Origin of the sequence: Desulfosarcina alkanivorans, from assembly GCF_009688945.1 — a bacterium.
GTDB classification, from domain to species: Bacteria; Desulfobacterota; Desulfobacteria; order Desulfobacterales; family Desulfosarcinaceae; genus Desulfosarcina; species Desulfosarcina alkanivorans.
Map to the genome: position 1 here is coordinate 5466456 of NZ_AP021874.1, position 55954 is coordinate 5522409.

The following is a 55954-nucleotide window of genomic DNA, read 5'->3' on the forward strand; positions in this document are numbered from 1 at the left end:
CCCCGGCCTCGACCTGTCCTACATCGAGGGCCTCTATTTTTATTCGCCGCCCTCGGTCTGGAGCCACCCCTATCTGTGGGGGGCCTATCGGGCGGTGATGGAGGACCCGATCCCCATCCGAACCAGGAAGATCAAAAAGGCGAAGGCGGTCAAGGGGTCTGTCGAGCGGGGTAAGGCCGGCGCCATTGCCTTTCTGCCCACCAGCCTGGCCGCCTTCCAGGCCACCAACGACCTGCTGGCACAAGGTGCCACCCTGTACCGCGCAGAAGCGGCCTTTGAGGATGGCGGCGAGATGATCGGTGCCGGCGCCGTCATCATGAAGGCGGGCAAATGGAAGGCCCGCCAGTTGGCAAGAGAATACGGGCTGGACGTGTTGACCCTCAAGAAAATGCCTGAAGACCTGACCCGACTGCAACAGCGGCGGATTGCCGTATACGGTGATGGCGGCATCAGGAACTGCCTGGACCGCTTGGGTTTCGCCTATGATTTGGTTTCCGAGGAAGATCTGGATGCCGGTATGATCAGCGGCTATGACCTTTTCATCAACGACAGCCTGCGATGGACCCGGTTAAGCCCGGAGGGACAGGCTGCTATGACGGCTTGGTTCGATGCCGGTGGCGACTACATCGGGCTTTCCTACCGCGGCAGGCCCATTCAATTTGCCATTGACGCCGGGATTGCCGACGTTGCCTATGACTATGTCTCCGGCAATGCCATCGTCAATGTGGACTACGATCCGGACGATTCGGTGGCTGCCGGATTCCGTGCAGACGGATACGCCTTTGTCTACTATCCGGGTTGGTTCAGCGACCTGGGGGAGGGGGTCAAGGTGGCCGCCACGCTCGATCCTGGCGAGAATCTTCTGCTTTCCGGTTTCTGGCCGGAGTGGAAGACCAGCGGCGCCAACGGCCAGCCGGTGATCGTTCACCAGACCACCGACACACGGGACGTGACCCTGATCGGCATCGATGCCACCTTCCGCGGGCACCCGGAGAACGCTTTCCGGATCGTGGGCAACGCCATCTACGACGGTCTGGAAAATTGATCGGTCGCGCCGATCACCGGTTCATTCCGGAATGAGAGACGTGCAGCTCCAACCGCCGGCACCGGCCTTGATCATTTCGGGCCGGTGCCGGCACGATCGATGCGCCGCCCGTGCTGAGGCACCCCAGCCTCTGATGGTCAGGCCCCGGTTCACAGGCGGACCGGGATCTGCCGGTGTCACTCGAAAAGGCTCAGCTGCCCGCCGGTAACGATTTTAAAGGCTTCGTTTTTGTGGGTGACCTCGGCGGGGGTGAGCGTTCGCGACAACCCGACGCGGCCCTGTCCCGCCAGAACGCCGGCGGCAAACCCCTGCCGGAACCCGCGGCGAAACGATGTCAGGCGCAGGCGATCCATCTGCTGGATCAATCGCTCCACCTTTTCCGCCTTTTGAAGTATCTCTTCCTCTTCAAGCGCATTTTCCAGGGCATCGGCCACAAAATCGGCAAATCGGATGCCATTGCGGTCACAATGCCGGCGAAGGCTTTCGTAGCGTTCGGGGTCGATGGCAATGGTCGGTGAGGTCATTGGCAATCTCGGCATCTTCCGGGCTCAGGTCACTGCTTGTAGCCGATGGTTCTCAGGAAGGATTTGCGCTTGGCAATGTCATCTTCTCCTTCGATGCCCTTGGACGCAAACCCGTCGATCACCCCCATGATGCCGCGACCCAGTTCCGTTTCCGCGACGACGACCTCCACCGGGTTGGCCGTGGCGCAGAAGATGCGGCAAACCTCCGGTACGGTCTTGATCGTATTGAGGATGTTGACGGGAAACATGTCGCGCATGAAAATGATGAAACTGTGTCCCGCCCCCAGACGCATCGCGTTTTCCCGGGCCAGGGCGGTCAGTTCGTCGTCCGTGCCGGTATGACGGACCAGACAGACGTCGGAGGCTTCGCAAAACGCCAGCCCGAATTTGGCGCCCGGTACGGTGTTCACCATGGCTTCGTAAAGATCCTCGACGGTTTTGATGAAATGGGACTGCCCCAGGATGAAATTGAGCTGCTCGGGGTTGTCGATCGCTACGGTATTAAGTTCCACGGCATCCTCCCTGTAATGGTGACGTATATGCTGTCAAGCGGTCCATCGCTTTCGCCGACAGCCTGATTCAGACGCTTTCAAGAGAAATCTTAAGTGATTTCCTTTTAAACCTCAAGCCGGGATTCGCAGGCGAATGGTAGCTTTTACCTGTCACCATGCAGCCAGGCGGCTCACATTGCATATCACCGGCAATGTTGTACTTTACTTTCAGTACGAACGGAAACGGATGACAAGGGTCATCCAACGTCAACAGACATTAAAAACACATAGGTGATATCATGGCCGAAAATAATACTCAGGACTACTTTGACGATAAAAGCGAAGGACATGTGGATACCCGTGAAGCCAATTTCCAGTGTGAGAATCCCGACAAGCACCTGGGTTGTGACCTGGGCATCGACGTAATGGGTTAGTTTGGCGGCAGAGCTTCGAGAGCAAGGCAACAGGGTTAAAATCCGCCGGCCAAGGCGGTTGTAAAAAGGCAGAGCCTCTAACGGGGCTCTGCCTTTTTGGGTTAATCGGAGCGGTGATGCGGTGAACCGAGAACTGAGAGCCCGAGCCTCTACCCTCAATACCTGCATTGCTTAATTGATATTTGTTGACACCCCCTTTGGTGCTTAATAAGAAAACAGACCGATTGGTTTTTCAGATGAACCGTCTGCCCCGCAGGACCACGATAGGAGAAATAGAAATGACCGAAAGCCGTTTCAGCACCGCACCGCAGGAGCGATACCTGGAAGACTATGTCGAAGGCGCCGTCCATGAGTTCGGGCCGGTGTCCGTCTCCGAGGCGGAGATCATCCGGTTCGCCAGGCAGTTCGACCCCCAGCTGTTTCACACCGATCCGATCGAAGCCGGGAAGACGGTCTACGGCGGCCTCATCGCCAGCGGCTGGCACACCTGCAGCCTGTTCATGCGGCTGTTTGTGGAACACTACCTGCCGGGCCCGGCCAGCCTGGGAAGCCCGGGGGTGGACCAACTGCGCTGGCTCAAACCGGTGCGTCCCGGTGATACGCTCACCCTGCGCATCACCGTGGACCGGGTGACGCCTTCCCGCAGTAAACCCGACCGGGGCGTGCTGTTTTCCTTCTGCGAGATGCTCAACCAGGGTCGCGACGTCGTGGCCACCATGATGGCCATGAATTTGATCCGCTATCGTGGGGGGCGGTGAAAAGTGAACAGTGAGGGGTGAACGGTTACTGCCAAGGCAAAAAACGATTCCGCCACGGAACACACTGAATACACGGAAAGGTTTTTGAATGTTTAATCCGTGTAATCCGTGTTTCCCGTGGTTATCATCAGAAAATGCTGCCGGGGGTGTAACCCGGAAACGGTGAACCGTGAATGGTGGGTAAAAAAAATGACACGATCCGCTGCACAAAAATACGACTTTGAGACCGGAGTTTACCGGCCGCCCAGCGAGGGGGGCAGCAACTCCCTGCTGGTACGTTTGACACGCAACTGCCCCTGGAACCACTGCACCTTTTGCGGCATGTATAAAACCGAGCGCTTCCAGGTGCGATCGGTTGCCGACATCAAAGGGGACATCGATGCCATGGCGGCCCTGCGCGATGATCTCGCCTCGCTTTCGCAGCAGGCCGGACAAGGAGGGGAGATCGGCCGGCATGCCGCCGTCACCCTGATCGGCCAACACCCCCAATTGAACCACCACCAGGGGTTTGCCATGCTTTACCACTGGCTGCTGGCCGGCGGTAAAACCGTGTTCCTGCAGGATGCCAACAGCCTGATCATGAAAACCGACCAGCTGGTGGCGGTGCTGGGGTATCTGCGCCGCACCTTTCCCTCCATCGAACGGGTCACCACCTACGCGCGCTCCAAGACCCTGGTGCAAAAATCCCTCGATGACCTCAAGGCCATTCGCCGGGCCGGCCTGGACCGGCTGCACGTGGGCCTGGAAAGCGGAGATGACACGGTGCTGGAAAAGATTCGCAAGGGCGCCACCGCCGAGGTCCATATCAAGGGCGGCCAAAAGGCCCTGGCGGCGGGCTTCCAGCTCTCGGAATACTGGATGCCCGGTCTGGGCGGCAAGGCCCTGTGGGAACAGCATGCCAGAAACACGGCCCGCGTGCTCAGCGAGATCGATCCGCACTACATCCGGTCCCGCCCGCTTCGCCCCTGGCCCGGCACCCCCCTGGCCCGCGAAATGGAGGAGGGTGCCTTCGAGATGCTGACCCCCGGGGAGCAGCTGAAGGAATTGCGCCTGACCATGCAGGAATTGTCGGTCACCGGCCGGGTCTGCTTCGATCATGCCGGCAACTACTGGAAAAACCCCCGAGGCCACCTCCTGTTCACCCACAGCTACGAAGGCTATCAGTTTCCGGAAGAGAAGCAGCGCGTGCTGGACCTGATCGACGACGGCCTGACGGTCGGCAGGTACTGAATCGCGAATTGACAACCTGCGACGTCCATAATACGTTATTAACGATTCGTAAATTACGAATCGTTAATAACGTATCGAAAGGCGCCGACATGAAAAACCCCTTCCAGTACGGCGGCATCGTCAGCGGGCCTTACTTTGCCGACCGCAGTCAGGAACTCAACACCCTGCTGCGCGAGATGGAAAACAACAATCGCGTTTTTCTGGTTTCACCGCGTCGGTTCGGTAAAACCTGTCTGCTGCATCAGCTGACCGGAAACCTGGCCGACGCCGGTGTCGCCTGTGCGGTGATCGACCTGAACGCCTTTCCCGACCTGCGCAGCTTTGCCGGCGCATTGACCGTCAGGATCACCCGGGCGCTGGAGTCCAACACCGACCGGCTGCTGAAGCTCTTTTCCGGGTTTCAACGGCTGCGCCCCAGGCTGAGCCTGGACCGCGACGGCAATGTGAGTGCGGGGCTGGAGCTGGCCGACGGTGAAACGGATGCCCTGGCGGCCCTCGTCGAAGGCCTGGCCCATGCGCAGGACCTGGCCGCCCGGAAAAAGAAACGGCTGGTCGTGATCATGGATGAATTCTCGGATATCGCCAGGTACAACGGGCTGACGGTTGAAAAAGCCATGCGCTCGGAAATCCAGAAGCACGACCGCATCGGTTACATTTTTTCAGGGTCCGAACAGTCGGTCATGCTGGCCATGGTCCAGGACAGCACGCGCGCCTTCTACAAAATGGGCCGGATCATGAAGCTGGGGCCGATCAGGCGGCAGGCCTACCATCGGTTTATTCTGGGGTGGCTCGAGAAGGGCGCTTACCAGGTCGCCGGCGACGACATCCAGCGCCTGTTCGACATCGGTGAAGACGTGCCCTACAACATCCAGCGGCTTTGCCATGCCATGTGGGAATCCGCGCTCGAATCCAAAATCGTCGATGCGGCCTTGATCAACCGCCTGCCGGTGATCATCGCCCGCCAGGATTCACCCCATTATGAGATGCTCTGGCAAACGGCCACCCAGGCGCAAAAGGCATTGCTTTTCGCCCTGGCCGGCGACCCGGAGGCGCTGCCTTTTTCCAAGGATTTCCAGATGCGCCACGGTATCGGCCCCTCGTCATCCATCAAGGCGTCGCTGGATTCCCTGGTCAAGAAAGGGATCCTTTACCGCACCCTGGAAGGCCGTTTTCGTTTCGTGGACCGCTTCATGCCGTTCTGGATCGACGACATGCGCGACGGCATTTAACCTGAGATGGTTCCCGGCGCCATGGTAGCGGCTGGCGAACAAGATGATTTCAGTATTCGGTGCCCATTTTTCTCCATTCCAGCCGCCCCCCGGCCGGCGACGGCGCTGGGCTCCGAACTGCTTGACCCGAACCCCGAACCCTGAACTCAGAACACGGAATCCCGGGAGGCCCCATGGCAATCAGCACGGATCAGCGCAAGCAAGTTGACGGCATCCTCCACACCCGCGGCTACACCGATTACCGGTGGATCGATCCCCAAAAGATTATTGTGGCCCAGTGGGTGCGAATGAAATGCATGTACGGCTGCGGAGAATACGGCCACGGCGGCGCATGCCCGCCCAACACCCCGTCCGTGGCCGAATGCGAACGCTTCTTCAGGGAATATACCGACGCCGTCATCCTGCACTTCCAGGGCCGGATGGATCACCCCGAGGACCGCCACGCCTGGTCCGCCAGGATCAACGCCGGGCTGGTCAAGCTGGAGCGCGCTGTTTTCCTGGCCGGGTACCACCGTGCCTTCCAGCTGTTCATGGACTCCTGCAGCTTCTGTAAAACCTGCACCGGCCGCCGCGAAACCTGCGAACAGCCCCGCATGGCCCGCCCCGCTCCCGAGGCCATGGCCGTGGACGTGTATGCAACCGTGCGCCAATTCGGATTCGAAATCAACGTGCGCACCGACTACGATCAGACGATGGACCGCTATGCCTTTTTGATGGTGCACTGATCGTCGGGAGGGAAAAGATTTTAAACCACGGAAGAAACGGAAAGAGCGGCTGGTCGAGAAAAAAGAGATGCGGCCCGCGGTGGTTATGCCGTCTGCAGTGAAAACCAGCGGATCATGCAAGAAGATGAGAAACCACGGAAGACACTGGACACACCGAACTTTTTTCTCTTTTTCCGTGTTTTAAAAAAGTTGATACGCCTTATTCTTCAGTGTCCTTCGTGGTTATAAGTGGATGGCGAATTGGTATTATACCAATTTCTTGCCGGCGCCCGGACCCGGGGAAACGCCGAAGATCTCTTCGATGTGAAGAATGACCGCTCCCTTTGACTTGAGGGGAAATCCCGCCTTCTCGCTCATTTCCTGGATCCACCGGGCCGTTTCCTCATAGCGCTGGCCGCTGGTTTCGATGGTGACGCTGCCTTTGAGCTGATAGCCTTCATGTCCCTCCCAGAAGGTGACCGCCACCCGGGGATTGGCCTTCATGTTGGCCAGGGTTTTGTTGAAGAACTGGTCGGAGATGAGAATGGTTTCCGCGTCAATGATTTTTTTGGCGCCCACCGGTACGGCGTTCGGTGAACCGTCTGCAGTGGCGGTGGAAAGAATCGCGGTGCGGACCGTGTTGAACAATTCCTGCATTCGTTCGGTCATCTGGGCCATGGGTTGTGCCTCCTTTGAAAAATGGGTTAAACGTGTCTTAAGTTTGACGGATCCGAAAAAACGCCGAAATCTGCGTTGCTTCATCCCTCGTTACTCAGGCGTAGCGTCAGTACGCCTCATTTTCCGGGATGGAACATGACTGTTCGCTCGCACAAGCTCGCTTTGGCGGCCCGCAAGCCTTCCTGTCCCGTCTGGCGTCTATCGGGTGATTTCGGCTTGTTAAAGAACCCGCCGGGAATGCGATTTTTTTACGGGAGAATCAAGTTTGATATCGGGCCGGCATCCCGTTTGCTGACCCTTGTGTTTGCCAATCGGTACGGCACCTGTCAGGCGGGCTTGCGGGCATCGACGATCAGGGACACGAAGCCCAATCTCCCGTCCCGGTTGCGGTGATCCAGGCGCAGGGACCGGTACACCGGGCCCTGGTCCGGCGACCACTGATGATAATGAAAGCGGCCCTGTTCGTCGCAATACTCCAGCAGATCAACGGCAAAGCCCGCCTGTTCGAATACATCTGCAAAGCGTCGATAGTCATAAACGATTCGATGACCTGCCGCCGGGTGGTTTTTGGGGCCCGGCCCGCCGATCCGGGCCGTGCGCTGGTAAGCCGCATCCGGGAAATTGGCATCGGGCACCGCGCAGCGCAGATAGCCGCCCGGCTTGAGCCAGCGGTAGCACAATCGGGCGGCCGCCCGTCCCTCGGCTTCGGTCAGGTGCTCCCATACATGCTCGCACAAAAAGGCATCCGCCGGGCGGTGGCCGAAGCTGGCCGCCCAGTCTTCGGGCCGCAGCAGGTCCAGGTTTTTCCTGTGGGTGGCAATCCATCCGGGCCAGCGCTGTTCGCCGGCGCCGATGATGATCCGCACCGGTTCGGTGGCCGGTATCCGACTGATGTCTACCATCGATGATCATCCATCCAAAAAAGCTGATCAAACCGGATTGCCATCCGGCATCCGAAAAAAACCATCTTCGCATAGCAGAAAACAGAATATTAAGCAAATGAACAAAACAGGATAAATAGGTGCTGCCGGAAACAAGAGGCGAAGACCCTTTCATCCGAACTCAAACTGTTTTCCAAAGCAATCATCGACAATGCACGTAGTGATATTGACGCGTTGACGTTTCCAGGTGATTTGGAGTGATGGTTTTCGCGAACGCCCTGCATAAGACCTACCCGGTGGCGATACGTGGAATTTGAAACAGGGATTGCCCCTCGATTCCCTTATTGACTCATGACGGCGGATTGAATAAAAACAGATGCGGGATATATCTCTTAATCCCGCAACCGTTTGAGAACAATCCGAGCGTGAAACCACGGAACACACAGGATACACGGAAAGTTTTTTATGCTCTTTTCTTCCGTGCCGTCCGCGTATTCGGTGGTTTAAGGAGATAAAATGAATTTAGACACCGATTTTATCCGTGCCCAGTACCCGGTTTTTTCCAACCCCGACACCGCCCGCTGGGCCATGTTCGAAAACGCCGGCGGCTCCTATGTCCCCCGCCAGGTGGTCGACCGGCTGCACGACTTTTTCCGGTTCACCAAGGTCCAGCCCTACGGCCCCTTCGAGGCGTCCATCAAGGCCGGCGAGGCCATGGAGGCCGGCTACCGGGCCATGGCCGGGCTGCTCGACTGCCACCCGGACGAGCTGACCCTGGGACCCTCCACCACCATGAATTTCTACGTCCTGGCCCAGGCGGTCCGGCCCCTGCTGGAGCCCGGCGACGAGATCATCGTCACCAACCAGGACCATGAGGCCAACATCGGGTGCTGGCGGCGGCTGGCCGAGTTCGGCGCGGTGGTCAGGGAGTGGCGGATCGATCCGCAGACCGGCGAGCTGGACATCGAGGATCTCAAGGCCCTTGTGGGCAAGCGGACCCGGCTGGTCTGTTTCACCCTCTGCTCCAACATCGTGGGGACCATGCACGATTTTACGGCCATCAGCGACATCGCCCACGACGCCGGGGCGCTGGCCATCGGCGACGGGGTCTCCTTTGCGCCCCACCGGGTGCTGGACGTCCACAGGAGTGGCCTGGATCTATACCTGTTCAGCACCTACAAGACCTTCGGAACGCACATCGGGGTCATGTGGGGCCGGCCAGCGGTTCTCGACACACTCGACCCCCAGGGTCACTATTTCAACCGGGACCTGCCGCATTACAAATTCAACCCGGCCGGTCCGCTGCACGCCCAGATCGGGGCGTTGGCCGGCATCGAGGCATATATCGATGCCGTTTACGATCACCATTTCAATGACCTGTTGCCCGGCTTTCACGCCCGGGCCGCCCGGGTCTTCGATTTGTTTGCCCGGCACGAGACCCTCCTGGCCAATCGGGTGCTGGAGGCGATACGTGCCCTTCCCGGTGCCCGGATCATGGGCCAGGACCGGGCCGTGGAAGGGGCGCGGGCCGCGACCATTGCGTTTACGCTGGAGGGGATGCCTTGCCGCGAGGTGGTCAAACGCCTGGTGGAAAAGAATCTTGCCGTGCGCAACGGACATTTCTATGCCCTGCGCTGCATCGAGGCACTGGGTATCGAGGACACGGACGATGGCATTATCCGCATCAGCCTGGTTCATTACAATTCGCACGGGGAAGTGGATCGGCTGGTGGCAGGGCTGGCAAGTTTGTAAGGTGTTCAAGAAAATTCAAATTACGGTGCTTCTTGGGATATGGTCGAAACCGAAAAGGGAACGCTTCCTGGGAATTGGGCACTGCAAAAAATGATACTCTTGAAGGTATAATATACATTTATTTCAATATATAACGTTGTTTACAAATTGTACAATAACAATTGAGATTGATCCTTTCATATATCACTCAGATTCTGCGGTGACATCGATAAGTACAATTAGTGAACAACGTCCCCAAAAGTCTAAAAAAGGTGTAATCACATGGAGATTATTGAAAAAGTAAAACAAGAAGGGATTCTTCTGGATGGCGGCATGGGATCCATGCTGATCGCCAGGGGGCTCAAGGGGGGCGATTGCGCCGAAAAATGGAATGTCGACCGCCCCGAGGTGATACGGGAGATCCACCAGGCCTATTTTGATGCAGGGGCGGACGTGGCGACCGCCAATACATTTGGCGCCTCGTCTCTTAAACTGGAAAAGATGGGCATCAAAGAAAGTATCGAAACCATTAACACCGAAGCGGTCAAGCACGCCAGGGCAGCATCGAAACCGGGACAATACGTGGCCGGGGATCTGGGGCACGTGGGAGAAATGTTTTCTCCCATGGGCCGCATGACGGCAGAAAAGGCCAAAGACATTTATGTCCACCATGCCGGAATTATCGAGGCGGCCGGTGTGGACCTGTTTCTTATTGAAACCATCTTTGACCTTAACGAAGCCATCGTCGCACTGGAGGCGGTGCAGGCGGTCTCTTCAAAGCCGGTTTTTTGTTCTCTCACGTTCAATCAGGCCCCAAAGGGTTTTTTTACGTTGATGGGCAACCCGGTTGAGGCGAGCATGAAGCAACTTCGGGATGCCGGTGCGGCCGCAGTGGGCGCGAATTGTTCATTGGGAAGTGAAAGTATGATCGGTCTGGCCGGGCAGATCAGAGAGAGTGTCGACATTCCCGTCATCGTCCAGCCCAACGCGGGCATGCCCCAAACCCGGCCCGATGGCACTGCATTCTATCCCGAGGATGAGATCCTTTTTGCCGAGAACATAAAAAAAATTAAAGCGCTCGGCGTCGAAATCGTGGGCGGCTGCTGCGGTACCACACCGGCATTTATCCAAAAAATCAGGGCGTCCTTTTGATTCCGCCATTGGGGTGAACTCGCTCTTGACCCGTGATATCAAGGGCTCGCATGTAAACGAATACAGCCATGTACCATTAAAGAGAAGGAGGAAGCGCGGATGATTACCGTCGACAGATCAAAAACAGCCCTGCTGGTCATGGATGTGCAGAACGACATCATTCACAAAGACGGGAAGTACAAGGATTTCGGAACACCGGCTCACGCGGAAGAGAGAGATATTTTCGGAAACATCGGCAAGGTGTTAAAAAAAGCGAGGGAGACCGGGCTGAAGGTGGTGCATGTCAAATTCGGGATGCGTGATTTCGATGCGGAAACCCAAAACAACCATACGCCGATTCTCGGCGCGGTAAAGGCGCTCAAGGCCTGTGACCTCAATTCGTGGGGCGGCGATATCCACGAGGCGTTTACTCCCGTTGAGGGAGAACCTGTCGTAGAAAAGAACCGCGTCAACTCCTTTCAGAATACGAACCTCAAACAGATCCTGGATGACGCCGGCATCGATACGCTGGTGATGACCGGCGTGGCCACCAACTACGTGGTCGAGGCAACCGCACGGCATGCCTCCGACGATGAATACCGGGTCATCATTGTGGAGGATTGCTGCTCCAGCATGAACCAGGAATTGCATGATTTCAGCGTGACCCACATCCTGCCCAATCTTGGCCAGGTCTGTTCCGCAGACGAGGTTGTCGCCGCGTTGCAGATGGGTTGAACGGGCCGTTGAGCCCTGCCATCGACCCGGTGCGATCCCGGGCCGGATGACGTTCCCGGGGGCGTTCACATTACCTGAGCCGTTACCGCGGGTAAAATGATCAAGGTTCAGGTAATGTGGCGATCACATCGATTCCGGGGGCCATTCGAACCGGTGCTTGCCGTTTAGCGGAGTTTCCTTCACCTACCCCTGCTCTTTGAGAAGTTGATTTAGCAGTTCATCCGCAACGGCTTCTGATGATGCAGGGTTCTGGCCCGTCAAGAGATTGCCGTCAACCTCGATATGACTCTCCCAGTCAGCGCCCTTGCTGTATAAGCCCTGGCTGGACGTGAGCATATCTTCGAGCAAAAAAGGGACGACCTCGGTCAGTTGAACGGCTTCTTCTTCGCTGTTGCTGAAGCCGGTCACGCGTTTGCCTTTCACCAGCGGGGCGCCATCCTCCCGTTTCGTATGGCGCAGAACGCCGGGCGCATGGCAGACCAGCCCCATTGGCTTTCCTTGTCGGTAAAACGCTTCCAGGAGCGAAATGGAATCCTTGTCTTCGGCCAGATCCCAGAGCGGTCCGTGACCTCCCGGATAGAAAACGGCATCGAAGTCCGCAGGATCGATCGCGTCCAGGCAATGCGTATTGGCGAGCTGTCGTTGAGATTCCTCGTCTTTGCGAAACCGCTCTGTGGCCGCCGTCTGAAAGTCAGGCGCGTCACTTTTGGGGTCCAGTGGCGGTTTCCCGCCCTTTGGAGAGGCCAGGGTGACGTCGATTTTCCGGTCCTTAAAAACGTAATACGGGGCCGCGAATTCTTCTAACCAGAAACCGGTTTTGTGTCCCGTGTCGCCAAGTTTATCATGGGATGTGAGAACCATAAGTATTTTCATGGTGATTTCCTTTTTTAAGCTGTAAATCAGTGTTCGTTGTTGACGCGGACCACCAGTTTTCCGAAATTCTGACCGTCCAGCATGCCGATAAACGCTTCCGGTGCATGTTCCAGCCCGTCAACCAGGTGCTCACGGTACTTGATCTGTCCGGTGCTCAGCCATTGGGACATGTCTTTCGCGAATTCGTCGTAGCGGTGGCCGTAATCGTCAAAGATAATGAATCCCTGAAATTTTAATCGTTTGACTAAAATGGTGCGCATCAGAAGCGACAGGCGGTCCGGTCCATCGGGAAGCTGCGTGGCATTGTAATGAGAAATCAGCCCGCACACCGGAACCCTGGCTTTTGTGTTGAGCAGCGGCAGGACCGCATCGAGCACCTTGCCACCGACGCTCTCGAAATAGACGTCAATCCCCTTAGGGCAGGCCTTGCCAAGCTGTTGGGCAAAATCCGCCGATTTGTGATCCAGGCACCGATCAAAACCAAGGACCTCTTTTGCGTAGTTGCATTTTTCACTGCCCCCGGCGATGCCGACAACCCGGCAGCCTTTCAGCTTCCCGATCTGGCCTACGGTTGCACCCACCGGCCCGGTGGCAGCGGCAACGACCAGGGTTTCGCCCCCTTCGGGCTGGCCAATATCCAACAGGCCCATGTAGGCCGTAAACCCCGGCATGCCCAATATCCCCAATGCATGGGAGGCCTTTTGGGGGTTCTCCCCCAATCGGGTCAGGCCGGTACCATCGGAAAGCGCGTAGTCCTGCCAGCCGCTGTACGCCAGGACCCACTCTCCAGTCTTGAAATCCGGGTGCCGGGACACTTCAACCCGAGACACCGTTCCCCCCACCATCACTTCATCAACCTTAACCGGATCTGCATAGGATGGCGCATCGCTCATCCTGCCCCGCATATACGGATCCAGGGAGAGATACACGGTGCGCAGCAGCACCTGGCCGTCAGCCGGTTCAGGCACCGCCACCTTTTCCAACCGGAAATTCTCGGGCACCGGGCCTCCCAGTGGCCGCTGTGCCAGTACGATGCGGCGATTGTATTCTTTGCTTTGTGGCATGGGTTGCTTCCTTTCTTTCAGCAGTACGATGCAGCGCCTTTTCGATAAAGCGCGTTGAAACGCTCGTGTTGAATGACGCTTTCACTTGTCATCGATATTTTTCATTGATTTACAGACTATAATCACCAATCTGGTTTTGGCTCGAAGGACTTGGGGGATTTCGGGGTGGACCAATCCAACCGATCATACCCATCTTCAATCGTCGGGGTGCTATCAGGCTATGGGCCCCGGCCTCGTTGTGATTGACAAAGTGGCGCAGCATCTGGGTTAATGTGATAGAATACCTGCATTACCAAAGGAGGCCAGTGTGACAGCAATCCACAAGATTCCCATGTTTCCTTTAGGTCTGGTTCTGCTGCCGGGCATGCTGCTGCCGCTTCACATTTTCGAGGCGCGCTACAGACAGATGATCGCCGACTGCCTGGCGGAAGACCGGCCGTTCGGGATCGTGCTGTTCGACGGTAAGGCCATCCGCACGGCCGGCTGCACGGCCCGGATCGTCGAGGTGGTCAAGCGCTACGACGACGGCCGCATGGATATCCTGGTCCGGGGCGGGGAGCGGTTTGTCATCCGGGAACTGATCGAAGAGCGGGCCTACATGGAGGCGAGGGTCGTGTTTTTCGACGATGGGGACGAGGCTGCCGACGATGGCATGGACAACGTTATCGAAAACGCCCTGAACCTGCTCAAGCAGACGGTCGATTCCGGTACCGGCGTCGATTCTTCACATCCCGGCGGCCCTATCGATCCGAAGCCGCTCGCCTTTGCCATCGCGGCCCGGAAAGGGTTTTCGCCTGACGACCGACAGGGTCTGCTGGAGATGACATCCGCCTCCGAGCGACTGAAAAAATGCGTTCTGGTGCTCTCCCGAATCGTGTCGCGCAACCGGCTGACCCGGGAGATCCAGCAGATGATCGGCGGAAACGGCAACCCGCCGAAGAGTATTCTCAGGGAACTCGAAGACCTTTTCAAACGGTAAGAAAAGAGAGAAAAACAAGGAGGTCGCCATGGCTCGGGTGTCGGTGATGCAGGTCGAAGAGCGAAGGGCAGGCGTCAGGGGGGCGATTGCCGCCCTGGGCCACAACCCGGTGAAGAACAGGACGGTGCTGGTCAAACCCAATTTCAACACGGCCGATCCGGCGCCCGGTTCCACCCACAACGATACGCTGGCCGCATTGATCGACGGGTTGTGGGAGATGGGCGCCGCTTCCATCAGTCTGGGGGAGCGCAGTTATCCGCCCACCCGCCTGGTCATGGAACAAAAAGGCATCATGCCGATTCTGGAGAAACGCCAGGTGCGGGTGATCGACTTCGATGACCTGCCTGAAGCCGATTGGGTTGAATGCCGCCCGGCCGATTCGCACTGGAAGGATGGTTTTCGCATCGCCCGGCCGATCCTCGAGGCGGAATGCCTGGTGTCCACGGGATGCCTGAAGACCCATCAGTTCGGCGGTGTCATCACCCTGTCGCTAAAACTGCATGTGGGGGTGGTGACCTCTTTTCGAAACGGGTTTGCCTACATGCAGGAACTGCACGGTTCACCCTTTCAGCAGGAGATGATCGCCGAGATCAACGCACCCTTTTCGCCCGACCTGATTGTCATGGACGGCATCGACACCTTCGTCGACGGCGGACCGGCCACGGGAAAACGGGCCAGGGGCAACGTGGTCATGGCGGCCACGGACCGTGTGGCCGCGGATGCCGCCGGTGTGGCCATGCTCAAGCATCTGGGCAGCAACCGGGTCATCATGGACTCGGACATCTTCGACCTGGGCCAGATCCAGCGGGCGGCCGAACTGGGCGTCGGGGTCCGCTCCGCGTCGCAAATCGACCTGATTCCGGCCGATGATGCCAGCGGGGAACTGACGGCATCGCTGAAAGCCATTCTGGCCAAGGAGCAGTAGGCGCATGGAGATAAGTACCGGCCAGGGCGCATATAAGCCCGTGCTCATCCATAATCGCCCAATTGGGCCCGATATCGGCATCGCGGCCAAAATTTAATCCTCGGAATATCAACCCTATGCCTGCGGGACATCCCGTGATCTGTGCGGGACGGTGAAATTCCGCGCGCGCGTTCCCGTCCCGTCTGGGGTTCAGCAGGAGATATCGACCCAATGTGCCCGTTTCCGGACGGACACAGGGCAGGTCGCGGGGCTCAGTGATCTCAGTATTGTCTTTGCCGTTTTTATGGGCGGGGGGTCTCAATTCGCAAGACAACCCGATCCGGCTTTTTTCCGCATGGTCATTTGTCAGGGGATAGCTGATCACCATTGCCGGCTGACCCTGTTTTCGCCCGGTGTGGCCGGATCCATCGGGACCTCAGGCCGGCCGCCGGTAGCGTTCACAGCAGACGTCGCCGGTGGAGAACTGGCAGGCGGCGCAGGCGTGGGCGTCCGCATCGGGCATGGAACGCCGGGTGTCGACCAGGTAGGGGGCCAGCAACCCTGACGCCCGGGACAGCTTTTCGAGATCGACGCCCACCTCCGCCCCTCTTTCATCCAGGGCGGCGACCACATCCTCGGTGGCCACATTGCCCGACGCCCCGGGCGCATAGGGGCAGCCTCCCAGCCCGCCCGCGCTGGCATCGAAGGTGCCGATGCCGCAGGACCAGGCCGCCAGCACATTGGCCACGCCACGGCCATAGGTGTCGTGGAAATGCATGGCGATGCGCGCAGCCGGCAGGCGGGGGAGCAGAAGCTCGAGCAGCCGCCGGACTTCGTCCGGGGCGGCCTTGCCGATGGTGTCGGAAATCGACACTTCGTCCACGCCCATGTCCATGAGTCCGTCGACGACGCGAAGGACCGCTTCGGGGGCGATGCGCCCTTCGAAGGCACACCAGAAGGCGGTGGAGACGTAGCCCCGTACCGGTAACCGCTCACGATGGGCGCCGGCCACCACCGGTGCAAACCGTTTCAGCGAACCGGCCAGGGAGGTGTTGATGTTTTTCCGGTTGAAGGTCTCGCTCACCGCTGTGAAGAGGGCCACTTTATCGACCCGGGCCTCGACGGCCCGTGCCAGGCCCCGTTCGTTGGGGACCAGGGCCGAATAGACGATGCCTTTCCTGCGGGCGATGCCGGCGAAGACCGCTGCCGCATCGTCCAGCTGGGGGACCCAGCGGGGTGAGACGAAGGCGCTCGCCTCGATTTCTCCCACCCCGGTCCCGGAGAGGGCATCGATGTAGGCGATCTTTACCTCCGTGGGGATCCGGGCGGTTTCGTTCTGCAGCCCGTCCCGGGGGCCGACTTCCACGATTTTCATGGGAGCATTCTCCTTTCCGTGCTGATGCGGCCTTTCGGGGTCGTTTTCCGGGGGGGGCGCGGCCAAACCCTGACCCGATCCTTTTCGAAATACTCGACAATTTCCAAGGTAGGTTATATAAAGATGAATGTCTACCCGATTTGCGGAGTCAAACCCGACCATGACGGATCATACGATAAAGACGTGCCCGAAATGCGGCCAGCAGCTGCGCTTTCCCGAAAAAATCGGTGGCGTGCTGATGGCCTGTCCATCCTGCGGGCACCGGTTTCAATCCGACTTCAAGCTGGAGCGTCCCGGAAGACGCGCACACCGAAACCTGTTCACGACCCTGTTCGAGATGCCCTCTGCGCTACTGAGGCGAATATGCCGTCTGGTTCGCTGACCGATGAAGGGCGTGCCGAAAATGAGACCACGGCCGGACCGGGACGACTGCTGATGGCCTTTTAAAAAGCTTTTCCAGGCCACCCATGGCCCCATCAATCCGAAAGGGACCGAAAAGGCGCTCCGACGAGAAACGACCCGGTATTGATCAACGCTTCCCGATAGGAAGCATCTCCGACGGATTCTAACCGGTGACACCATGGGCAAGATGACCCAGCGACAACGATTTATAGCCACGCTTTCGGGTGACGCCACGGACCGCTTCCCGTTTTTCGATCTGGAACCCGAAGCGGCCACCCTCCGGCGATGGCACCGGGAGGGATTGCCCCGTCACCAATCCGTTGCCGCCCATTTCCACCTGGAAACCCACCACGCCGTCGGGCTGGAACTGCGCAGCTTCCCTTTTTATCGGAAAGCACCGGATATCCTGAGCGACCCGTCCGCTTTCGACCGGCACTACCACCCCGACCAGCCATCGCGGTTTGCCCGCGACTTCGTGAAACGCACCGAACGCCTTCGCAGGCAGGGCCGGGTCACCTATGTGGATGCCTCGGGAGGCGGTCTGCTGCAGATGCTGGGGGTCGGCGATTGGGACTCGCTGAAATCGGCCTGCCGGGCGCTCATCCAGCGGCCGCGGGCGGTGGATCGGCTGCTGGACCGGATCACCGATTTCTACTGCGTCTGTCTGGAGCGGGTGCTTTCCAGGGTGGCGGTCGACTATGCCTCGTTTTACGAACCGATTGCATCCAACACGGCGCCCGTGATTTCTCCTGAGATGTTCACGCGCTTTGCCATACCCGGCTACCGCAAAGTCATCGATCTGCTGGACCGATATGGTGTCCGGCTGCGCATTCTCTGCACCACCGGCGGCAACCTGTCGCCGCTCCTGCCGGCGCTGGTCGATGCCGGCATCAACGGCCTCTGGATCAGCAATATCGGCAGTGCCGGCATGGCATATTCCCGGCTTCGGCGCCAATTCGGACCCGGCATGGCCCTGATCGGGGGCATCGACGCCTCCGCCCTGACCCGGGAAGAGGCCGCCGTTCGGCAGGCGGTGGCGCAAACGGTGCCCGGCCTGCTGGCCGGCGGCCGCTACCTGCCCTGCCTAGATGACCGGCCGCGCGGCAACGTGCCCCTGGCCCATTACCGGTTGTATCGCCGCCTGCTCGGGGAGATTGCGCGGCAGGGTGGATGAAAAGGGGCAAGTCCGGGGCGGACGGGTGGCCTTTTCGGGGTCAGTTCAACGACGTCGCGCTGGGGAAATCCGCGATGAACTGCAGATAGCTGCTCCCGCCGATCTCATCCAGCAGTGCGTGGTCTTCCAGGTACCGTGCAAGGCTGGCCAGATCGATCGGGTGCTGCCGATAATGCAATTGCGCCATCGCCCGGCGAAGAATCCCGTGCCGTTTTATGGGAACACTGTAGGGATCGATGCATTCACGCAATTTGTGAATCTGGGAATTGTCATGGATGATTTCGTGCAGGACCGAAATTTCGTCGAATAATCGTATCGTCTTGGGTGTGGCCATTTTTGGGCTCCGCGAATGTGCTTGGTGGTCATGGTCGTGACGGTATGGTCGAACATGGCTGTCAGGGTATATATCGATAGAACCTGCAGAAACTTTAGTTAAGGAGAAAACGCATGCTGAAAAAGGACGCGACCCTCCTTTTGATTATCGATGTTCAAGGCAAACTGGCCCATCTGGTGCACGAGAAGCAGCTGCTCTTCGAGAACCTGCAAAAGCTGATCAAAGGTGCCCGGGTATTGGGTCTGCCCCTTCTCTGGGTGGAGCAGAATCCCGCGGGGCTGGGACCGACCATCCCCGAGGTCGCCGACCTGATGGCCGGCGCTGCACCGATCAGCAAGATGAGCTTCAGCAGCTGCCGCAACGAGCAGTTTGTTCAGGCATTGAACACGCTGGACCGCAGGCAGGTGCTGGTTGCCGGCATCGAGACCCACATCTGCGTGTACCAGACCACAGCCGGCCTGGTGAAGATGGGCTATTCGGTCCAGGTGGTCGCCGATGCGGTGTCTTCGAGGAACCCCGGCAACAAGGCCATCGGCCTGCAGAAAATGCAGGCTGCGGGCGCCGGTTTGACGAGTGTCGAAACCGCATTGTTCGAACTCCTTGAGGTGGCGGAGGGAGACGCCTTCAAGGAGATTCTCAGGATCGTCAGGTAATTGAACCGGCGGCGGAGACATGGATATCCCTTTTTCCGTCGGCACCGTCCCTTTTCGGGCCGGGCCATCCATGCGGAGGAAATGATGCAGCAATCGCCTGAAACCCCGGGGGCCGTCGATCCCGGATGCCTGTTCTGCCGGTGGATCCTGACGGAACAAGCCCTGGAGACCGTTGGCACGGTGGCCGCCTTTAACGACGGCTACCCGGTGACCGAGGGGCACCTGCTGATCGTGCCCCTGCGGCATACCCCAGACTGGCTGTCCCTGAGCGCACGGGAGGTGCGGGACAGCGAAACGCTGATTCGCAGGCTCGCCGACCGGATCCGGACGGCCGATCCCCGCGTCAGCGGGTTCAACATCGGAACGAACATCGGCCGATCCGCGGGGCAGACCGTGTTTCATGCCCACATCCACCTGATTCCGCGACGCGACGGAGACAGCGACAACCCGAAGGGAGGTGTCCGGGGGGTGATCGATGGACGACGCGGTTACTGATCCCGCAGGGCAGACCGGGTGAGGACATCCCAGCGCATTCCCGACGGATCCGGAGGTGACGGCATGGACGCCGACCACAGGCTCAACGCAAACGAGTTCAAGGCGCTACTTCGGCAGCTGGACAACCGGGCCTATGGAATATACCGGCGTCTCCGCCAGACCCGCATTGTCTTCGACGCCTATTCGCTCGGCTTCCGGCACGTCCAGGCCAGCCCCGGTGCCATGCCGGCGTCGGTGTGTGAACTCTTTTTGCCGGCATCCCGTTTCCCCGTTCCCGGGTGGGCCATTTCCAACGAGGCCCGGTCGATCGCCGCCGCCGACTATGTGCTGCGGTCCTTTGCCTGCGGCGTAGCGCGGTCTGCCAGGCAGCACCGCGGGGCGGACGGCAGCGGGTCCTACCAGTGTCCGGAAATGCCGCAGCAGATTCTTGCCAGGAATGCGGTATCCTTTTCGCCAGCGGGGCTGTCGATCGCTTTCCGGGTCAGCCTTCCCGGCACCCTGTCCCAAAAGGTGCTCGCCGGTGAGGCCGAGGCGATGTTTTTCGGGGAATTGGCCGATATCGCGCAAGCGGTCAAGGCGGATCTGTCCGATTCCCGGCGGTTCAGGGGGCACTGCGAACTCGTCGAGGACATGCGGCACGTTCAGGATCGGCTGGGTCGCCGGGGGCTGGTTGCCTTTATTGCCGACGGATCGATGCTGCCGAGGGACTCGGGGCTGTCGGACAAGCCGATACGGGACGACCAGGGCGGCACCGCATTTTGCGCACCGGAGGCGGCGGCCGTAGTTCTCGATTTTCCGAACGCAGGCAACATCCGTGGCCTTGGCATCCGCGAAGGCGTTACCGTGGTGGTCGGCGGAGGGTTCCACGGCAAGTCAACCCTTCTCCACGCCGTGGCCAGGGGGGTGTACCCCCATGTCGCCGGAGACGGCAGAGAACGGGTGGTGACCAGTCAAAACGCCATCGTGGTCAGCGCCGAAGAGGGCCGGTCCATTCAGGGGCTGGACATCTCCGCCTTTATCGGCACCCTGCCGGCCAAGGCGGATCCCCGGCGGTTTTTCACCAACAATGCAAGCGGCAGCACATCCCAGGCTGCCGCGATCGTCGAGGGCATGCTCGCCGGTGCGGACCTTTTGCTCATCGATGAAGACGCCTCGGCCACCAATTTTCTGATGCGGGACCGGTACATGCGGCAACTGATCCCGGACGACCCGATCACCCCCCTGTTTGACCGGGTGCGCGAGCTTTACCGGGACCATGGGGTAAGCACCATGATCGTTGCGGGCGGAAGTTCCGATTATCTGGGGGTGGCCGATCATGTGATCGCCATGCGTGACTTTGTGCCCGTTGACATGACCGCCCGGGCCAGGGGGCTCGATCTTCCCCGATCATGGGCACCGGCCGGCCCGCTGGACATTTCGGACCGGAGAAAACTGCGGCCGGGCAACTTCGATCCGCTGTTCCTCAACCGGCGCATGAACAAGGCGGTGCCGGTCCGTATCAAGGCGCTGCGGGGGCAGGAATGCGAAATTTTAGAGTATGGGATGGACCTGATCGATGTCCGGTCGCTTGAAGGAATCGTCGATCCGGATCAGATGCTAACCCTCGGCCATGCCCTGCTGCTTGCCCGGCGGCTGGAACCGCCGGCAGCGGGGCGCTCCCCTTCCGCCCTGGCCCGGCAGGTCGTCCGCCTGGTTCGACGGGAAGGCCTGGATGTCCTGCAGGCGCCCGCCGCGCCTCCGGTTTTCTTTGCCGAGATCCGCCTGCTTGAACTGGCCGGTGCGATCAACCGCCTGCGCAGCCTCGCCGTTGACGTCTAGTGGGCGGGAGCGCAGCCCCCGGTCTGCGGGCCGGATCGTCCTCGCCTCAGCGGCAATCCGGCTGCCCGGTGACGCCGGACCCTGCGGCCTGCAGCGACCGGAGGGCGACCATACGTTCCAAGGAGGTGCCCATGGCACTCGAATGGCCCGTGGAAACGGTACTGCCCCGTCAGGGGGGCGAGCGGTGGTGCGAACCGGCTTCAAACCGGGTGATGGATTTTCATGGCGACCCCTTCAGGGCGCAATTGGTCGTCTTTTCCGACGGCAACCACCACATGGCCCTGCTGCCGGCGATGAAGGCCTTTTACGAGGCCAATCCGGCCGTGGCCGACATCTTTTATGCGACCACGCCGCCGGGGCCCATCGTCGCCATGTTGAGGTCCGGTGCCCTGAAAATCGGCAACCTGGTTCTTTCCGTTGCGCCCCATGTGTTTATCAGCCCGCCCCGTGTGATGGCGACCCTGCAGGCCGACGGATGGGTGCGCTCGCATCACCTGCTGGCCCGCAACCAGGGCAGCGTGCTGCTCGTCCGCAAAGCCGACCCCGCTGATGTCTCCGGTGTGAGAGACCTGATGCGCCGGGAGGTGCGCCTGTTCATTTCCAACCCGGAGACGGAGACCGTCAGCTACCGGGGGTACCGGCGGACATTGGAGGCATTGGCGGCGGATCAGGGCATTGCCGCGGACGCATTCGCCCGGGCGGTGTTCGGCGATACGGTGGTGTGGGGCCGCCGGATCCACCACCGGGAAGCGCCGGAGGCGCTGGCCGCGGGCCGGGCCGATGTCGCCATTGTATACTACCACCTGGCCTTGCGATATACGCGAATCTTTCCCGACCGGTTCGATTTCGTGCCCCTGGGCGGCACCCGGACCCATCCGGCGCCTCCTCCGCAGAACCGGACGGCCGCGATTCACATGGGCCTGGTGGGGCAGGGCGGGGCCTGGGGGGAGCGGTTCCTCGAGTTTATGCGCAGCCCCACCGTGGCCGATATCTACACCCGGCACGGCATGCGGCCCCATGGCTCTGACGGTGCGGATTCCCCGGAAAAATGAGTCGCCGCCAGCCAGGCCTGTGCAGACGGGATGGCCGGGCGGCGACGGCCATGTTTTTGTGTAACGTATAGTAACATATGGGTTATTGATACGCCCGGCCGAGCCTGTTTACCTTTTTCACCAGTTGCCGAAGCGCTCTCCTGTTGTTGCTGCCATCGATGGCCGATTTTCCGGTTCCGCCCGTTGTCTGTGAAAACGATTTCGAACGCGTCAAATACGAACCGTGTCCGTCCGCCTGACAAGGCATCAGGGTTGATTTCAAGGCATGCGAAAGGCCGACTCCGCCATAGGCGAGCCGGCCGGGGATACGCGGCTGCGAAGAACACGGATGCCGGGCAAAAGGCCTGGCGGTGCGGACGCCAACAAACATTCAAGGAGGCGCCATGATGAAGCGGACCCTTTCATTGGCCCTGGTGATGGTTGCGTTGCTTTTCACCGGGATGGGATTCAACAGCGACGTGCGCATTGCCGAGGTCTGGTCCACGTCCGGCGGGTTAAAGGTGCCGGAATCCGTGTTGTATGACGGGGCGGACGATATCCTCTATGTCTCGAACATTAACGGCAAACCCACGGAAAAGAACCAAAAGGGATTTATTTCCAGGCTTTCAGCAGACGGGAAAATGGATACGCTGAAATGGGTTGGCGGAATGCACGCCCCAAAGGGAATGGGGCTTTACGGCAACCTGTTGTACGTGACCGATATCGACCGCATCCATGTCATCGACAAGACGCACGCTCGAATCTTGAAAACCCATGCGGTGGCCGATGCGAAATTTTTAAACGATATCGCGATAGATGCCGGAGGGCTTGTCTACATCACCGATATGGCAGCTAAAAAAGTGATGATCATCAAGGACGATACCGTTGATACCTGGATCGAATTAAATGATTTCACGAAGCCGAACGGGTTGTTCATGGACGCGCCCGATCTGCTGGTGGGAACCGCCGACGGGCTGCTGAGAATCGGTTTGACCACCAGAGCGATTCAAATGGAGATCCCTGTCCGGGGCGGTATCGATGGATTGAAAAAAATCGGAGAAGGCGAATATATCGTCAGCGACTGGAAAGGAAAGACCCGGTTGATCGGGAGGGATCGGGAGCCCCGGGTTTTATTGGATACGACTGAAAGTAAAATCAATGCGGCGGATCTGGAATATATTCCTGGAAAACAGTGGCTGGTGATTCCAACGTTTTTTGACAACCGGGTCGTCGCCTATCGGCTCACGCGCTGATCGCAGTCACCTTTCGGAAACGGGCCGGGCGGCCATCTGCCGCAGCCGCTTCAGGCGGGCCATGGCAAAATCGTACTCGATCCGATGGTCCAGATAGGACATCAGTGCTTCCCGGTAATGCCGGATGGCGCCGGGCGCATCGCCGCCGCCTTCCGCCCACAGGCCGAGCGCGGTGTGGCCGGTCAGGAGATGTTCCGGGCTCTGGCCGGCCCTGGAGGTGACCTCCGCCTGCCGCCCGGCGTCCAGCAGACACCCGCCCAGGGCCCGGTACCAGGGGGATGTGATGCGCTGGAGATAGGCCTCCAGGCGTTTGCGGGCCTGCGCTGTCTCCCCCTGCAGGTTCAGGATTCCGGGCTCCAGCAGGCCCACGCTCAACTTGGCGGCATTGGTTCGTCCCGGAAGGGACAGGAACTGCCTTGAGTAGCCAAGGGCCGTTTCCCAGTCGTCGTCCATGGCGGCGTAATACGCCTGCGCGACGATCACGTCCTTGTTGTCCGGCTGGGCATCCCGGAGCTGTTTCAACAGCGCGCGATGCGCTGCCGGATCGTTGTCGCTGCGCTGGAGGGCCGCCCTGAGGGGGGCCAGTTCGGCCCGTCGCCGGTCTTTGTCGGCCAATGCCTGCCCCATCCGGGGAGCGAATGCCTCGGAATGAATCCGGTAATCCTGCCCTGTGGGCCCATCGGCGGCCTGCTCCATGCGCAATTGCTGAATGCGCTCCAGCTGGGACATGGCCAGGTAGAGGCTCCAGTCATCGATGTCGGCATCCAGGGCCGCCGTTTCAAGCAGCGACCGGGCCGTGTCCATCCTTCCGCGGCGAGCTTCCACCAGGCCGGCGATCAGGTGCAGCCAGCTTCTTTCGGCCAGTGTGTAGCCCCCGGCAACCGCCGTCTGTACATTCACGTCACCGGCCAGAAGCCTTGCCAGGTAACCGATAAACTCATCGGGCGAGCGCCAGTCGAGCGACGTCAGGGATTGCCGGCAGGCGTCGGTGAAGTCCCGTTCCTCGAGCCAGTCGGTTACCAGGATCATCAGGCGGGCCATGTTATTGTCCGGATCGATGGACAACACCCGGTCGAACAGGCGCCGGCCCCCCTCATGGTCGCCGGTGCACAGGTGCATCACGGCTGCCGCCATGACCAGGGGCGGTGCGCGCGACGCCTCGAGTTCCCGGTCCGCCAGATCTCGGGCCTTTTTCCACTCGCGGCGGCGGGCGGTGTCCGTAATCCGCTCCAGACGCTGTTCCAGGGACACGTCGATCTCTCCGTCCCACTTGATCTTCCCGGCCCTGATTTCATCGAGAAAGAGGGCGGCCTTGGTGATGGGCAGGATCAGCCCGATGTCGGAGAGGGGCGTGGCCACGGGCACCGGCCCTTTGGCCCATCCGATGGCGACGATCGTCGCCAGCCCGACCACCCGCCCCCGGGCATCGATGAACGGCCCGCCGCTGTTGCCGGGATGCAGGGAGGTGTCCACCTGGAACATGTTTTCAAATGTGCGGCGCACGTGTCCGCTGGTCACGCTGACGTTAACCGTCTCGGCCTGTGTTCGGCTTCCCAGGGGGAACCCGAGCGTGATCAGGGGGGTCAGCTTGGGCAAGTCGTCTGCACTGAAGCCTTTTGCCAGGGGCAGGGGCTTCAGCCCCGGCGGAACCGCGTCGATTTCCAGCACGGCAAAATCATCGCGAAGCGGCGCATGGAGACGTTCCCAAGTCTTTACCGGCGCCGGCGCGACGCCGGCGATCCGCAACCGGCGGGGACCTTGCGTGCCGAAGGCCGATTCGGTGACATAAATATCTTCCACCGCATCACTTTCAGCCAGACCCGGCAGGCGGCTGAAGGCCCGCTGGCCCTCGAACCACAGGTGAATCCGGTAGTCGAACTGCAGCTGCTCGGGGCGCTGCCCCAGCAAGCCGATGAGCACCATCAGCGGGCGGTCCTCGAGCCAGGGGCAGGCCACGTGGCGGTTGGTCAGCAGGTGCCCCTGGTCGTCGGCCAGGAATGCGGTGCCCTCCGCCCGGTTGTGATAGACCCGGCGATCTCCCCGCATCAGCCAGTAGTCCACCACCATGAAAGCGACCGATCCGGCGTACTGGTTGGCGTACCCGATCAGGGCGGTTTCGCTGTCCTGACCGGTGGCGGTCAGGTGGAACCAGAGGCGCACGCCGACTGCGATCACAGCGGCCAGCAACACCGCCATCAGCCCGAGGCGCACATTTACCCGCCGCAGCAGCGCCCGGGTCGTCCCCCTCGTTTCTTCCTCGTAACGCTCGGTGGCGGCCCGGATGGCCCGGTCATCGACCTGAACCAGGGCCGCGGCCACTTCGGCCATGGAACGCGGCCGCAACTCCGGATCCTCGCTGAGCATCAGCCGGATCAATGTGCGGACGGCCGGCGGCACGGGCAGGGCGTCCACCCGGTCGTGCAGATTCGTTATCTCGGGGTCGGCGCAGAGGACTTCGACAAAAACTTTGCCCAGCGACCAGATGTCGCTGTGGTGATCCAGGGGCCGCCGGTTGACGATGTCCGGGTGCATGGCAATCAGCCGGGCCAGCATCGGTCCCGGCCGGTCCAGCTGGGGATCGAGGAACCGTGAGAGCTTGAAGTCGATTTTGACCGAGAGCCGGCCGGCATCGTTTTCGTAGACCAGGATATCGTCAAGGATCAGGTGGGGAATGATGTGGCCGATGCGGTGCAGCCCGTCCAGAATCGAGGCGGTCTGGCCGAACAGGTGCAGGATGGTGCGGGAATCCTTCAGGCGGCCTGTGGACAGCAGCGTGCCCCAGCTCAAGGTGTCCACCCACTCGCTGATGCGGTACCAGAGGCCGTCGGTGGATTGCCGGATGGCCAGGTGGCGCACAAAATAGGTCTCGGGGAGGGCCTGAAGTTTTTCCAGTTCGTATTTGAGGCGATCGGCCAGGCGGGTGTCGACCCCGGAGTGCCGGGTGAAGATGCGGATCATCACGGGCCTGTCTTCACCGTCCCGGCGTGCCTTGCACAGGATGCTGGAATACCCCTCGTGGAGCACCTCCAGGATGCGGAAATCGTCGATGGCCGCGCGTCCGGCCGCCACCGCGGCGCCGCAGGCAGGGCAGGTGTTGATCTCCTCGGCCACGACCTGGCCGCATCCACTGCAGATCTTCATCAACAGATCTCCCCGAACTGATTATTTCCGGCAGCGGCAAAAATGCGAAACCCGAATTCATGCCATCGCCCCTGTATCAGTATACTGACTGGGCCGTTGCGCCGTCAATTCCTGATCGGGAAAAGAAGGGACGTTGTTGACAAAGTATACAAAAAATTATAAAAACAATCAATTTCCGATTCTAACCAACTGATTCCGATCCATACACGGGAAAGGGTTGACGATGCCCCGCGGCGCACGACTGGATACACCGGGCACCCTGCACCACGCTATCGTCCGCGGCATTGAGCGACGCCGTATCGTCGATGACGACCCGGACCGGGAGAATTTCATCCGGCGCGTGGCGGCGGTGGCCCGCGAGAGCCGAACGCCCATTTATGCCTGGGCATTGATGGACAACCATGCCCATTTGCTCATGCGCAGCGGGGAAGGCGGTATTGCCCGCTTCATGCGCCGGGTGCTTACCGGATACGCCCTTTCCTACAACCGTCGTCACCACCGCCACGGCCACCTATTTCAGAATCGCTACAAATCCATCGTCTGCCAGGAAGATGCCTACTTCACGGAACTGGTGCGCTATATCCATTTGAACCCTCTCCGGGCGGGGCTGGTGGATACCCCGTCCGAACTGGACCGCTACCCCTGGTGCGGCCATGCCGTGGTTCTGGGGCTGACGGATCATCCCTGGCAGGACCGGGATTATGTACTTCGCTGGTTCGGCACCCATGAGGGGGCGGCGAAGCGGGCCTACCGGGCGTTTGTGAAAAAGGGGATCCCCCGGGGCGAGAGACCGGAACTGGTCGGAGGGGGCCTGGTGCGCTCCATGGGCGGGTGGTCCGCGGTTAAATCCCTTCGTTCCAGGGGCGTCGGGCAAAAGGGTGATGCGCGGATCCTGGGCTCGGGCGACTTTGTCACCCGGGTGGTGGGTGAGGCCGGTGACCGTATCCGCCATCAACTTCCAGGGAGGGATCTGCTTGAAGCCGCCGGAGCGATCATCCGGGAGTGCTGTACCGCGCACAACGTTCCCATCGCCGTGCTTCGAAACGGCAGCCGGCGGCGGGCCGTGTCCCGCATCCGGCGGCAATTGACGCTCAGGCTGGTCAACGAACTGGGACTGTCGCTGGCTGAAACCGGACGGCAGTTGGGACTGACCACATCCGGGGTTGCCCAGATCCTGCGGCGGCATCCTTAAGTCCACTCAGTCAGCAACGATTCCTATCACAATTCAAAGGAAGGAGCGGTTCATGGACAATGGGGCGCAGACCATTCCGATGACGCCGACCGTCGAGGCCGTGGAAAAGGAGTTGTCCGCAGAGGCCGGGGTATCCGCCTGGGCCGTCGCCCAGGCCATTCTCAGGCGGCATTTTGAGTTCGGCCGGCAAGCCGGGCGGCAAACGGCCGAAGGCAAGGGGCCCGACAGGCAGGAGACCCGGCCTTTCGACAGATGGATCTCCGAACTGGCCCTGCTGTTCGACCCGCTGATGGTGCCCAGGCTGCATGGCCGGCTGGTCATTCTCGGCCTGGCCCGGCTCGAGCCGGCCCTGGACCACTATCTTCGCAAGGATGGCTTTCTGGCCGCACTGGAGGACGAACTGCGGGAGGACTTCATTTCCCTGCTGCGGCCGGAGCATGTGGATCCGGCCGACGCCTATCGCGGGACGTTCATCCGGATCCTGCAGAATCGGGGCAAGCTCGACAGTCGCTTCGGCAAGCCCCGTCCGTCCGGGTTCGTCATCCTGGCCGGGGGCGGGCCCGGTCTGGACGGGCTGGTGGACCTGTGTCAGCGGCAGAGTTACAACCGATGCTTCACCGCCCGATACGTGGTGCCCTCCGGGTCGACGCTCAAAGACGCACTGATCAGCGTTGTGCGTGATATCACCGGACTCGTGGACGGCGACCTGAACACGCTTGGCGACCTGGTCCCGGATCCGGGCAGCGATGAGAAGGCCTGGATGCGGCTCGTGACCCCGGAAATCCGCTCCGCGCTCGGCGAGCTGGGCTCGGCCGGACCGGAGATGTCCGCCGGGGATGTGCTCGAGGGGCTGCTGGCGCCGATTGACAAGCTGGGCGCCTTGACGACCGGATTCCGGCTTGTCTTTTTTTTCGAGTTCCGCGCCGTGCAGCCCGGTATGTCCGCCGAACGGCTTGGCTTCAGTGATGCGGTCATCAGGCGGTTGCATGACCTGCCGGAACGGTTTGGCGTGGTATTTTCAGGGCTGCCGGAAGCGGTCGGCAGCAGCCTTTCGGATCCCCCCTTCCAGCGGTTGCAGATCCCCGTCGACCTTCAGAAAACGAGAGCCCAGGCCCTGGTCAACGACACGCCGGCCGGGCCGGACCGGCTCGACATCGCCAGTGAAGTCAATGCCTTGGCCGAATCCATCGCCCTGCGGGAAATGAGTCCCCCGATGGTGGTCGGGGTGATCGGCGGATGGGGCGCCGGCAAGTCGTTTGTGCTTCACCTGATCGCCGAACGCATCCGCGAAATCCGATGCGAACCGATCGTCCGGACCGACCCCGGGACCGCTTCCGAAGAGGCCTTCCCTTTTATCGGCCATCCGTACCTGATCGAATTCGACGCCTGGACCTATGCCAAGAGCAATCTGTGGGCCAGTCTGATGCAGACGATTTTCAACGGCCTGGACCGCCAGATCAACCTGGAACAGATCCTTTGCCGGGACCTGGGCATTTCCCTTCTGGACCACACCGAAATCTGGCGGGCGATCAGCCGGCTGACCCATGACGACCAGGACCGGCTCACCAAGACCGACCTGGGCAAGCAGGCGATTCAGATTGTGGCCGATTATGATGCGGGCAAGCGGGGGGACACCGTTTCCCGGCTCTGGGAACTGCTGGCCGGCCTGAGGCAGGCCGAGACCGACACCCTTGCCCGGGCCGAGGCGCAGCTGGCCCGGGACCGGTATGCCCGGGACCAGGCCTTGCAGGCCTTCGAGGAGGTGGTTGACCATGAAATCAACCGGCGGGCCCGTGCGGGTGCCCTGCGATCCCTGGGGGACCGGCTGCTGCAGTCGGCCTGGGAGCGGCAGCAGGCCGGCAGCCATGGCAAGGCACCGCCTTCCTATGAGCAGCTGCAGCAGAACATTGACTGGCTAAAAAAATTTTCCAAAGGCATCAACCCCCTCTCCCTGATCCTGCTGCTGGTTGCGGTCGTCACGCTTTTTACGCCCGCGCTTTTCGAAGCAGGCAACCGGGTGATCTCCCGGTTGACGCCGCTGCTGAGCCTGCTGCTTGGCGCCGGTTCGTGGGCCGTGACCTTCAACCGGTGGCTCACCCGGACCCGGAAGCAGTTCGACCTGCAGGTCGCCGACCATGAGCGGCGCTTCGGCACTGCCCGCAAAGACCTCATCCAGCAGGCGCTGGCGGCCACGGCAGCGACCGTGCCCCGCCCCGGCACCGATACACCGCCCGCAGACGGACTGCCGGATTTTTCCGAATCGATCAAACAAAAGGCCCGTGCGTTGAATGAAAAGGAAGCCAGGGTCCTGGCTGCCCGGGCCGATGTGGCGGCCCGGCGGCAGCGGATCGGTATGACGGCGCGCCATGAGAGCCTGCTGGCGCTGATTTCGAACCGCCTGGAAGGCCGTTTTTATGAAGACAAGCTGGGCCTGCTGCACCAGGTAAAAGCGGATCTGCAGGAGCTTTCCGACGCCCTGTTGGACAAAAGGGCGCCCGACGGCCTGTTTCCCCGCGGCGAACCCAGGATCATCCTGGTGATCGACGACCTGGACCGATGCCCGCCGAAACGGGTGGTGGAAGTCCTCGAGGCGGTTCAACTGCTCGTCAAGACGCCGGCGTTCGTGGTCGTCCTGGCCATCGACGTGCGCTATGTCACCCGGGCCCTGGAGATGGCCTATCAGGGCGTCCTCGTGCGCGGCGGCGATCCGTCGGGGCTCGACTACATCGAAAAAATCATCCAGGTTCCCTACCGTGTCCGGCCGGTCTCTGCCGCCGCAGTGGGCGGTTTTCTGAGGGCCCAGATGATGATTAAAAAAGAGGACCTGCCCGCGGCTGAGGCGGTGCCCGAGGAGACGGAACCCGGCAGCTCCGGTGCCGGCCCCCAAGCCGGCCGGGATGACGCGGAAGAACCGGAAGCGGCCCGGCTCTCCGTGGCGCGGTCCGCCAGGACGGAATTGCGCGTCCTGCCGACCGACGTGCTGAAATTTTCACGCCGGGAGCACGAAACGATCAGTGCGTGCTGTTCGACCCTGGAAGTCAATCCCCGGGCCATGAAGCGCCTGGTGAACGTCTACAAGCTGCTGAAAATCATCTGGCATCGCAGGGGCTTCCGGGAGGGGCCCGGCGAGGCGGTGCAGAAGGCCATGCTCGCCCTGCTGGTGCTGGGCGCCACCTATCCAGAAGTGATGCGTCAGGTCCTGCATGCCATGGAGCGGCAGTACACGCTGGGCCGACGACGGACCGACGCCTGCATCGGTAAAACCGTGAGCGATCTCTGCGGGCAACGGGCCGCCGCATCCATTCTGGCTGCCGACTGGACCGCGGTGGCCGATGCCTTCATGTCTCCGGAATTCTTCCCCCGGGAAGTGACCTTCCGGGACCTTCAGGAGATCAACCTGCGGCTGGTCAGTTCATTTTCTTTCGTGGGCGAGAACGATCCGCAAAGAGAGGCCGCACTGCGCCGCGAAGGCCTGGCGACCCCGCCGGATGGCGCAGGGCGGTGAGGGAAAAAGCGGGGGGTATGCTCAACGACGGGCCGGGCAGGGGGGCAAGACCGGAGCCCATGCCAGGGCGGCGGCCGGAGCGGTCGCCACCCGCCTCTCAAAGGCCGGGCGCCGGTTCGTCCGCCAGTTTGAAAACAACCGCCAGCGGGTTGTGGTCAGAGGTGGACACCCTGGTTGCGGCCGCATGGACGACCGACAGCCCGCGATAATAGACGTGGTCGAGATGGCGGCCGAAAAACCGGGATCGGCGGTTCGGGTCGAACCCGACGGCGCTGAGGCCTAAACGTTCGGCCATGGCCCGCACACGGGACATGCGTCCGGCGTTCCATGTGTTCAGATCCCCCGATACGATCAAGGGGCCGCGGTACGCCGCCAGAATCCCTTCCAGGCGGTCAAACTGATTTTCAAAAGCGGACGCCGCCGTCGTAAAATTAATGGCGTGCATATTCGCGACCAGAAGTTCCCGCTCGGTTCCCGACAGGGGATAACGGGTAATCAGGGTGCTTTTGGGAATGCGGGTAATCGGTTCGGTTTCCCGGAAGGCGCAGGTGAAATGGGGCGCAGTTCGGGCCGCCGTCAGCACGCCGGCATCGATTTGCCGGTATTCGAAGGCCGCCGTCATGTCCCAGAGATAGCCCGCCTGATGCAGCATTTGTTTCAGGCTGTCGGTCAGATAAGCTTCCTGCAGGATCATCACGTCCGAATCGCGGCTGAATTGCCTGAAATCATCGGCCCAGCCTCCTTTTCTGCCCTTATGGATGTTCCAGCTCAACAGGCGGAAGCCGCCGGCATTCAGCGCCGTGGGTTGACCCGTCCGGGGCGGTGTGACCCCGGCGGGGGCACCGGCTTCCAGGGCATGCGGGGCAAGGCCGGCGGCCGGGCATTCAGCGGTTTGCCTGCGGGTCTCGGAGGGGCTGCGGTGACTGACCGTCCAGCTCTCCTCGGGCACCCGGATGCATCCATACGCCGTCAGCGCGATACAGAGGCCCACGACCATCCGGACCCAGCCGGCCATCGCTTTCCGGCGGTGTGTGCGGGGTCGCCCCTTGCCGGTCGATGTCCGGCGTTCCTGCCATGTGGTCGGGTGCATCGATTTTTGCCTTTCGGGTGCAAGTGGACACCAATTTTTAATTTTAGGAACGATTTTGGAAGATGCAATCCGGTCCGGGTTCCGGTGGCCCACCGGGAAGGCCTGTGGCCGGAGCAAGCCGAGGGGATGGTGACGGACCGGCCTATTGGCGGGCCGGTTCGACAATCGACCAAATCGGTTTATCTTTATGCACATTCACTTAACGACAGGAGTATAGCCGATGATCGACCTATTCAAGCGTTTTCTCAGCAACGACGCCGCCGACGGACAGATGCGGGCCGGCCGGGACGATGACCGCGATCTGACAGTGGCGGTCTGCGCCCTGTTCCTGGAAATGGGGCGCATCGACGAGAGTTTCTCCGATCAGGAAACGGCCCTGGTGCTCTCCCTTTTAAAAGATAAATACGGCTTGTCCGGCGAAGAGGTGGATGCCCTGGTCGCCGAAGCCGATCGCGAACTGCACGAAAGCGTTGACCTGTGGCAGTTTGCCCGGGTGATCAATGAACGCTGCCGTCCCGAACAAAAAGAGAAATTGATGGAACGCCTGTGGCGCATTGTCTATGTTGACGGAAAGATGGACCAGCATGAACATTACCTGATGAACAAATTGTCCAACCTGCTGCGTCTTTCTCACAAACAGATGATCGACGCCAAGCTCAGGGTGCTGCACGGCGGGTGATTCCTTGCCTTGAACATCGCCGCCGCCGCCAAAAATGGTCCCGTCGGACTGTCGGGACGATGGTTGAAAGATGACCGTTGAGCGATACATGGGCGTGGACGGATGCCGGGCGGGGTGGTTTTGCGTGGCCATCGACGCCGGCGGCGGGGCCGACTTCGGCATTGCCGGCGCCATCGCCGATCTGTGGGCGGCCCATGGCGGGACCGGCCCCCTGTTGATCGACATCCCCATCGGCCTGATCTCCACGGCCCTCGACGGACGGGCCTGTGATGCCGCCGCCCGCGGGGTCTTGAAGCCGCTGCGCCACAGCAGCATTTTCTCGCCTCCGTTCCGCCAGGCCCTTGGCGCGCCGGATTATGCAGCGGCATGCCGGGTCAACGGAAATCGTCTACGCACGGCACCCGGCCCATCCGGTCTGGGACAGGGCCGGCCAGCGCGTGATCAGGGGGTTTTGAACCCCGTACACACCGTTTTTGACCACGGGCTTCCGCTCGACAAGTTTGCCGACGTGCGCGGCCTTTCAGGCTCATGGTGGCGCCCGGATACCGAAAGATGATAGGACCACGGGCAGTCAATCCAGGTGAGAGGCCCATCCCGAACCGGAGTGCCAGTGGCAACATTCAAGCTCCCCACCGCCTTTTATTCACCGGCTTCAAGCTGGGCCAGCGGGGATGCCTACAAAGGAGAGGTGCAGCCGGATCGTGCGGTCCCGGTTGATCCGGAGGGTGATCTTCAGGGTCCTGCCCATCCCGGTACCCAAGGTGCTGCAGGTATGGTTGTCCTTTGTTGACGTGGCGGTCTGGCAGGGAACGTTCTTGCCCACCGTGATGCCGGCCGCCTGGTTGTCGGTGGCGGGCAACCGGGGTGTGGAGCGGATGCGGGCCGCCTTGGCCGATGGGTATGCCTGAGACCGGGCCGGCACCTTCTGATCCCAGAACCGATGCCACCGGCGCACGGTCTTCTCAAGGCCACTGACGACATCTCTTCGACGGACAAGAAGTGTTCAAACGGTGAACTATGCATCGGCAGACGCGCTCGCTTTTCAGGTCAGATGCACGTTCAGCCAGATTTCGTAGGGATCGGCCCGCTTTCCGGAACCGGGTTTTCCGCCGCCGCCACCACCGCCGAAGCCGCCGCCCATACCCGATCCCTTTCCGCCTCCGCCGCCTCTTCCGCCGCCGCCCCCACGCCCCCCCCGGAGCCCATGGACGGCTGTCGCCTGGATTTTTCGGATTCCCCGTTGCCGGGCAGGATGCCGACCCCGATCTCCTTTCCGGACCCCATGTCCGCAAGGATTTCATCGACGGCAAACGGGACAATGAATTCATATACATAGCGGGAGCCATCCGGCTGGCCGACCCCGATCCCAATGCCGGTGCGCCGAACCGCTTCGACATCCATCTTCAGCGGTCCGGTCGTATCCGAATAGGTCATCTCGATCGTCGCCGGCATACGCAATTCCTGCGGTTTGGGCTCATGGTTCCCGTCGGCGCCCTTGTCTGCCGGACGGAAGTGGCTTCTTTTGCCCGGAACATAAATTCCGACGACTTTATTCTTGCCGCCATCGGGATCGAGCCAAAGGGAAAGCCCTTCGGTCGCCAGACGCATTTTCAAGTCGCGATCACCGGTGGCGAAACAGATCTGAATCGATTCGGCATCATTGGACAGACGAATGCTGGCTTTTTTGCTTTTATCGTAAAACTGGGGGCTCCCGGACCACTCGGCATCGGACCCGTCGGCGACGATCACCTGGGTATGCCATTGGCTGGTGACGTTTCGGGCGGCACACCCTCCAAACAGCAATGGCAGGAGAATCCCGATGGCGGCAATGGGTTTGCCGGGCCGGCTTTTTGTCATGATTCCTCCGATCGGTTGAACTGGTCAGCGTTCACAGGGTACCGCATCTGGGACTCCCACTGGATAGTGGTCGTCCGGACGGATCAATCGGTTACAAATTTTTTCTGTAACCGAAGCGCGCCGGGGCACGACTGAACGTCAGACAGGCAACCTACGCAAGGGAAAGGAAACGGAAGATGCAGATGATGCTGACCCGCCGGCCGTTCAGGTGGCTGGCCGTGATGGTGGCCACCTGGACGCTGGGTTTCACAACCGTCACCACGCCGGTCTGCGCGCAACCCCAAATTGCGGCCCGTCACGGGCCTGTCAGGCTCCTTCACAGGATGCCGCCCGGCCACCGGACCGTTCACGTGGGAAAATCCAGATACTACGTCCACGGCGGTGCCTTTTACGTCAGGAAACCGGCCGGTTTCATCGCCGTGCGGGCCCCGTTGGGGGCTGTGGTGGTCGTCCTGCCCATCGGGGCCATGGCATTGCTGATCGGGGGCGTCACCTTTTATGTATACCAGGATGTCTACTACCGCAGGGTGCCGGAAGGGTATGTGGTTGTTGAACGGCCGTCGGATGGGGCGGTGGCCAGACAAGCCTCTCCCGTGGTGCCGTCCCGGCAGACCGCCGGGGAAACGGTAGCCGTCATCGCCACGCTTCTCAATGTCCGCTCCGGACCCGGACGCAACTTTCCGGTGGTTCACCAGATCCGCAGGCACGACGCCCTGGTCGTTCACGGCTACGCCCCCGACTGGCTGTATGTGAAGCTGCCTGACGGCAGTTTCGGGTGGGTGATGCTCAAATTCACAACGGCGCATGAATCCAATGCCGCCGGATAGGGAGGTTTTACATGCAGATGAACGAGACACTGGAGCAGATCAGGCATGCATTGCGGGTTCTGTCGCCGGTTCTGCTTTTTGCCGCTGCCGTGGTCACGATCACCATCCTGATGGTGACCGATGCCATCTCTTTCGACGGCCGTCGCGGTCCCGATCCGGAACGGATGCTCAGCCGGCTGCAAGATGAACTGGCCCTTTCCGACGAGCAGGTACAGCAGATGCGTCCCATCCTGGAAGAACAGATGGCAACGCGCCGCAGCCTTTTCCAGGAGGTTGAAGGCCGCGGCGACCGCAGCGCCATGCGAGAAAAAATGATCAGGCTCCGCCAGGAGGCCGACCGGCAGCTGGAGTCGATTCTGACGCCGGAGCAGCTGGAGGCGTTCAGGGAAATGCGCCGTCAGAAAATGCGCGGCAGGAGAAATGCCATGGGCGGTTGAATGATTTCCGATACCCTCCTTCAGCGCCGGGGCAGACCGGAAAAAACCGTTGGGGACGACCTTGGGGTGTGCCCCGAAACAATGGGTCTGGAAATGTAACCTTTCCGGGCAGTCGACCGACTCAATAGAAAGTATCCGGTAATTCAAGACGCACAGGAGGGGACTATGGCGGTCGGCGAAACCATCTGGATGATCAGCTGCGACCCGGTTCTGATCGAACAGGTACAACTCCTCATGCCTTCCCCTGCTCTGGCATCTGGTGGGCCACGCGGGAACCGTGGTCAGCCGGGACGACCTGAGCCAGGTGTTGTACAATACCGAATACAACGGCATCGACCGTTCCATCGATGTCTACATTTCAAGGATCCGCCAGAAACTCGGCGACGATCCCTGTGATCCGGTCTACCTGAAAACGGTACGGGGTGCGGGATATCTTTTTACCGGGCCGGATAGTGCCTGAATCCAAAGGGTGCCGCCCCGGCGACCTCTTCAGGGCCTTCTTCTCCGACGCAGCTTCTTGAACGATGCCGCCTGTTCCGGGTTCAATATCGTTTCCAGCCGTCGATCCGTCTCTTCACCGATGGCCATTAGCTTTTCCCGCAAGCCGCCGCGGTTGTCGTTGGTTGTATTTTCCAGAAGGCGGCGGCGTTTTGCCATCTGTTCTTCCAGGATGGGTCGCATCTGCAGCACCTGATCCCTGGTAAGATCCAGCTCCCATGCCAGCCTGTCGAGTTGCCGGTGCGGATCGGGCCTTAAACGGCGGCCGCCGGAGAAGGGCGCTTTATTTCTGAATGGCGGCGGTTTCATGCGTTGCAGATGACTTTCGATGCGCGCCGCCACCCGATTCAGCTTCTCCTGCTGGTCGGGGCGCAACACCTCCCGGATTTGCGACAGGTAGCGGTCGAACAGCGCTTTGAATTCCGGCTGGGATTTCCTGAACAGTTCGTCAAACTCCCGATGCATGTCGTCGAACAGGGCGTCGATTCTGGCCTGCTGTTCGGCTGACAATTGAAAATCATCAAATTGCCGCTGGAGAAAACGGATCGGCGGTGGCGGACCCGCCGGATCCATGAACCGTTTGATACGGTGTTTAAGAAACAGGCCGCTTCCAATAACCCCGCAGAAGGCACCCAGGATGAAGATCATCAGGATGCCGGCAATGACTTTCCATCGGTTCATCGGTCGATCCTTGTCTATAGTCCCAATATCTCGATCAGGTTGAAATTGGCCGGGTTGTTGAGGGTCAGGGCCGCCATCTCGATGTCCGGGCTCAAGCCGCCCCGGGCCAGCCAGACGGCCATGAAAACGATCATGAGACCGGCGACGGGGGCCAGGCGCCACAGGTATTGCTGGAACAGCCACGCCGGCGGCGGCTGCCGACCGGGATCCGGCTGGGTCCGTATCTGCCTGAGGACGTCTGCTTTCCACGTATCGTCCAGAGACGCCACCCGCCGTCTGCCGGCCTGTCGATAGGCATCCCGGAGCACCGTTTCCACGACGGTTTGATCTTCATGCCTGTGCTTCATGGCCCCTCCCTCTCCCGGACGGCCAGGTCGTCGAGAATGGCTTTGAGTTTTTTTCGTGAACGATGGCTTCGGACCTTCACGTTGACCACGCTCCATCCCAGCAACCGGGCGGCCTCTTTGACGGAACGCTCCTGAAGGTGGACCAGTTCCAGCACCATGCGGTCCCGGGGAGGCAGCTGGTCCAGCGCCCACGCCAGCACTTCTCCGGCTTCCCTGCGGGCCAGCTGGCGTTCGTATTCGTCTTTGGATCGCTGGACGGATACGTTCTCCAGCCAGTCATGGTGGTCGGACGACAGGGCGCTGACCGATGTCTCCCGGCAGCGATAGCGTTTGCGCAGCCAGTCATAGGCGGTTTTTACGGCGATGGAACCCAGCCAGGACTTGAATTTCTCTCTCTTCCTGCACGTTGCCAGGGACCGATAGGCCCGAACGAACGCCTCCTGGACGGTATCCTGCAGCGCATTTTCAGGCACATGATATTTCACGCGGTTGATCACCATGGCCTCGTACTTGGTCATCAATAACCCAAATGCATCGGCATCGCCGCCCAGCACCCGTTTGATGACGGCCTCATCGTCAACGCCCGCGGCCGCAATGTCATGCTTCGCTTGGTGATGTCCCATCGTTACTAAACACAGTCGCTCGAAAACATGCAAGGGTTACGTTGCTTTCAGTCCCGTCCCGTTCTTATATGAAATCCAACCGATCGGACAAGCCCCTGTTCATCGGCACAACGTGGGTGTTACCCAACGGCAGAGACAATCCGGTACCGGGACCGGATTGTCTCTGATGGCGCTGGCCGGGCGTCTTCTGCGGGCAGCCGCAGGATAGATGCCGGTGCCCTCCATTTTCCGGACGGACACGGTTTAAAGAATGGAAGCGACGGATGCCGGTTTGTCTACTTCCGGGCGGCCATGGAATCCTCAACCAGGGCCCTGAATTCGGCATGCCGGGCATGCGCCTTCATCCTCCTGGCGCGCATGGCCTGCAGTTCGCCGAGTTGCCCGGGGGTAAGAATCGTCCGGATCTCCGAAATCATCCTGCCTTTGAGAACCATCAGATCTTCATGGACGGCGGCATTGTTTCTGAACGTCTCGCGGGCGGCGGCTTCATCGAAGGTCTCCGCAAAAAGAGCGTCAGTCATTCTGCGGTGCAGGCCTTTATTGTCCTCCATCAGATTCCGTTCCAGATTCCGGTACCGGGCGACGATTTCCGCCGCCAGGGTTTTCTGCGTGTCGTCGAGATCCAGCATCATCAGCATTTTTTCTTCGACCTTCGGGCGGTGCATCCCCGGCCCGTCAGGGCCGCCGTTGAACGGCTGGCTCCATACCACCGTGCCGGTACCCAGTAACAATCCGAAAACACACATAAAGATGACTTTGATGTTCATGAAAAATCTCCATTTTAAGGGTGTTGATGATGTAGGCCATTAAAGCGTTCTTGCGTTACCAGTATGGTCGTCGACGATGCACAAAGGGTTACAGCACTGAAGACGTATTTATTCCCTTTCCTCCTTTATCACTTCGGCGGTCGCCGGTTGTTATACGGACACAACGGTGCCGAAAGCCAAAGCAGCCTCTATCAACGGCTGGAGTCCCTGTCCGAATCGGAAGGTGAGGACGACGGGGCCGCTGTCATCCAGGCATGGGTAAACCTTGTTGTCTCTTCAGAAACCAGACGCTCTATTTATTTTCAAATTTCACTATGCTATGTCATGTCTGGCTGCAGCCACGTAGACCACTCCCATAATGATAAAAAAATATTATCCGTGAGACAGGAACTGAAAGCCGCGGGTCCAGAATTCCTCTGGATGCCCGGGTTGCCGGAAGGTGATTCGGTATTTTTTTAGGTTTTGTACTTTTTGCTCTCAACAGTGTGCACAACTTAATCTGTGAAAAAAAGTACTCATTGAAGGCTTTGCCGTGTCAAAGAAAGGCAGGATTGGATGAAAAGGTCTCTTTTTTTACCTGGGCTATCAGGCACCCTATTGGCGCTCCTGACGGTGGGACTTTTCATGGCTTCGGCTGTGCGGGCAAACATCATTACCAGCGGAGACGTCAGTCCAGACGATCCCGGCACCTGGACAAGTTCAACGCGTGTTTATATCGGGGACGATGGCACGGGAAGGCTGGCCATCACCGAAGGCAGTATGATGGCGGTTTACCGGGTCTATATCGGCCACGACTCAGGCTCCATCGGAACGGTGACGGTCGATGGCGAAGGGTCCACAATGACCAACAGCGATTATCTCGTCGTAGGTGATAGTGGTACGGGAACACTGGCCATCACCGACGGCGGTTCGGTGACGAATGACAATGCTTACATCGGATGGGACTACGACGCCATTGGAGCGGTGACGGTCGATGGCGAAGGGTCCGCATGGTCCAGCAGCGGCTATATCCAAGTGGGCGACCGTAGCCTGGGAACACTGGCCATCACCAACGGCGGTTCGGTAACGAGCTCTGGAGGGTATATCGCCGAAAGCTCCGGTTCCACCGGAACGGTGACCGTCGACGGCGTGGGTTCCACATGGGCCGATAGCGTTTTTATTTTAATTGGCGAAGCAGATAGTACGGGCACGTTGAAAATAACCAACGGCGGTTCGGTCAATACTGTGTTGAGCAGCCTTGGTATCGCTTCCGGCTCTGTCGACACGGCGATCATCGATGGCGTGGGGTCAACCTGGACCAACAGCAGTTATCTCTCTGTGGGTTGCGCTGGTACGGCAACGATGAGTATCACCAATGGCGGTGCGGTAACGAGTTCCTCTGGGCAGATCGGCTGGGGCGGCGGCGGCAAAGGGACGGTGACCGTTGACGGCTCAACCTGGACCATGAGTGAATCCCTCCTCATGGGCTACGACTGTACGGGAGAACTGAGTATCACCAATGGTGGTACGGTGACGAGTTCCTACGCGTTTGTCGGTTATGGGACCGGCTCCGGAACGACGATCGTAACCGTCGATGTCGACAGTGAGCTCAAAGTGGGATCGGCTGACGATAGCTGGAAGGGAACCATTTCAAACATCGAAACCATTCGCCTGGTGGCAGGTGCGGGGGCGGGCTCTGGCACCTATACGCCCATGTCTTACGGCACAATGGAAGGAGACGGCAGCGTCCAGGCTCTGGGCGGGGTGTGGGATGAAACCGCTCACACAATAACGGTTAGCGATGCCGTTACAGCCCGGGGCGCAGGCGGGGCCACCGCCTCCCTTGTTCTGACCGGAAACCAGCGGGCGCTGATCACCGACAGCGGGACCGGCAAGGCCGTGGGCGCCAGCTTTATGGGGGGCGACGCATCCACCGCAATCACCCTGACCGCAACCGCCGTCAGTGGCGTTAACTTCGCTTCGCTCGAGAGCCGTATCGCCGAAATTGAGGAAAAGATTCTCTCCGCCTGGAGCTTCTCGACAGATGGCTATACGGTAAGTGCCGACCATCCGGTTTATCTCTCCCTTTATGCCGATTCGGCCGGTGGCCTTCTGAGTCTGACCATCTGGCATCGTATGAGCGGCGAATGGATTGAATACGACGCTTCCGGTCTTACCTTCGACGGCACCTATGCCAGCTTCACCGTGACCGAGTTGGGAGAGTACGCAGTGACTGCTGCATCCGCAGTTCCCACAAAAGGAATGCCTTGGATTCCCTTACTGCTTCTTGGAGAATAATTGGGTTAAGACAAAGGCAGTAATTATTTTTAAAATGAAGTGGGATTTAAATTGTGACAATATTCGATGGGGATATTGTCATCGTTCATTGTGTCATCGACACGCTCCGCTATAACCCAAATGGTTTGGGATTCAACGAAAAATGGCACCCCCCGATTCCATTCTGTCAATATCCGGCGATTTCCGCCATGCAAAGACCGCATTTTTGATCCTTCCGTGGCTTTTTTTATCAGCCATCTCATTGGGGATGGCCGACGGTCTGGGCAAGAATGATTCGCTGTTCTTTGCGCAGACCCATTTTTTCAGCTAGCGCCGTTCGATCGATCCAATCGCGAACCACCGTTCCCAGCCCGGACGCAGCGCAGAAGAGATAGACGTTCTGGCTGATGAATCCGGTATCGGCAGCCGCATAAAACAGTTTCCGATCGTCTGGCCGGTCTCCCAGCCTGGAAAAATCGGCCACATAGATCAGATTCAGCGGGGCATCTGCCACGAAGTCCTGCTTGCCGCAAAAGCGGCGTATATCCTCTTTGTCGAGTTGAACCAGCTGGTGAATGTGGGGATCGTATAGAAACAACCCGTCGGCCGTGGCCGCATAAATTTCAATTTCCTGTGAATTCATGGGCGAGGGGGCCGTGCGATATCCAGTGTCCCGGCGGTTGACCCCAAAGGCGGCCCAGAGCAGGTCTGACAGCATTTGCCGGGCCAGGGGCCGGCTGCTGAATGAACGGGTGGATTTGCGATTTCTGAGTGCCGACATCAAGGAACTGCCGTCACCTGGGGACGGCTTCGGCAGAAGGTTCGCCCCGGCCTGGTCTGCAAACAATGCCGAGGGTTGAATGGCCGCCAGGATGGTGCCGCCCGCCGCCGCACCCAGGAACTTTCGTCGTGTAACCGTAGACATGGCGTTTCCTTTTTTGTGGCCCGGTTTTTCTGATACCGGTGCAGGTCACATTGGCTTTTCAAGAAACATTATGCGCCCGGGAGGAAATGGTCAAACGTAAAAATTCCGGCGCTGGGCACCGATCAGGCGTTTGATTCAGATCCGGCCCTGATCTGTATGCCACAAACAACCATACGGGGATAAACTTCACGCCGCTAGGATTTGACCAGTCGCAAAACGTGGGTATCCTGCAGCTTCTGCCATACGGCGTGAATGATAACAAATGTAGGATCCGTCGGTTCATCGAATTTTTGCGCTGCAACCAGACAATCGGACAATAGAATGTCATTACCGTTCCACAGCCTGAAGTCTTTCGCTATCTGGGAGCCGATCTCGCGATCGATGAGATAGAGTTCATCCGATCCCATGGCTGACAACCTGGTCCTGTCCAACAATGGTAGATCGTTCAAAATGGTGGTTACCGCTTCGTCTATCGTTAATGGGAGTTCAATGCCGATTGATTTTGGAATCATGGGACCCTTTTACCTGAGATGGAAGTTACAAATTTGTGTTTAAAAGCAGGCTGAATTTTTCAATAATGTTAATAGCACTGCCGCTTTCAATAATTACTTCCAAAAATGCAAATTCACTGCCAATTCAATCAGGCTTTCCCTGGTCATGATAGCAGCAGGTTACCGGCTAGAAAAGTTGGAATAATATAGGTTGTCTAATTTGGCCAAAAAAATGGCCGAGCAAATAAGCTCATGTGGGTCACAACGAATGATGACAATGGGGGGCTTGAAATTATAGAGGATATTGACGGAGTCACAACGAAAAATGGCAATGACCTTCAATGAACTTTGTCAATATCCTGTGGTTTTACATGATCATTTGTCAATTTCCGCAAATTATTTGAAAGCGACTGTAATCATTGAATATAAATAATAACGATTCGGCGTTTCCTGCATAGAATGCTAACCATCACTCATTGGTCAATAATATATTATTGCCTTTAGGCAGTATCTTTCATTGAGAATGTAAAAAACTTACAAAACGCATGGGGATAGAAAAGATAATAGCCCTGCTGAAAAAACAATGAGTAACGATAATTCTTGCTCCATGTCTAATAGCTTTCCTTGATTGCCGATTCAATTAAATCACGCAATTGATTGTAACCAAAATCCGAGAGTGGTTTTCCATTTACAAAAAATCCTGGTGTCTTTCTGACATTTAGGGTTTTGGCATCTGCAAGATCTTGTTGAATGATTTTTTCTATTTCAGGATCTTTCATATCCTCTTTTAATTTTTCAATATCGAGCCCTACCATGGAAAGAAAGCGCCACATCTTCTGGGGCTGGACGACGTGATGGCTGGTCCAATGCCGCTGTGTGCCGTAAAGGACATCCATTGTCTCCCAGAATTTGCCTTGTCTTTGCGCTGCCTCTAAAATCTTGACTGGAAAATCAGCGCCTTCATGCAGGGGGTTGTAGCGAATGACCAGCTTGATTTTGTCAGGATGGGCGTCCATCAGCTGTTTGACAAAGGGGTGAAACGCGCTGCAGGTTTCGCAGGCCGGATCGGTGAATTTGATCAGATAGACCTTGGCATCGTCGCTGCCAAGTGTCTGGGAATAAGGTCGAACAAATGTCGATGCATTTTCCTGGGCCAAGAAGCCGTATCTATCGGCTTGATGTTTTTTGTAGACATAAACTCCCGCAATAAAGATAAAAATTAAAAATACACCTGATAATAGAACAATATTTTGTTTCTTCATTTATTTACCTTTGTCCTCAAAACATAAAGAAGCGTTGAAATAGTTGAAAATGAAAGCAATGACAGCAGTGGAATCGTAATGAAGCCAAATAAATCTAAATATGTTTCGGAACACGAAACACCTTGACTGCAAGGCTGTATGCTCTCCGGAATGAATCCGGTGTAAAGAAGAAAGTGATAAAACGCGATCGCCCATCCGATTAATGCTAAGGGTAATGCGTATTTGATGATGGTTTTGTCGAATGGGAATAGACCAACTAAAAAAATTACAGCCAATGGGAACATAAAAATTCTTTGATACCAGCACAGTGCACATGGCGGTAATTCCATAACTTCACTGAAGAAAAAACTTCCCAAGGTTGATGCGCTGGCTATAATCCAGCAAAGAAAGGCGATGTTCCAATTGGTGTTGGATTCATTATTAGATTTGATCATTGTTTGTCCATAAAGAGAATGATGTTCTGTGTATATCCTTTTGTATCTTCGTCTCAATCGTTTGTCCTGTTATTGAATATTGCTCAAGTCTCTGAAGTATTTAATAGCTTCAGGCGTGGCCCAATCCCTGGGTCCAATAATTTTTTCTACAATGTTTCCGCTTTTATCAATGATCAGGCTTTCTGGCACACCGGTCGTATGATAAAGATTTTTCACGATTCCCTTTGTATCCGTAAGGGTAAGAAAGCTCAGATTGTGCTTTTTCATAAATGGAGAAACTACCTGAGGTCCCGAAGAGTCAATACTGACAGCTACGATGGCGAAGTTTTCGTTTTTCAGCTCCTGATGGAGCTTTTCCATTGACGGCATTTCCTGGACACACGGAGGGCACCAGGTCGCCCAAATGTTCAGAAGAATGACCTTGCCTTTGTAATCGGAGAGGCTGACCATCTTTCCGTTCAGATCCGGCAGAGAAAAGTCTGGAGCTGGAGTGCCTTTTTTTAGCGACGGTGTGGAATTAAGGTTGAACAAAGCATCTTTGGATTGGAGTAAAATAACGATACAAATACCTGCCACGATCAATCCAACCAGAAATACGTTCTGGAATTTTATCCCAGTACCCTGCTCTGAATTCTCGCTCATATCTTTTTAACCTTTAATTCTCGGGCCTAAATAGTGTTCATCCAGAAATAGGAAAATTGGGTCGAGATCAAGGCGCGCGAAAAATTTTACCGCAGGCATATGGCTGATATTCCGAGGATAAAATTTTGAGCGCAACGCAGATATCGGACAAATTGGCCATTTATGGATGGGCACTAAATAATTGATGCACACAATCAACATTTGCCAATCACCCTGCCGTTCCATAGCTGTGAAGGCCCGGCAAGTAATTGACGCCAAAATAGGTAAACAATACGGCAGCAAAACCGATCATTGAAAAGACGGCAATTCGTCTGCCGCGCCAGCCTCTCATCAGCCGCGCATGCAATAACGTTGCATAAACGAACCAGGTTATCAGAGACCAGGTCTCTTTCGGGTCCCAGCCCCAATAGCGACCCCATGCAGAATTTGCCCAAACTGCACCCGATATGATTCCGGCGGTCAAAAAGAGGAATCCGAACAGAACCATTTGGTGCGTGAGCTCATCCAAAAGGCGTTGCTTGGGAAGTCGTGAACGCAACGTGCCTACAGGCGCTTGGTCGTTCTTTTTGGCCAAATACATCAGAGCGAGACCGAAGGCTATGGCAAAGGCTGCATAGCCAATGAAACAAGTGACAACATGAACCGTCAGCCAGTTGCTTTTTAATGCGGGTAAAAGCGGTTGGATACGATCGCTGATGTTCGGCGATAACGATGCATAGGCGATCGATAGAAATGCGAGAGGCATGGCGAATACGCCGATCGTCTGGTGACGATATTTTCGTTCTATGACCAGATAAATAACGGCAATCATCAAAGAGAAGAAGACCAGTGACTCATAAAGATTGGAAAGCGGTATCCGGCCTATGCCCATAGTATAGGACTCCACCCATCTCATTACAAAGCCAGCAGCGTTTCCGAGTATCCCCGCTGATGCGACCCAGGTCGCCCACCGATTCAAATGAGGTTTGTGGAAGATCCACGCAACGAGATAGAGGGTCGCGGCAAATCCATACACGAAAGTAGTGATCGACAATATAAGGGAGTTATTCATTTTTAATTCCTATAGTTTGCTGAGATCTTCACCAAGTTGATGACTCGCCATTTCAAATCCGACCCGGTTTCGATTGGTGACACCGTATATTGTGATACGGCTGCTGTTGGTGCTCGGCTGCAAGTCAACAACAATCTTTTGATGAGACATGAAAAACGCTATCCAGCAGCCGACAAGTAACAGGACAAAACCAAGGTAAACGATCGGAACACCAGGGTCTTTGGTTACCTGCAGACCGGTGTAAAATGCATCCTCATACCCATCGACAGATATGAACCAATCGCCTTTGCGCATTTTATCGAATGTTGGAAAACGAAGCGGCAGAGCAATTTCTTGGGATTCCTTTCCAGGTTTTTCCAGGAATCCTTCAATTGCCTCACCTATCATTGTTCCTCGGAAACTGTAGTTTCCGGTGTACCGCAGCAAAGTGAATTGTCCAGCTCCATCAGGCAATCCTACAGTCTGTCCCATTGAAAGATTGTGAAGCGGACTTTCATTTGACTTTGATGACGTGAACTTGATCCGGACTCGATTGGGAGGTGTTTGGCCATAACTGGATTGAAAGAAATTAATGCCATTGTATCGCAGAGGATCATTTACAATAATATCCTTCTCGGCAACTTTCTCTCCATTTTCCAATATGGTAAGGCTCGACCTGAATTCTTTGGGCGAACCGGAGTCGTAAAAGCTGACATCGAAGTCTTCGCATCGGACTTCAAAACCCAGTGGCAGCGTGGCATCACTGTTGCGTAGCCGGATAGAATTGGCGCTTTGTCCCTCGGGGATGTTGACGAACCCATCGAAACCTAAAAACGATCCAATCAACGCCCCGGCTAAAATGATGACAATGCTTAAGTGCACAGCCGGAACGCCCAGCCTTGTCCATCGCCCTTTTTCAGCGACGATCATCATGCCAGGCTTCTCCGAGCTCATTTCCACTCTTTTGTATTTTTTCCCGATGTACGCTTTATATAGCGGCAATAATTCATCAGTATGGCGTGGATCGGAAAATTCTCCAATTGGACTTTTTTTCTTGATCGTTTCTAACCGAAGATTTTTAGACGAGACAATTTTCCAGATCGCAGGCCACCGTTTAATCGTACATACCGTTATGTTAATCGCCAATATTCCGATGAGGGTCTGGAACCACCAGGAATAATACATGTCTAAAATGTCGAAGACTTGCATCAAACGATAGGCGAATTCACCGTAGGCCCGAATATAGAAAGATGGATCTGCTTTCTGGGGAATAAATGTTCCAAGCACTGAGGTCGCTGCCAATAGGGTAAGGGTCACAACGGTAAGCTTCACGGACGCAAAAATATCCCAAAGCGCGTCAAGCATCCGCTTGGAGCGGTTAGCCGTTTTCATTAAATGAACTTCCTCATTTAGAATTTTATCGGTCATGACCTTCTTTGTAATGTTTGACCATCTGATCAACGCTATGGTTATTACCAGCCATTGCTATCGGGTTGATTTCAAGCAACTCCTCCCAGGTTCTGATCGCACCATCGCGATCCCCCAAATCGTGCATCAGAACGATTCCCTTGTTGAATCTTGCGGTTTCGTGTTTTGGGTTTACGGAGATGGCTTTGTCAAACTTAACAATCGCTTCTCGGGGTTGACCGTTTCGTCTGTACATGATTCCCAAATCCGTTAGTACGTCAGCATTGTTTGGATTTAGCTCAAGCGATTTTTCATATGCGTCAATGGCCTGGACATGATTGTTCATGTCAAAGTAGGTATGGCCCAACTGAACCCAAGCACTGGTATTGCCTGGATTCTGAGCAACTTCCTGCCTAAGGACTTCTGACCGCTGCGCGTGGTCCATGTCTGTGGTTGTCCGTTTTGAGGCGGTTGTGGAAACCGTTCCAGTTTTATAAACAGCCACACAGATACCTGAAAAAAAACCTAATACGAACATTGCCACAGCTATGATCATCGTTTTTTGCTGTGAGATGGATCTGGCTTGGATAGTTCTTTTATTTTTCATAATGCACCGATAAAACTCTACAAAACGCTATTGCCAAAGTGCGATAACCCACACTGACAGGATTGCGGCGATGTAAATAACAATGTAAAGGAAATGGGATCTGAACAGAGGGAAGCCAGATGTGGCGTAATAGCCGCGACTGCGCGACTATGCCCTGTCGCTGTGGCGAAACCGGCTTGCCTCACCGGGAAGGAATCAACAAAGAATTGATTTAGTTAGGATATAAATCGGTGAAGATGCTTGAATTATCGGTAATTTTGCGGAACCAACGGTAGTTTTGGTGCAATTTTTTAGGTTTTCAAAACATGCTGCTTCGGCAAGTCGATACACGTCGTCGGAAAAAGATGCACTGATGAAGGTTGCTTGGCCAGACGCCTGACAATAATCGGCCTTACAGCATGCGGCTTCTGCCCCCACATCATTTACACTGTTTTTTTGAATTGAATCAGTTCGATAGTGGTGGGAAAGTGAAGGCTTGCATACATTGAGGATGGCTCTGTTTACTTGGTTTCGATTTGATATAGGAATACAGGCACTTTCTATCTTAACACAGCATGCCTGTTGTGCCGTCACCATACCATGCATCGCGAAGAATACCCCTACGATGGCCAGGCTGGTATAGATAATTTTTTGAAGAATCTTACTCATGGTTTCTATGATTGTTTTTATGCTATTCGTATGCCACGTTGTGATACCACTGTCAACGGTATATTCGCTTCTCTGACGATCATTAACCAATCACATCCGGTTTTGTTCAGGATTGTCGGGCATCTTTACCGATCTTTAGCATACATAACAGATACCCGATAGCTATTGGATGTGATTGAAAACCAAGATTATGAGCGTGCGCCAACAAAAATGGGCCGACTTCTCAAAAGTCAACCCACTAAAATGAATAGGGATTTTTACAGTGACAAGATTCGTGGTGGAATATTGTCACCGTTTGTTGTGGGAGTGATACTATTCGAGAGAACCCACAACAGATGCCGTTTAACTAATTGGTTTTATTGGTCGGGGCGAGAGGATTTGAACCTCCGGCCCCCTGCTCCCAAATCAAAAAGAGTCGTATTTCACCCCCCTTCACTCTCCTTCACAACACAACATTACTTATTGACATTAAACAAAAAAAGGCTTAAATGCCGTTTCATACCCTTGCATAAAAATGAGCTGTAATAAGGCTTATATTTGGTAAAAAATTCGTCCCAAAATAGAGGGGAAAAACCTATGGCTTTAACGGACTTGGCAGTTAAGAGGCTGTCAAAAAAGGGGTCAAGATATGAGGTTCAAGACGCTGGTGGGTTGTGGTTACGGGTTGCCCCATCCGGCTTAAAATCATGGGTTTTCAGATATTATTTTGACAGCCGGGACCGCCGGATGACCCTGGGGCGGTGGCCGGGCATCGGGCTTGGAGAAGCCAGGAAACGAGCCGGAGAAGCCCTTCAACAGGTTCAACGGGGCATTGACCCTGGGCAGCTTGCGAAGGAGAAAAAAGCCAAGCTAAAAGCCGCTCCGACCGTCCAACAGCTACTTGACGAGTTTTACGAGGTGGAGCTTTCTAAAAAGCCTTCAGGGGATGAAAGAAAACGCCTTATCAAAAAAGATGTGATCCCTGCCTGGGGAAAACGAAAAGTGAAGGATGTTACCCGCCGGGATGCCGTGTTAATGATTGACAAGGTGAGAAAAAGGGCACCGATTGGTGCAAGCAGGCTGCAATCGGCCATGATCAGAATGTGGAATTTTGCGGCTGAACGCGGGATTATCGACTTTTCCCCCATGGTAGGCATGAAGCGGCCGAAAGAGGAGCCGAGAAAACGAGTTTTATCCAATGATGAAATCGTGAAGCTATGGGCCGGCCTGGACTTGGAAAACATGAAGATCGATATATACAAGCCGACAAAGCTTGCCATTAAAATGATTCTACTCACAGGGCAGCGGCCGGGCGAGGTTTCCGATATGCGATGGTCAGAAATTGATAAAAACACCAACACTTGGACCATACCGCCAGAACGGGCCAAAAACAGGCAGGAAAACCGAGTGCCTCTGGGTCGCATGGCGATAGACATCATTGAACAGGCCAAGGTGTTTTCTTCTCCAGATTGTGACTTTGTTTTTCAATCCAGTCATAAACCGGGCAACCCTTTAAGCAGGGCCGCTTTGGGTAAGGCCGTTAAACGGCATTGGGCGGAAATGGAGGTTGACGAACGGTTCACTCCTCACGATTTAAGAAGAACACTGCGGACCCGTTTAGCCGAAATTGGCATACAGGATGTCATTGCCGAACGGGTATTAGGCCACAAGTTGCAAGGGCTGTTAGCTGTCTACAATCAACATTCGTATGATGCCGAGAAGCGCCAGGCATTGGCCATGTGGGAACTGCGTCTTTCCGAGATCTTGGGGCATGTTGACGGTCAGGCCGGAAATGTAATCCAGTTTGCCAGGAAGGGGGCGTGATGTTTGATTTTAATGAAGACCGATTTTCGGAATACAAACGGACCGAGAACCCATTATTTGCATGGGATATGGTCCTTGAATGTTGCAAGGAAGAAAAGACCTTTCCTGGTTGGGTGATGGATTACCTTGAAGATGTGGCCGAAGAGCTTGTCAATCTTTCCCCAACTAAGAAGAGGGCCCCTGAGGAAATAAGAGACGCATTAGGGTTCAAGGGAAAGCCTTTTGAACAATATCGACAATTCCTTGACCATGGCGGAGAAGGCGATTTTAGATTTTTGTGGTCCGTTTATAACCGTGTTGCGTATGAACGCCGGGATGGTGCGAATCAGACAGAGGCATACAAGGCGGCTGGAAAACATTTTTTTGGAGAAGATGAACAGACTGAAAACCACTGGCAACTGGTTCGGAAGTGCTATTTAAAATTCAAAAATAGAATGAAAGACGTAGCTGGCGGAAAAGACAAAAATTAAAAAAGAATTATAAAGGTTGGTTACACAGGTCTAAGACCTCCAGATACAGACACACCACCTTTCAAAATGTAACGGTGCCCATCAAGACATTAACTTGATGGGCATTTTTATTGAAGGAGGCAGTCATGCAGGAAAGAGTTATCAGGTGGCCGGAGCTTGAAAAAAGAATAGGTGTTTCCAATGTCACGGCCTGGCGGTGGGAGAAGGCCGGGAAATTTCCTAAACGAATCCGCCTGGGCGGCAATAGTGCCGGGTGGATTGAGTCAGAAGTGGATGAATGGATTAAACAGCGGGCAGCGGAAAGATAGGGGCAGCGGCGGCATGATAAGGTTATACCGGGCACCGTTTCCGATAAGAATAAGACAGGTCCTTTTTTTTCGAAGCAAAAAGGATGCTGATGCTTTCCGGGAAAAGCTTCCAGAGGATGGCCAGATAGAGACAACATGTCCGCCAGATCACGGCTCCTGGAGCAGGCTTTTAGCTCAGTTTTTTAGCCAGATCGATGCCGTCTTTTTTTGCGTTAATGAAGGGGATGGTGACTTTTCAAAATTTTCCAATGATGCTGCAAGAAGTCTTTTAGGACATTTATGGACTGAAGACGGGGCGCCTATTCGGAAAAGGACAGTTAAGGTAGTTGGTGCCCCGCCAAGTGTTGATTTGGCTGAGTTAGCATTTGATGACATGGCAGAACGTTGCAGGGCCGCGGTGGATTATGAACCACCACCGGAACCCGAATCCGTTGACGGCCAGGATGGTGGCGCTGGAAGCTGTGAGAATGATGCCAGGGCAGACGGCCAGAATCCTGCCCACCTGAAAAGAAAGAAGGTTGCCAGGATCAAAGCCCGCCGGAAGTGGTTAGAGAGTAAAGAGCAAAAGCCATTTATTTTTGTCCGATCCTGGGTGAATGCCGCTGTCATGTCAGGGGGTCTTTCAATCGGTGAGCTTGGCGCCATTTTGATCTGTAGAAGCTACCTGAACTCGCCATATGCACTTGAATGCTGGCCAGGTGAGAAAAAAGTGGCAGAACGTACGAACTCCACCAGGAAGACATGGGTTCGAAACAGGGATTCACTTGCAAAAAAGGGCTGGATCATTGTTGAGAAGTTCGGGGTCATGTGTGACGGCCGTTTTAAAAGTGGAACTTCCCCGATCATCTATCCTGTCATACCTGGCCGGAAATGTCCGTCAAAATTTGCACCAGTGGAATCAAACCTGGGTCAAAACGATACAGGTTAGCTCCAGGAACGGATTTAAGGAACGGTGAAAAACCTGGGTCATATGGATACAGGTTAGACCAAACCTGGGTCATTTTGTTCTTCAACCTGTGTCGTTTTGACCATCAACCTGGGTCGAAACGACACACAGAAGTCTTTAATAGAAGTTCTTAATAGAACCTTCTATTAAAGATCCCTGCCGGGGGCGGGGCGGGTCCCCTTACCCCACCCACCCCCTGGGATCTTAATAGAAGGGCTGACGATACCAACATGAAAAGGAAAAAGGATCATGAGCAGAATTGTTGAAAAGGATTTCACTGGCATCCAGGCCGGTCACCTTGTTGGCCTTTTCCGGTCAGGATTGAATACCAGTGACGGATGTTTCCCGTTGTGGATTTGTAAATGCCATCGATGTGGAGGGCTGGCCCTGGTTTCAGCGTCGATATTGAACCGGAACTGGAAAGACACCGATTGTGGATGTTCGAAGGTGAACCGGTTGAAAAAGGAAATTGAGGAAATCAGGGCCGGGTGGTCTGAGGATCAAAAGGTTATCCAGGCGTTTTATACAGGCAAGGGTGTCATCATAACAGGACCCAGTGGCCATGACCTGCAAGAGATCATCAGAGAGGCCGCCAGGGCTGGCCGTCCCTTTACCCTGACCGGCATGAATGGCCTGTGGGAAAGGCGCAATAAGGACCTTCCCCCGATGTTTCAGACTGTCAGCCGTGACAAGCTCAGGACCCAGGCCAGTGAACTTCTCAGGCATGGCGTCATTGTTCAATGTGCTGCTGTCGGCCAGAAGAAGGCACAATGGCTTGACGTCCCTGGTGGGCCGTTTGCAATAGGGCGGGGAAAATTTGCTTCAATGGCGGAAAAAAGCGCTTGATCGAAAATGCCAAATATTGCATTGACGGGTTGCCTTCTGACGCAAAGGAAGGCACCAATTCCAGAAGCCGGAACGCGATGCAAAGCCGACTGGTGGAAGGCAAAACCAAAGCAGTACCGCGCCAATGTGGCAGGGATGAAAACCCCGCCATGTATGAGGCTGATGCAAAGGCCTTTGGAGCAAAATCACTCAACAGGTGAGATGCGCCCCGAAGGCCTTTTCTTTTGGCCCCCTGGGCAGATCAAGCCATCATACTGAAATTAAATACTTTTGAGGTGGTAAAATTGAAAATTCAAAATGAAGTTGCAGATTCTTTCATCGGGATGTCTGACCAGGACAAGGCAAGGTATTCATTCAGCCGTGCCGTGAATGCGGCGATTTTTGGGGCCAAAGATCAGGATTTTATTAAGGCCGCTGGTTTTGAACTTGAAGCCAGTGCCGCGGCCGCCAAACATCAGCCCAACTATCAGGGCGGTGTCATTATTCCCTGGGACATGATGGGGCATCGGGACGTCACTCCTTTCAACACCAGAACCCTGACGGCCGGAACGGCCACCGATGGCGCTGAACTGGTGGCAGACAACCTGCTGGCCGGGTCCTTTATCGATGTCTTGCGGAATCGTTGTGTCTGCATGAGCCTGGGCGCTGTTAAACTGGATGGCCTGGTGGGTGATGTATTGATCCCCAGGAAGACCAGCGGGGCAGTTGCGGGCTGGATTTCAACGGAAGGCGGCAACGCTGGCAACAGTGAAGCCCAGTTTGATCAGATCAGCATGAAGCCGAAAACCGCGGCTGCCTATACTGAAATTTCCAGAAACCTTCGGCTTCAGTCCACGCCAGCCGCTGACATGATCATCAAAGATGACCTGACCGGCGCCTTGGCTGTGCTGATTGACAAGGCCGCCTTCTATGGGACCGGCGCCGATGGTCAGCCCAAAGGCATCAGTCTTCAGACCGGCATCAACACCCCCACGGATTTTGCCGCGGCCGTCCCCACCTGGGCGGAAGTGGTGGCCATGGAATCCGCAGTGGCGGTTGACAATGCCCTTCAGGGGACCACGGGCTATGTGCTTGAGCCTGCAATGGCCGGGAGCCTGAAAGTTACAGAGAAAATTGCTGCTACCGGTGAATTTATTTATGACGGCGGTAAAAGTCTGAACGGCCACAAGGTTGCCATTACCAGCCAGATCACCGCGGGTGATATGTTCTTCGGAAATTTTTCTGATTTGATCATCGGGTTTTGGGGTGGCCTTGAAATTCTGGTTGACCCCTATACCCACAGCCTGTCCGGGACGGTCCGAATCGTTGCCCATCAGTCCATTGACGTTGCGGTCCGGCATCCCGTGTCTTTTGCCTTTAACAATGACGGCAGCTAAGCTGTCAGCCCCAGTGTGATGATGGGGCTTGCGGTCGGGTCATCACTCCTTGCCTGAGTGGTGGACGGGGTTGCTCCTGGCCCCGTTCTTTGAAGGCAAGCTTTTCGCCACCGGCCGTATGTAACACATGGGCGCTGATGTGATTGACCAGGGCAGCGCGAGGGTTTTCCTTCCCTTTGATCCACCTGGTCACCCCCTTGCCTCTTCCAAGGCATGACGGCCCGCCCTGGGCTTCTCCTGGCCACCTGGTGGGATAAAAAAGGGGGCGTTCCCAGGAAGGGGGGTCATAAAAAATGACGGGTCCTGTTTTGACGGCCCCCCTCGCGGGTAACGCGAAGTCCCGGTTTAGACTTAGTGGTAGGAATTTTTTAGTGCATTATTAAAAATTACTTTTCATAGAAACAAGACGCAAAGGATGACCCCACCTGTCAAAACATGCCGCGGATGTGGCAAGACCCTACCGATAACAGATTTTCCGCCGTTAAAATCAGGCAGCTATGGCGTTGATTCAAGATGCTGGCCTTGCAAGCGTGAATACAGGCGCAAGTGGTATCAGAAGCACCGTCCCAAACCCAAAAAACAATCCAGGCCAGAACGGGAAAGGCGGAAAAAGGAACCCCTGGACGTTCAACTTATCCCGTCCCCGCCGGGCCTTGAATCCAGAATTGCCTGGGCCGCACGGCAAACGGGATCACCACATGGCGCCATCAAGAATTACCAATGCCCCCGCTATTACCTTTGCCTGGCAGCGGCCGCCCACCATGAACCCCATCTTGATTTCAGTTGCCGAGGTTGTAGCCATGAACATGACCAGGTGAACCCCAGGCCTGATGACAGCGAGATGGCCGGAATGGTTGCCTTGTTGATGGTGATATTCAGCCAGGGCCGCCAGGGCCGGAACTCTGTTGAATGGGCCGTCAGAGAGGCCCAGGG

The 55954-nt window shown here is 57.1% G+C and carries 59 protein-coding genes (2 of these 59 only partly in view); 34 read left to right on the top strand and 25 right to left on the bottom strand.

The genetic code is table 11. From position 1 onward, the window contains the following. On the top strand, positions 1 to 1045 hold the 3' end of the coding sequence (locus DSCA_RS23835) for a M14 family zinc carboxypeptidase (RefSeq protein WP_167527935.1). Its footprint begins 1394 nt before the window's first position; the window shows 1045 of its 2439 coding nt (coding positions 1395-2439); its start codon lies beyond the left edge, outside the window; it ends in the stop codon at positions 1043 to 1045. Between the two features lie 176 nt (positions 1046 to 1221). Here the strand turns inward: DSCA_RS23835 and DSCA_RS23840 are convergent, their stop codons facing one another. Then, positions 1222 to 1569 (bottom strand): hypothetical protein, encoded by a 348-nt coding sequence (locus tag DSCA_RS23840; protein WP_155318826.1) that lies wholly within the window; start codon positions 1567 to 1569, stop codon positions 1222 to 1224. A 29-nt stretch (positions 1570 to 1598) separates the two neighbouring features. Beyond that, positions 1599 to 2081 carry an adenosine-specific kinase gene (locus tag DSCA_RS23845; RefSeq protein ID WP_155318827.1) on the bottom strand — a complete coding sequence of 161 codons (483 nt, stop codon included), beginning with the start codon at positions 2079 to 2081 and terminating at the stop codon, positions 1599 to 1601. Between the two features lie 278 nt (positions 2082 to 2359). Here DSCA_RS23845 and DSCA_RS33010 point away from each other — a divergent pair, with 278 nt between their 5' ends. The 5 genes from DSCA_RS33010 (at position 2360) to DSCA_RS23865 (ending at position 6436) form a co-directional block, all read left to right on the top strand. After that, positions 2360 to 2494 carry a hypothetical protein gene (locus DSCA_RS33010; protein ID WP_269434613.1) on the top strand — a complete coding sequence of 45 codons (135 nt, stop codon included), beginning with the start codon at positions 2360 to 2362 and terminating at the stop codon, positions 2492 to 2494. 278 nt (positions 2495 to 2772) lie between these two features. Continuing rightward, entirely contained in the window at positions 2773 to 3252 is a 480-nt protein-coding gene (locus tag DSCA_RS23850; RefSeq protein ID WP_155318828.1) for a MaoC family dehydratase, read from the top strand. Between the two features lie 189 nt (positions 3253 to 3441). Next, positions 3442 to 4482 (top strand): radical SAM protein, encoded by a 1041-nt coding sequence (locus DSCA_RS23855; RefSeq protein WP_155318829.1) that lies wholly within the window; start codon positions 3442 to 3444, stop codon positions 4480 to 4482. 89 nt (positions 4483 to 4571) lie between these two features. Further along, complete coding sequence (locus DSCA_RS23860) at positions 4572 to 5711, top strand: AAA family ATPase (protein WP_155318830.1); 1140 nt, start codon at positions 4572 to 4574, stop codon at positions 5709 to 5711. Between the two features lie 173 nt (positions 5712 to 5884). After that, entirely contained in the window at positions 5885 to 6436 is a 552-nt protein-coding gene (locus DSCA_RS23865) for a DUF2284 domain-containing protein (protein WP_155318831.1), read from the top strand. Positions 6437 to 6682: 246 nt separating this feature from the next. Here DSCA_RS23865 and DSCA_RS23870 read toward each other — a convergent pair whose 3' ends face one another. Together DSCA_RS23870 and DSCA_RS23875 are read right to left on the bottom strand one after the other, a co-directional pair. Then, positions 6683 to 7093, bottom strand: coding sequence for a pyridoxamine 5'-phosphate oxidase family protein (locus DSCA_RS23870; RefSeq protein ID WP_155318832.1), 411 nt, complete (start codon positions 7091 to 7093; stop codon positions 6683 to 6685). 326 nt (positions 7094 to 7419) lie between these two features. Then, the gene (locus DSCA_RS23875; protein ID WP_155318833.1) at positions 7420 to 7995 is read right to left on the bottom strand and encodes a class I SAM-dependent methyltransferase; all 576 of its coding nucleotides are present in this window, start codon (positions 7993 to 7995) and stop codon (positions 7420 to 7422) included. A 495-nt stretch (positions 7996 to 8490) separates the two neighbouring features. On the opposite strand from DSCA_RS23875, the gene DSCA_RS23880 reads away from it, so the two are divergent. From DSCA_RS23880 to DSCA_RS23890, 3 genes are all read left to right on the top strand, one after another. Next, complete coding sequence (locus DSCA_RS23880) at positions 8491 to 9726, top strand: aminotransferase class V-fold PLP-dependent enzyme (RefSeq protein ID WP_155318834.1); 1236 nt, start codon at positions 8491 to 8493, stop codon at positions 9724 to 9726. Positions 9727 to 9987: 261 nt separating this feature from the next. Further along, positions 9988 to 10857: a homocysteine S-methyltransferase family protein gene (locus DSCA_RS23885; RefSeq protein WP_155318835.1), complete on the top strand. Its 870-nt coding sequence runs from the start codon at positions 9988 to 9990 to the stop codon at positions 10855 to 10857. A 99-nt stretch (positions 10858 to 10956) separates the two neighbouring features. Then, entirely contained in the window at positions 10957 to 11571 is a 615-nt protein-coding gene (locus DSCA_RS23890) for a cysteine hydrolase family protein (protein WP_155318836.1), read from the top strand. A gap of 183 nt (positions 11572 to 11754) precedes the next feature. Here DSCA_RS23890 and DSCA_RS23895 read toward each other — a convergent pair whose 3' ends face one another. Further along, entirely contained in the window at positions 11755 to 12444 is a 690-nt protein-coding gene (locus DSCA_RS23895) for a type 1 glutamine amidotransferase domain-containing protein (RefSeq protein ID WP_155318837.1), read from the bottom strand. A gap of 26 nt (positions 12445 to 12470) precedes the next feature. Continuing rightward, complete coding sequence (locus DSCA_RS23900; RefSeq protein WP_155318838.1) at positions 12471 to 13508, bottom strand: NADP-dependent oxidoreductase; 1038 nt, start codon at positions 13506 to 13508, stop codon at positions 12471 to 12473. A gap of 307 nt (positions 13509 to 13815) precedes the next feature. On the opposite strand from DSCA_RS23900, the gene DSCA_RS23905 reads away from it, so the two are divergent. Further along, the gene (locus DSCA_RS23905; protein WP_155318839.1) at positions 13816 to 14487 is read left to right on the top strand and encodes an LON peptidase substrate-binding domain-containing protein; all 672 of its coding nucleotides are present in this window, start codon (positions 13816 to 13818) and stop codon (positions 14485 to 14487) included. 28 nt (positions 14488 to 14515) lie between these two features. After that, a complete protein-coding gene (locus tag DSCA_RS23910) occupies positions 14516 to 15412 on the top strand; it encodes a DUF362 domain-containing protein (RefSeq protein WP_155318840.1) in 897 nt (298 codons plus the stop codon). A gap of 415 nt (positions 15413 to 15827) precedes the next feature. Here the strand turns inward: DSCA_RS23910 and DSCA_RS23915 are convergent, their stop codons facing one another. Continuing rightward, on the bottom strand, positions 15828 to 16766 hold the full coding sequence (locus DSCA_RS23915) for a hydroxymethylglutaryl-CoA lyase (protein ID WP_155318841.1): 939 nt from the start codon (positions 16764 to 16766) through the stop codon (positions 15828 to 15830). A 160-nt stretch (positions 16767 to 16926) separates the two neighbouring features. Here DSCA_RS23915 and DSCA_RS23920 point away from each other — a divergent pair, with 160 nt between their 5' ends. Beyond that, entirely contained in the window at positions 16927 to 17148 is a 222-nt protein-coding gene (locus tag DSCA_RS23920; protein ID WP_155318842.1) for a hypothetical protein, read from the top strand. Between the two features lie 198 nt (positions 17149 to 17346). Continuing rightward, positions 17347 to 18342, top strand: a complete 996-nt coding sequence (locus tag DSCA_RS23925) for a uroporphyrinogen decarboxylase family protein (RefSeq protein ID WP_155318843.1) — start codon at positions 17347 to 17349, stop codon at positions 18340 to 18342. Positions 18343 to 18382: 40 nt separating this feature from the next. Here the strand turns inward: DSCA_RS23925 and DSCA_RS23930 are convergent, their stop codons facing one another. Beyond that, positions 18383 to 18676: a DnaB-like helicase N-terminal domain-containing protein gene (locus DSCA_RS23930; protein ID WP_155318844.1), complete on the bottom strand. Its 294-nt coding sequence runs from the start codon at positions 18674 to 18676 to the stop codon at positions 18383 to 18385. A 113-nt stretch (positions 18677 to 18789) separates the two neighbouring features. Between DSCA_RS23930 and DSCA_RS23935 the strand changes: the two genes are divergently transcribed. The 5 genes from DSCA_RS23935 (at position 18790) to DSCA_RS23955 (ending at position 23926) form a co-directional block, all read left to right on the top strand. Continuing rightward, positions 18790 to 19329, top strand: coding sequence for a hydrolase (locus DSCA_RS23935; RefSeq protein ID WP_155318845.1), 540 nt, complete (start codon positions 18790 to 18792; stop codon positions 19327 to 19329). An 81-nt stretch (positions 19330 to 19410) separates the two neighbouring features. Then, the gene (locus DSCA_RS23940; RefSeq protein WP_197904657.1) at positions 19411 to 19824 is read left to right on the top strand and encodes an HIT family protein; all 414 of its coding nucleotides are present in this window, start codon (positions 19411 to 19413) and stop codon (positions 19822 to 19824) included. Positions 19825 to 19887: 63 nt separating this feature from the next. Next, positions 19888 to 21642, top strand: a complete 1755-nt coding sequence (locus tag DSCA_RS23945; protein ID WP_155318846.1) for a P-loop domain-containing protein — start codon at positions 19888 to 19890, stop codon at positions 21640 to 21642. Between the two features lie 131 nt (positions 21643 to 21773). After that, on the top strand, positions 21774 to 22694 hold the full coding sequence (locus tag DSCA_RS23950) for a molybdate ABC transporter substrate-binding protein (protein ID WP_155318847.1): 921 nt from the start codon (positions 21774 to 21776) through the stop codon (positions 22692 to 22694). Between the two features lie 383 nt (positions 22695 to 23077). Then, entirely contained in the window at positions 23078 to 23926 is an 849-nt protein-coding gene (locus tag DSCA_RS23955) for an SMP-30/gluconolactonase/LRE family protein (RefSeq protein ID WP_155318848.1), read from the top strand. Positions 23927 to 23932: 6 nt separating this feature from the next. Here DSCA_RS23955 and DSCA_RS23960 read toward each other — a convergent pair whose 3' ends face one another. Continuing rightward, complete coding sequence (locus DSCA_RS23960; protein ID WP_155318849.1) at positions 23933 to 27067, bottom strand: trypsin-like peptidase domain-containing protein; 3135 nt, start codon at positions 27065 to 27067, stop codon at positions 23933 to 23935. Between the two features lie 223 nt (positions 27068 to 27290). Between DSCA_RS23960 and DSCA_RS23965 the strand changes: the two genes are divergently transcribed. Both DSCA_RS23965 and DSCA_RS23970 read left to right on the top strand, forming a co-directional pair. After that, a complete protein-coding gene (locus tag DSCA_RS23965) occupies positions 27291 to 28259 on the top strand; it encodes a transposase (protein ID WP_155318850.1) in 969 nt (322 codons plus the stop codon). Between the two features lie 52 nt (positions 28260 to 28311). Beyond that, complete coding sequence (locus DSCA_RS23970; protein WP_155318851.1) at positions 28312 to 31764, top strand: P-loop NTPase fold protein; 3453 nt, start codon at positions 28312 to 28314, stop codon at positions 31762 to 31764. Positions 31765 to 31861: 97 nt separating this feature from the next. Here the strand turns inward: DSCA_RS23970 and DSCA_RS23975 are convergent, their stop codons facing one another. Further along, positions 31862 to 32854: an endonuclease/exonuclease/phosphatase family protein gene (locus DSCA_RS23975; RefSeq protein WP_167527936.1), complete on the bottom strand. Its 993-nt coding sequence runs from the start codon at positions 32852 to 32854 to the stop codon at positions 31862 to 31864. Positions 32855 to 33074: 220 nt separating this feature from the next. Between DSCA_RS23975 and DSCA_RS23980 the strand changes: the two genes are divergently transcribed. After that, the gene (locus DSCA_RS23980; protein ID WP_155318853.1) at positions 33075 to 33533 is read left to right on the top strand and encodes a tellurite resistance TerB family protein; all 459 of its coding nucleotides are present in this window, start codon (positions 33075 to 33077) and stop codon (positions 33531 to 33533) included. Positions 33534 to 33603: 70 nt separating this feature from the next. Beyond that, positions 33604 to 34089 (top strand): DUF429 domain-containing protein, encoded by a 486-nt coding sequence (locus DSCA_RS23985; RefSeq protein WP_155318854.1) that lies wholly within the window; start codon positions 33604 to 33606, stop codon positions 34087 to 34089. A 96-nt stretch (positions 34090 to 34185) separates the two neighbouring features. On the opposite strand, the gene DSCA_RS23990 is transcribed toward DSCA_RS23985, so the two are convergent. Together DSCA_RS23990 and DSCA_RS32180 are read right to left on the bottom strand one after the other, a co-directional pair. Next, a complete protein-coding gene (locus DSCA_RS23990; protein WP_155318855.1) occupies positions 34186 to 34488 on the bottom strand; it encodes a hypothetical protein in 303 nt (100 codons plus the stop codon). Between the two features lie 104 nt (positions 34489 to 34592). After that, entirely contained in the window at positions 34593 to 35390 is a 798-nt protein-coding gene (locus tag DSCA_RS32180; protein ID WP_176603557.1) for a hypothetical protein, read from the bottom strand. Between the two features lie 176 nt (positions 35391 to 35566). On the opposite strand from DSCA_RS32180, the gene DSCA_RS24000 reads away from it, so the two are divergent. The 3 genes from DSCA_RS24000 (at position 35567) to DSCA_RS24010 (ending at position 37114) form a co-directional block, all read left to right on the top strand. After that, positions 35567 to 36217 carry an SH3 domain-containing protein gene (locus DSCA_RS24000; RefSeq protein ID WP_155318856.1) on the top strand — a complete coding sequence of 217 codons (651 nt, stop codon included), beginning with the start codon at positions 35567 to 35569 and terminating at the stop codon, positions 36215 to 36217. 17 nt (positions 36218 to 36234) lie between these two features. After that, complete coding sequence (locus tag DSCA_RS24005; RefSeq protein ID WP_155318857.1) at positions 36235 to 36654, top strand: Spy/CpxP family protein refolding chaperone; 420 nt, start codon at positions 36235 to 36237, stop codon at positions 36652 to 36654. 256 nt (positions 36655 to 36910) lie between these two features. Next, positions 36911 to 37114 (top strand): winged helix-turn-helix domain-containing protein, encoded by a 204-nt coding sequence (locus DSCA_RS24010; protein ID WP_269434686.1) that lies wholly within the window; start codon positions 36911 to 36913, stop codon positions 37112 to 37114. A 29-nt stretch (positions 37115 to 37143) separates the two neighbouring features. Here DSCA_RS24010 and DSCA_RS24015 read toward each other — a convergent pair whose 3' ends face one another. The 4 genes from DSCA_RS24015 to DSCA_RS24030 form a co-directional block, all read right to left on the bottom strand. Next, the gene (locus DSCA_RS24015; protein ID WP_155318859.1) at positions 37144 to 37833 is read right to left on the bottom strand and encodes a hypothetical protein; all 690 of its coding nucleotides are present in this window, start codon (positions 37831 to 37833) and stop codon (positions 37144 to 37146) included. A 14-nt stretch (positions 37834 to 37847) separates the two neighbouring features. Beyond that, positions 37848 to 38180, bottom strand: coding sequence for a hypothetical protein (locus tag DSCA_RS24020; protein ID WP_155318860.1), 333 nt, complete (start codon positions 38178 to 38180; stop codon positions 37848 to 37850). Continuing rightward, positions 38177 to 38803 carry an RNA polymerase sigma factor gene (locus tag DSCA_RS24025; protein WP_155318861.1) on the bottom strand — a complete coding sequence of 209 codons (627 nt, stop codon included), beginning with the start codon at positions 38801 to 38803 and terminating at the stop codon, positions 38177 to 38179. The genes DSCA_RS24020 and DSCA_RS24025 overlap by 4 nt, the downstream gene beginning before the upstream one ends. Positions 38804 to 39078: 275 nt before the next feature. Next, positions 39079 to 39570: a Spy/CpxP family protein refolding chaperone gene (locus DSCA_RS24030; protein ID WP_155318862.1), complete on the bottom strand. Its 492-nt coding sequence runs from the start codon at positions 39568 to 39570 to the stop codon at positions 39079 to 39081. Positions 39571 to 40125: 555 nt separating this feature from the next. Between DSCA_RS24030 and DSCA_RS24035 the strand changes: the two genes are divergently transcribed. Next, complete coding sequence (locus DSCA_RS24035) at positions 40126 to 41847, top strand: hypothetical protein (RefSeq protein WP_155318863.1); 1722 nt, start codon at positions 40126 to 40128, stop codon at positions 41845 to 41847. Positions 41848 to 42085: 238 nt separating this feature from the next. On the opposite strand, the gene DSCA_RS24040 is transcribed toward DSCA_RS24035, so the two are convergent. The 9 genes from DSCA_RS24040 to DSCA_RS24080 all read right to left on the bottom strand — a co-directional run bounded on the left by DSCA_RS24040 (position 42086) and on the right by DSCA_RS24080 (position 49272). Continuing rightward, positions 42086 to 42751 carry a SagB/ThcOx family dehydrogenase gene (locus DSCA_RS24040; protein ID WP_155318864.1) on the bottom strand — a complete coding sequence of 222 codons (666 nt, stop codon included), beginning with the start codon at positions 42749 to 42751 and terminating at the stop codon, positions 42086 to 42088. A 194-nt stretch (positions 42752 to 42945) separates the two neighbouring features. Continuing rightward, a complete protein-coding gene (locus DSCA_RS24045) occupies positions 42946 to 43263 on the bottom strand; it encodes a DUF6794 domain-containing protein (RefSeq protein WP_155318865.1) in 318 nt (105 codons plus the stop codon). A 590-nt stretch (positions 43264 to 43853) separates the two neighbouring features. Continuing rightward, a complete protein-coding gene (locus tag DSCA_RS24050) occupies positions 43854 to 44504 on the bottom strand; it encodes a DsbA family protein (protein ID WP_155318866.1) in 651 nt (216 codons plus the stop codon). Further along, on the bottom strand, positions 44501 to 44938 hold the full coding sequence (locus tag DSCA_RS24055; protein ID WP_155318867.1) for a disulfide bond formation protein B: 438 nt from the start codon (positions 44936 to 44938) through the stop codon (positions 44501 to 44503). The genes DSCA_RS24050 and DSCA_RS24055 overlap by 4 nt, the downstream gene beginning before the upstream one ends. A 69-nt stretch (positions 44939 to 45007) precedes the next feature. Continuing rightward, positions 45008 to 45580 (bottom strand): TlpA disulfide reductase family protein, encoded by a 573-nt coding sequence (locus tag DSCA_RS24060; RefSeq protein WP_155318868.1) that lies wholly within the window; start codon positions 45578 to 45580, stop codon positions 45008 to 45010. Between the two features lie 208 nt (positions 45581 to 45788). Continuing rightward, a complete protein-coding gene (gene ccsB, locus DSCA_RS24065; RefSeq protein ID WP_155318869.1) occupies positions 45789 to 46631 on the bottom strand; it encodes a c-type cytochrome biogenesis protein CcsB in 843 nt (280 codons plus the stop codon). A gap of 9 nt (positions 46632 to 46640) precedes the next feature. Then, entirely contained in the window at positions 46641 to 48038 is a 1398-nt protein-coding gene (gene resB, locus DSCA_RS24070) for a cytochrome c biogenesis protein ResB (protein WP_155318870.1), read from the bottom strand. Further along, positions 48028 to 48624: a tetratricopeptide repeat protein gene (locus DSCA_RS24075; RefSeq protein ID WP_155318871.1), complete on the bottom strand. Its 597-nt coding sequence runs from the start codon at positions 48622 to 48624 to the stop codon at positions 48028 to 48030. The genes resB and DSCA_RS24075 overlap by 11 nt, the downstream gene beginning before the upstream one ends. A gap of 195 nt (positions 48625 to 48819) precedes the next feature. After that, positions 48820 to 49272, bottom strand: a complete 453-nt coding sequence (locus tag DSCA_RS24080; RefSeq protein WP_155318872.1) for a hypothetical protein — start codon at positions 49270 to 49272, stop codon at positions 48820 to 48822. Between the two features lie 576 nt (positions 49273 to 49848). Between DSCA_RS24080 and DSCA_RS24085 the strand changes: the two genes are divergently transcribed. The 8 genes from DSCA_RS24085 to DSCA_RS24120 form a co-directional block, all read left to right on the top strand. Beyond that, a complete protein-coding gene (locus DSCA_RS24085; RefSeq protein WP_155318873.1) occupies positions 49849 to 51075 on the top strand; it encodes a tyrosine-type recombinase/integrase in 1227 nt (408 codons plus the stop codon). Beyond that, positions 51075 to 51545 (top strand): hypothetical protein, encoded by a 471-nt coding sequence (locus DSCA_RS24090; protein WP_155318874.1) that lies wholly within the window; start codon positions 51075 to 51077, stop codon positions 51543 to 51545. The genes DSCA_RS24085 and DSCA_RS24090 overlap by 1 nt, the downstream gene beginning before the upstream one ends. A gap of 125 nt (positions 51546 to 51670) precedes the next feature. Further along, positions 51671 to 51853 (top strand): helix-turn-helix transcriptional regulator, encoded by a 183-nt coding sequence (locus DSCA_RS24095; RefSeq protein ID WP_155318875.1) that lies wholly within the window; start codon positions 51671 to 51673, stop codon positions 51851 to 51853. Continuing rightward, a complete protein-coding gene (locus tag DSCA_RS24100) occupies positions 51819 to 52781 on the top strand; it encodes a helix-turn-helix domain-containing protein (protein WP_155318876.1) in 963 nt (320 codons plus the stop codon). Before DSCA_RS24095 ends, DSCA_RS24100 begins: the two co-directional genes overlap by 35 nt. Positions 52782 to 53048: 267 nt before the next feature. After that, a complete protein-coding gene (locus DSCA_RS24105; RefSeq protein WP_155318877.1) occupies positions 53049 to 53645 on the top strand; it encodes a hypothetical protein in 597 nt (198 codons plus the stop codon). After that, complete coding sequence (locus DSCA_RS24110; RefSeq protein WP_155318878.1) at positions 53642 to 53845, top strand: hypothetical protein; 204 nt, start codon at positions 53642 to 53644, stop codon at positions 53843 to 53845. Before DSCA_RS24105 ends, DSCA_RS24110 begins: the two co-directional genes overlap by 4 nt. An 84-nt stretch (positions 53846 to 53929) precedes the next feature. Further along, positions 53930 to 55021, top strand: a complete 1092-nt coding sequence (locus DSCA_RS24115; RefSeq protein ID WP_155318879.1) for a phage major capsid protein — start codon at positions 53930 to 53932, stop codon at positions 55019 to 55021. Between the two features lie 814 nt (positions 55022 to 55835). Next, positions 55836 to 55954, top strand: partial view of a hypothetical protein gene (locus DSCA_RS24120; protein WP_155318880.1) — the 5' portion only. 82 nt of this gene lie beyond the right edge of the window; 119 of the gene's 201 nt are visible here — the first part of the coding sequence; the start codon lies at positions 55836 to 55838; its stop codon lies off the right edge, out of view.

What these genes read in the sequence shown, in the direction of transcription:
- DSCA_RS24020 (WP_155318860.1), bottom strand. Translation starts at nt 38,180, where the DNA reads ATGAAGCACAGGCATGAAGATCAAACCGTCGTGGAAACGGTGCTCCGG.
- DSCA_RS24105 (WP_155318877.1), top strand. Translation starts at nt 53,049, where the DNA reads ATGAGCAGAATTGTTGAAAAGGATTTCACTGGCATCCAGGCCGGTCAC.
- DSCA_RS24090 (WP_155318874.1), top strand. Translation starts at nt 51,075, where the DNA reads ATGTTTGATTTTAATGAAGACCGATTTTCGGAATACAAACGGACCGAG.
- DSCA_RS23885 (WP_155318835.1), top strand. Translation starts at nt 9,988, where the DNA reads ATGGAGATTATTGAAAAAGTAAAACAAGAAGGGATTCTTCTGGATGGC.
- DSCA_RS24080 (WP_155318872.1), bottom strand. Translation starts at nt 49,272, where the DNA reads ATGAGTAAGATTCTTCAAAAAATTATCTATACCAGCCTGGCCATCGTA.
- DSCA_RS24050 (WP_155318866.1), bottom strand. Translation starts at nt 44,504, where the DNA reads ATGAAGAAACAAAATATTGTTCTATTATCAGGTGTATTTTTAATTTTT.
- DSCA_RS23875 (WP_155318833.1), bottom strand. Translation starts at nt 7,995, where the DNA reads ATGGTAGACATCAGTCGGATACCGGCCACCGAACCGGTGCGGATCATC.
- DSCA_RS33010 (WP_269434613.1), top strand. Translation starts at nt 2,360, where the DNA reads ATGGCCGAAAATAATACTCAGGACTACTTTGACGATAAAAGCGAAGGA.
- DSCA_RS23975 (WP_167527936.1), bottom strand. Translation starts at nt 32,854, where the DNA reads ATGCACCCGACCACATGGCAGGAACGCCGGACATCGACCGGCAAGGGG.
- DSCA_RS23840 (WP_155318826.1), bottom strand. Translation starts at nt 1,569, where the DNA reads ATGACCTCACCGACCATTGCCATCGACCCCGAACGCTACGAAAGCCTT.
- ccsB (WP_155318869.1), bottom strand. Translation starts at nt 46,631, where the DNA reads ATGAATAACTCCCTTATATTGTCGATCACTACTTTCGTGTATGGATTT.
- DSCA_RS24030 (WP_155318862.1), bottom strand. Translation starts at nt 39,570, where the DNA reads ATGAACATCAAAGTCATCTTTATGTGTGTTTTCGGATTGTTACTGGGT.
- DSCA_RS24060 (WP_155318868.1), bottom strand. Translation starts at nt 45,580, where the DNA reads ATGAGCGAGAATTCAGAGCAGGGTACTGGGATAAAATTCCAGAACGTA.
- DSCA_RS23920 (WP_155318842.1), top strand. Translation starts at nt 16,927, where the DNA reads ATGACGGATCATACGATAAAGACGTGCCCGAAATGCGGCCAGCAGCTG.
- DSCA_RS24095 (WP_155318875.1), top strand. Translation starts at nt 51,671, where the DNA reads ATGCAGGAAAGAGTTATCAGGTGGCCGGAGCTTGAAAAAAGAATAGGT.
- DSCA_RS23970 (WP_155318851.1), top strand. Translation starts at nt 28,312, where the DNA reads ATGGACAATGGGGCGCAGACCATTCCGATGACGCCGACCGTCGAGGCC.
- DSCA_RS23860 (WP_155318830.1), top strand. Translation starts at nt 4,572, where the DNA reads ATGAAAAACCCCTTCCAGTACGGCGGCATCGTCAGCGGGCCTTACTTT.
- DSCA_RS24015 (WP_155318859.1), bottom strand. Translation starts at nt 37,833, where the DNA reads ATGAACCGATGGAAAGTCATTGCCGGCATCCTGATGATCTTCATCCTG.
- DSCA_RS23915 (WP_155318841.1), bottom strand. Translation starts at nt 16,766, where the DNA reads ATGAAAATCGTGGAAGTCGGCCCCCGGGACGGGCTGCAGAACGAAACC.
- DSCA_RS23880 (WP_155318834.1), top strand. Translation starts at nt 8,491, where the DNA reads ATGAATTTAGACACCGATTTTATCCGTGCCCAGTACCCGGTTTTTTCC.
- DSCA_RS23895 (WP_155318837.1), bottom strand. Translation starts at nt 12,444, where the DNA reads ATGAAAATACTTATGGTTCTCACATCCCATGATAAACTTGGCGACACG.
- DSCA_RS23930 (WP_155318844.1), bottom strand. Translation starts at nt 18,676, where the DNA reads ATGGCCACACCCAAGACGATACGATTATTCGACGAAATTTCGGTCCTG.
- DSCA_RS24075 (WP_155318871.1), bottom strand. Translation starts at nt 48,624, where the DNA reads ATGAAAAATAAAAGAACTATCCAAGCCAGATCCATCTCACAGCAAAAA.
- DSCA_RS23960 (WP_155318849.1), bottom strand. Translation starts at nt 27,067, where the DNA reads ATGAAGATCTGCAGTGGATGCGGCCAGGTCGTGGCCGAGGAGATCAAC.
- DSCA_RS23945 (WP_155318846.1), top strand. Translation starts at nt 19,888, where the DNA reads ATGGACGCCGACCACAGGCTCAACGCAAACGAGTTCAAGGCGCTACTT.
- resB (WP_155318870.1), bottom strand. Translation starts at nt 48,038, where the DNA reads ATGACCGATAAAATTCTAAATGAGGAAGTTCATTTAATGAAAACGGCT.
- DSCA_RS23980 (WP_155318853.1), top strand. Translation starts at nt 33,075, where the DNA reads ATGATCGACCTATTCAAGCGTTTTCTCAGCAACGACGCCGCCGACGGA.
- DSCA_RS23890 (WP_155318836.1), top strand. Translation starts at nt 10,957, where the DNA reads ATGATTACCGTCGACAGATCAAAAACAGCCCTGCTGGTCATGGATGTG.
- DSCA_RS23855 (WP_155318829.1), top strand. Translation starts at nt 3,442, where the DNA reads ATGACACGATCCGCTGCACAAAAATACGACTTTGAGACCGGAGTTTAC.
- DSCA_RS24100 (WP_155318876.1), top strand. Translation starts at nt 51,819, where the DNA reads ATGAATGGATTAAACAGCGGGCAGCGGAAAGATAGGGGCAGCGGCGGC.
- DSCA_RS23985 (WP_155318854.1), top strand. Translation starts at nt 33,604, where the DNA reads ATGACCGTTGAGCGATACATGGGCGTGGACGGATGCCGGGCGGGGTGG.
- DSCA_RS24025 (WP_155318861.1), bottom strand. Translation starts at nt 38,803, where the DNA reads ATGGGACATCACCAAGCGAAGCATGACATTGCGGCCGCGGGCGTTGAC.
- DSCA_RS24000 (WP_155318856.1), top strand. Translation starts at nt 35,567, where the DNA reads ATGCAGATGATGCTGACCCGCCGGCCGTTCAGGTGGCTGGCCGTGATG.
- DSCA_RS32180 (WP_176603557.1), bottom strand. Translation starts at nt 35,390, where the DNA reads ATGACAAAAAGCCGGCCCGGCAAACCCATTGCCGCCATCGGGATTCTC.
- DSCA_RS23965 (WP_155318850.1), top strand. Translation starts at nt 27,291, where the DNA reads ATGCCCCGCGGCGCACGACTGGATACACCGGGCACCCTGCACCACGCT.
- DSCA_RS24035 (WP_155318863.1), top strand. Translation starts at nt 40,126, where the DNA reads ATGAAAAGGTCTCTTTTTTTACCTGGGCTATCAGGCACCCTATTGGCG.
- DSCA_RS23870 (WP_155318832.1), bottom strand. Translation starts at nt 7,093, where the DNA reads ATGGCCCAGATGACCGAACGAATGCAGGAATTGTTCAACACGGTCCGC.
- DSCA_RS23950 (WP_155318847.1), top strand. Translation starts at nt 21,774, where the DNA reads ATGGCACTCGAATGGCCCGTGGAAACGGTACTGCCCCGTCAGGGGGGC.
- DSCA_RS23850 (WP_155318828.1), top strand. Translation starts at nt 2,773, where the DNA reads ATGACCGAAAGCCGTTTCAGCACCGCACCGCAGGAGCGATACCTGGAA.
- DSCA_RS23910 (WP_155318840.1), top strand. Translation starts at nt 14,516, where the DNA reads ATGGCTCGGGTGTCGGTGATGCAGGTCGAAGAGCGAAGGGCAGGCGTC.
- DSCA_RS23925 (WP_155318843.1), top strand. Translation starts at nt 17,347, where the DNA reads ATGGGCAAGATGACCCAGCGACAACGATTTATAGCCACGCTTTCGGGT.
- DSCA_RS24040 (WP_155318864.1), bottom strand. Translation starts at nt 42,751, where the DNA reads ATGTCTACGGTTACACGACGAAAGTTCCTGGGTGCGGCGGCGGGCGGC.
- DSCA_RS24045 (WP_155318865.1), bottom strand. Translation starts at nt 43,263, where the DNA reads ATGATTCCAAAATCAATCGGCATTGAACTCCCATTAACGATAGACGAA.
- DSCA_RS24005 (WP_155318857.1), top strand. Translation starts at nt 36,235, where the DNA reads ATGAACGAGACACTGGAGCAGATCAGGCATGCATTGCGGGTTCTGTCG.
- DSCA_RS23900 (WP_155318838.1), bottom strand. Translation starts at nt 13,508, where the DNA reads ATGCCACAAAGCAAAGAATACAATCGCCGCATCGTACTGGCACAGCGG.
- DSCA_RS23935 (WP_155318845.1), top strand. Translation starts at nt 18,790, where the DNA reads ATGCTGAAAAAGGACGCGACCCTCCTTTTGATTATCGATGTTCAAGGC.
- DSCA_RS23955 (WP_155318848.1), top strand. Translation starts at nt 23,078, where the DNA reads ATGATGAAGCGGACCCTTTCATTGGCCCTGGTGATGGTTGCGTTGCTT.
- DSCA_RS23865 (WP_155318831.1), top strand. Translation starts at nt 5,885, where the DNA reads ATGGCAATCAGCACGGATCAGCGCAAGCAAGTTGACGGCATCCTCCAC.
- DSCA_RS23940 (WP_197904657.1), top strand. Translation starts at nt 19,411, where the DNA reads ATGATGCAGCAATCGCCTGAAACCCCGGGGGCCGTCGATCCCGGATGC.
- DSCA_RS24085 (WP_155318873.1), top strand. Translation starts at nt 49,849, where the DNA reads ATGGCTTTAACGGACTTGGCAGTTAAGAGGCTGTCAAAAAAGGGGTCA.
- DSCA_RS24055 (WP_155318867.1), bottom strand. Translation starts at nt 44,938, where the DNA reads ATGATCAAATCTAATAATGAATCCAACACCAATTGGAACATCGCCTTT.